Origin of the sequence: Pseudovibrio ascidiaceicola (assembly GCF_900114245.1) — a bacterium.
Classification (GTDB): Bacteria; Pseudomonadota; Alphaproteobacteria; order Rhizobiales; family Stappiaceae; genus Pseudovibrio; species Pseudovibrio ascidiaceicola.
Genome location: NZ_FOSK01000006.1, coordinates 1 through 57671, shown reverse-complemented (window position 1 = coordinate 57671; position 57671 = coordinate 1). Strand labels below are relative to the sequence as shown.

General features: G+C 51.4%; 59 protein-coding genes (1 of these 59 running past the window's edge). 20 read left to right on the top strand and 39 right to left on the bottom strand.

Annotated features, from left to right (window positions below; all coding sequences use genetic code 11):
* Window positions 1-588, bottom strand: partial view of a 2-phosphosulfolactate phosphatase gene (locus BM231_RS12515; RefSeq protein WP_093519855.1) — the 5' portion only. The gene continues 123 nt to the left of window position 1, outside the view; only the first 588 of its 711 coding nucleotides appear in the window; the start codon lies at window positions 586-588; the stop codon falls past the left edge of the window.
* A 118-nt stretch (window positions 589-706) separates the two neighbouring features.
* On the opposite strand from BM231_RS12515, the gene BM231_RS12510 reads away from it, so the two are divergent.
* A complete protein-coding gene (locus BM231_RS12510) occupies window positions 707-1204 on the top strand; it encodes a hypothetical protein (protein WP_208860315.1) in 498 nt (165 codons plus the stop codon).
* 70 nt (window positions 1205-1274) lie between these two features.
* Window positions 1275-1784 (top strand): GNAT family N-acetyltransferase, encoded by a 510-nt coding sequence (locus tag BM231_RS12505; RefSeq protein ID WP_093519851.1) that lies wholly within the window; start codon window positions 1275-1277, stop codon window positions 1782-1784.
* 18 nt (window positions 1785-1802) lie between these two features.
* On the opposite strand, the gene BM231_RS12500 is transcribed toward BM231_RS12505, so the two are convergent.
* Window positions 1803-2297: a hypothetical protein gene (locus BM231_RS12500; RefSeq protein ID WP_093519849.1), complete on the bottom strand. Its 495-nt coding sequence runs from the start codon at window positions 2295-2297 to the stop codon at window positions 1803-1805.
* A 73-nt stretch (window positions 2298-2370) separates the two neighbouring features.
* A complete protein-coding gene (locus tag BM231_RS12495) occupies window positions 2371-2787 on the bottom strand; it encodes a hypothetical protein (protein ID WP_093519847.1) in 417 nt (138 codons plus the stop codon).
* Between the two features lie 217 nt (window positions 2788-3004).
* Between BM231_RS12495 and BM231_RS12490 the strand changes: the two genes are divergently transcribed.
* Window positions 3005-4129, top strand: a complete 1125-nt coding sequence (locus BM231_RS12490; protein ID WP_093519845.1) for a linear amide C-N hydrolase — start codon at window positions 3005-3007, stop codon at window positions 4127-4129.
* A gap of 28 nt (window positions 4130-4157) precedes the next feature.
* On the opposite strand, the gene BM231_RS12485 is transcribed toward BM231_RS12490, so the two are convergent.
* Both BM231_RS12485 and leuB read right to left on the bottom strand, forming a co-directional pair.
* On the bottom strand, window positions 4158-4766 hold the full coding sequence (locus BM231_RS12485; RefSeq protein ID WP_093519843.1) for a hypothetical protein: 609 nt from the start codon (window positions 4764-4766) through the stop codon (window positions 4158-4160).
* 233 nt (window positions 4767-4999) lie between these two features.
* Complete coding sequence (gene leuB / locus BM231_RS12480) at window positions 5000-6121, bottom strand: 3-isopropylmalate dehydrogenase (protein WP_093519841.1); 1122 nt, start codon at window positions 6119-6121, stop codon at window positions 5000-5002.
* 189 nt (window positions 6122-6310) lie between these two features.
* On the opposite strand from leuB, the gene BM231_RS12475 reads away from it, so the two are divergent.
* Window positions 6311-7234 carry an NAD-dependent epimerase/dehydratase family protein gene (locus BM231_RS12475; protein ID WP_093519839.1) on the top strand — a complete coding sequence of 308 codons (924 nt, stop codon included), beginning with the start codon at window positions 6311-6313 and terminating at the stop codon, window positions 7232-7234.
* Window positions 7235-7246: 12 nt separating this feature from the next.
* Here BM231_RS12475 and BM231_RS12470 read toward each other — a convergent pair whose 3' ends face one another.
* The gene (locus BM231_RS12470; protein ID WP_093519837.1) at window positions 7247-7642 is read right to left on the bottom strand and encodes a VOC family protein; all 396 of its coding nucleotides are present in this window, start codon (window positions 7640-7642) and stop codon (window positions 7247-7249) included.
* A 305-nt stretch (window positions 7643-7947) separates the two neighbouring features.
* On the opposite strand from BM231_RS12470, the gene BM231_RS12465 reads away from it, so the two are divergent.
* The 3 genes from BM231_RS12465 (at window position 7948) to BM231_RS12455 (ending at window position 11821) form a co-directional block, all read left to right on the top strand.
* Window positions 7948-9327, top strand: a complete 1380-nt coding sequence (locus BM231_RS12465) for an MATE family efflux transporter (protein WP_093519835.1) — start codon at window positions 7948-7950, stop codon at window positions 9325-9327.
* Between the two features lie 200 nt (window positions 9328-9527).
* A complete protein-coding gene (locus BM231_RS12460; RefSeq protein ID WP_093519833.1) occupies window positions 9528-10007 on the top strand; it encodes a CesT family type III secretion system chaperone in 480 nt (159 codons plus the stop codon).
* Complete coding sequence (locus BM231_RS12455) at window positions 10004-11821, top strand: hypothetical protein (RefSeq protein WP_093519831.1); 1818 nt, start codon at window positions 10004-10006, stop codon at window positions 11819-11821. The genes BM231_RS12460 and BM231_RS12455 overlap by 4 nt, the downstream gene beginning before the upstream one ends.
* 47 nt (window positions 11822-11868) lie before the next feature.
* Here the strand turns inward: BM231_RS12455 and BM231_RS12450 are convergent, their stop codons facing one another.
* Entirely contained in the window at window positions 11869-12759 is an 891-nt protein-coding gene (locus BM231_RS12450; RefSeq protein WP_093519829.1) for a DMT family transporter, read from the bottom strand.
* An 82-nt stretch (window positions 12760-12841) separates the two neighbouring features.
* Here BM231_RS12450 and BM231_RS12445 point away from each other — a divergent pair, with 82 nt between their 5' ends.
* From BM231_RS12445 to BM231_RS12430, 4 genes are all read left to right on the top strand, one after another.
* On the top strand, window positions 12842-13183 hold the full coding sequence (locus tag BM231_RS12445) for a winged helix-turn-helix transcriptional regulator (protein ID WP_063300284.1): 342 nt from the start codon (window positions 12842-12844) through the stop codon (window positions 13181-13183).
* Window positions 13180-13515: a VOC family protein gene (locus tag BM231_RS12440; protein WP_093519827.1), complete on the top strand. Its 336-nt coding sequence runs from the start codon at window positions 13180-13182 to the stop codon at window positions 13513-13515. The genes BM231_RS12445 and BM231_RS12440 overlap by 4 nt, the downstream gene beginning before the upstream one ends.
* 119 nt (window positions 13516-13634) lie before the next feature.
* On the top strand, window positions 13635-15065 hold the full coding sequence (locus BM231_RS12435; protein WP_093519825.1) for an amino acid permease: 1431 nt from the start codon (window positions 13635-13637) through the stop codon (window positions 15063-15065).
* Window positions 15065-16504, top strand: coding sequence for an APC family permease (locus tag BM231_RS12430; protein WP_093519823.1), 1440 nt, complete (start codon window positions 15065-15067; stop codon window positions 16502-16504). The genes BM231_RS12435 and BM231_RS12430 overlap by 1 nt, the downstream gene beginning before the upstream one ends.
* A 63-nt stretch (window positions 16505-16567) precedes the next feature.
* Here the strand turns inward: BM231_RS12430 and BM231_RS12425 are convergent, their stop codons facing one another.
* The 3 genes from BM231_RS12425 to BM231_RS12415 all read right to left on the bottom strand — a co-directional run bounded on the left by BM231_RS12425 (window position 16568) and on the right by BM231_RS12415 (window position 18077).
* Entirely contained in the window at window positions 16568-17245 is a 678-nt protein-coding gene (locus BM231_RS12425; protein WP_063313017.1) for a carbonic anhydrase, read from the bottom strand.
* Window positions 17246-17393: 148 nt separating this feature from the next.
* Window positions 17394-17777, bottom strand: coding sequence for a RidA family protein (locus tag BM231_RS12420; RefSeq protein ID WP_093519821.1), 384 nt, complete (start codon window positions 17775-17777; stop codon window positions 17394-17396).
* A gap of 108 nt (window positions 17778-17885) precedes the next feature.
* On the bottom strand, window positions 17886-18077 hold the full coding sequence (locus BM231_RS12415; protein ID WP_093519819.1) for a hypothetical protein: 192 nt from the start codon (window positions 18075-18077) through the stop codon (window positions 17886-17888).
* A 531-nt stretch (window positions 18078-18608) separates the two neighbouring features.
* On the opposite strand from BM231_RS12415, the gene BM231_RS12410 reads away from it, so the two are divergent.
* On the top strand, window positions 18609-19691 hold the full coding sequence (locus BM231_RS12410; RefSeq protein ID WP_093519817.1) for a MaoC family dehydratase: 1083 nt from the start codon (window positions 18609-18611) through the stop codon (window positions 19689-19691).
* A gap of 139 nt (window positions 19692-19830) precedes the next feature.
* Here the strand turns inward: BM231_RS12410 and BM231_RS12405 are convergent, their stop codons facing one another.
* The 14 genes from BM231_RS12405 to BM231_RS12340 all read right to left on the bottom strand — a co-directional run bounded on the left by BM231_RS12405 (window position 19831) and on the right by BM231_RS12340 (window position 36997).
* Window positions 19831-21207 (bottom strand): methyl-accepting chemotaxis protein, encoded by a 1377-nt coding sequence (locus BM231_RS12405; RefSeq protein WP_093519815.1) that lies wholly within the window; start codon window positions 21205-21207, stop codon window positions 19831-19833.
* A 348-nt stretch (window positions 21208-21555) separates the two neighbouring features.
* On the bottom strand, window positions 21556-23202 hold the full coding sequence (locus BM231_RS12400) for a U32 family peptidase (RefSeq protein ID WP_093519813.1): 1647 nt from the start codon (window positions 23200-23202) through the stop codon (window positions 21556-21558).
* A gap of 331 nt (window positions 23203-23533) precedes the next feature.
* On the bottom strand, window positions 23534-24466 hold the full coding sequence (locus BM231_RS12395; protein ID WP_063291799.1) for a LysR substrate-binding domain-containing protein: 933 nt from the start codon (window positions 24464-24466) through the stop codon (window positions 23534-23536).
* Window positions 24467-24812: 346 nt separating this feature from the next.
* Window positions 24813-25997: a citrate/2-methylcitrate synthase gene (locus tag BM231_RS12390; RefSeq protein ID WP_093519811.1), complete on the bottom strand. Its 1185-nt coding sequence runs from the start codon at window positions 25995-25997 to the stop codon at window positions 24813-24815.
* Window positions 25998-26078: 81 nt separating this feature from the next.
* A complete protein-coding gene (locus BM231_RS12385; RefSeq protein ID WP_093519809.1) occupies window positions 26079-27092 on the bottom strand; it encodes a DctP family TRAP transporter solute-binding subunit in 1014 nt (337 codons plus the stop codon).
* Window positions 27093-27248: 156 nt separating this feature from the next.
* Window positions 27249-28649 (bottom strand): TRAP transporter large permease, encoded by a 1401-nt coding sequence (locus BM231_RS12380; protein ID WP_057460816.1) that lies wholly within the window; start codon window positions 28647-28649, stop codon window positions 27249-27251.
* A gap of 5 nt (window positions 28650-28654) precedes the next feature.
* Window positions 28655-29287: a TRAP transporter small permease gene (locus tag BM231_RS12375; RefSeq protein WP_063290431.1), complete on the bottom strand. Its 633-nt coding sequence runs from the start codon at window positions 29285-29287 to the stop codon at window positions 28655-28657.
* A 121-nt stretch (window positions 29288-29408) separates the two neighbouring features.
* Entirely contained in the window at window positions 29409-30410 is a 1002-nt protein-coding gene (locus tag BM231_RS12370) for a DctP family TRAP transporter solute-binding subunit (RefSeq protein ID WP_093519807.1), read from the bottom strand.
* 179 nt (window positions 30411-30589) lie between these two features.
* Entirely contained in the window at window positions 30590-31957 is a 1368-nt protein-coding gene (locus BM231_RS12365) for a sigma-54-dependent transcriptional regulator (protein WP_093519805.1), read from the bottom strand.
* 1 nt (window position 31958) lies between these two features.
* The gene (locus BM231_RS12360; protein WP_093519803.1) at window positions 31959-33788 is read right to left on the bottom strand and encodes a sensor histidine kinase; all 1830 of its coding nucleotides are present in this window, start codon (window positions 33786-33788) and stop codon (window positions 31959-31961) included.
* Between the two features lie 88 nt (window positions 33789-33876).
* Window positions 33877-34944, bottom strand: coding sequence for a molybdenum ABC transporter ATP-binding protein (modC, locus tag BM231_RS12355; RefSeq protein WP_093519801.1), 1068 nt, complete (start codon window positions 34942-34944; stop codon window positions 33877-33879).
* Entirely contained in the window at window positions 34937-35641 is a 705-nt protein-coding gene (gene modB / locus BM231_RS12350; protein ID WP_093519799.1) for a molybdate ABC transporter permease subunit, read from the bottom strand. Before modB ends, modC begins: the two co-directional genes overlap by 8 nt.
* Entirely contained in the window at window positions 35638-36423 is a 786-nt protein-coding gene (modA, locus tag BM231_RS12345) for a molybdate ABC transporter substrate-binding protein (protein WP_093519797.1), read from the bottom strand. Before modA ends, modB begins: the two co-directional genes overlap by 4 nt.
* A gap of 109 nt (window positions 36424-36532) precedes the next feature.
* A complete protein-coding gene (locus BM231_RS12340; protein WP_208860313.1) occupies window positions 36533-36997 on the bottom strand; it encodes an SRPBCC family protein in 465 nt (154 codons plus the stop codon).
* A 104-nt stretch (window positions 36998-37101) separates the two neighbouring features.
* Between BM231_RS12340 and BM231_RS12335 the strand changes: the two genes are divergently transcribed.
* A complete protein-coding gene (locus tag BM231_RS12335) occupies window positions 37102-37788 on the top strand; it encodes a helix-turn-helix transcriptional regulator (protein WP_093519795.1) in 687 nt (228 codons plus the stop codon).
* Between the two features lie 16 nt (window positions 37789-37804).
* Here BM231_RS12335 and BM231_RS12330 read toward each other — a convergent pair whose 3' ends face one another.
* Both BM231_RS12330 and BM231_RS12325 read right to left on the bottom strand, forming a co-directional pair.
* Window positions 37805-38692: an NAD(P)/FAD-dependent oxidoreductase gene (locus tag BM231_RS12330; RefSeq protein WP_093519793.1), complete on the bottom strand. Its 888-nt coding sequence runs from the start codon at window positions 38690-38692 to the stop codon at window positions 37805-37807.
* Between the two features lie 131 nt (window positions 38693-38823).
* The gene (locus BM231_RS12325; protein WP_093520228.1) at window positions 38824-39312 is read right to left on the bottom strand and encodes a RidA family protein; all 489 of its coding nucleotides are present in this window, start codon (window positions 39310-39312) and stop codon (window positions 38824-38826) included.
* Between the two features lie 144 nt (window positions 39313-39456).
* Between BM231_RS12325 and BM231_RS12320 the strand changes: the two genes are divergently transcribed.
* Window positions 39457-40143 (top strand): helix-turn-helix transcriptional regulator, encoded by a 687-nt coding sequence (locus BM231_RS12320; RefSeq protein WP_063300303.1) that lies wholly within the window; start codon window positions 39457-39459, stop codon window positions 40141-40143.
* Window positions 40144-40158: 15 nt separating this feature from the next.
* Here the strand turns inward: BM231_RS12320 and BM231_RS12315 are convergent, their stop codons facing one another.
* The 4 genes from BM231_RS12315 to BM231_RS12300 form a co-directional block, all read right to left on the bottom strand.
* Window positions 40159-41769 carry a GMC family oxidoreductase gene (locus BM231_RS12315; RefSeq protein ID WP_093519791.1) on the bottom strand — a complete coding sequence of 537 codons (1611 nt, stop codon included), beginning with the start codon at window positions 41767-41769 and terminating at the stop codon, window positions 40159-40161.
* A gap of 83 nt (window positions 41770-41852) precedes the next feature.
* Window positions 41853-42320 (bottom strand): DUF1203 domain-containing protein, encoded by a 468-nt coding sequence (locus BM231_RS12310; RefSeq protein ID WP_093519789.1) that lies wholly within the window; start codon window positions 42318-42320, stop codon window positions 41853-41855.
* Between the two features lie 85 nt (window positions 42321-42405).
* Window positions 42406-43176: a tellurite resistance TerB family protein gene (locus BM231_RS12305; protein ID WP_093519787.1), complete on the bottom strand. Its 771-nt coding sequence runs from the start codon at window positions 43174-43176 to the stop codon at window positions 42406-42408.
* Between the two features lie 183 nt (window positions 43177-43359).
* Complete coding sequence (locus tag BM231_RS12300) at window positions 43360-43827, bottom strand: Lrp/AsnC family transcriptional regulator (protein WP_008551672.1); 468 nt, start codon at window positions 43825-43827, stop codon at window positions 43360-43362.
* Between the two features lie 233 nt (window positions 43828-44060).
* Here BM231_RS12300 and hppD point away from each other — a divergent pair, with 233 nt between their 5' ends.
* The 3 genes from hppD to BM231_RS12285 all read left to right on the top strand — a co-directional run bounded on the left by hppD (window position 44061) and on the right by BM231_RS12285 (window position 47271).
* Window positions 44061-45173, top strand: a complete 1113-nt coding sequence (hppD, locus tag BM231_RS12295; protein ID WP_093519785.1) for a 4-hydroxyphenylpyruvate dioxygenase — start codon at window positions 44061-44063, stop codon at window positions 45171-45173.
* A 246-nt stretch (window positions 45174-45419) separates the two neighbouring features.
* A complete protein-coding gene (locus tag BM231_RS12290) occupies window positions 45420-46241 on the top strand; it encodes a hypothetical protein (protein ID WP_093519783.1) in 822 nt (273 codons plus the stop codon).
* A complete protein-coding gene (locus BM231_RS12285; protein ID WP_093519782.1) occupies window positions 46222-47271 on the top strand; it encodes a hypothetical protein in 1050 nt (349 codons plus the stop codon). The genes BM231_RS12290 and BM231_RS12285 overlap by 20 nt, the downstream gene beginning before the upstream one ends.
* A 93-nt stretch (window positions 47272-47364) precedes the next feature.
* On the opposite strand, the gene BM231_RS12280 is transcribed toward BM231_RS12285, so the two are convergent.
* Window positions 47365-48633, bottom strand: a complete 1269-nt coding sequence (locus BM231_RS12280; protein WP_093519780.1) for an ArsB/NhaD family transporter — start codon at window positions 48631-48633, stop codon at window positions 47365-47367.
* Window positions 48634-48763: 130 nt separating this feature from the next.
* Here BM231_RS12280 and BM231_RS12275 point away from each other — a divergent pair, with 130 nt between their 5' ends.
* Together BM231_RS12275 and BM231_RS12270 are read left to right on the top strand one after the other, a co-directional pair.
* Window positions 48764-50002, top strand: a complete 1239-nt coding sequence (locus tag BM231_RS12275) for an MFS transporter (protein WP_093519778.1) — start codon at window positions 48764-48766, stop codon at window positions 50000-50002.
* Window positions 50003-50202: 200 nt separating this feature from the next.
* On the top strand, window positions 50203-51411 hold the full coding sequence (locus BM231_RS12270) for an ROK family protein (RefSeq protein ID WP_093519776.1): 1209 nt from the start codon (window positions 50203-50205) through the stop codon (window positions 51409-51411).
* Window positions 51412-51431: 20 nt separating this feature from the next.
* Here the strand turns inward: BM231_RS12270 and BM231_RS12265 are convergent, their stop codons facing one another.
* From BM231_RS12265 to BM231_RS12240, 6 genes are all read right to left on the bottom strand, one after another.
* Entirely contained in the window at window positions 51432-52043 is a 612-nt protein-coding gene (locus BM231_RS12265) for a GrpB family protein (RefSeq protein WP_244527170.1), read from the bottom strand.
* 10 nt (window positions 52044-52053) lie between these two features.
* Window positions 52054-52620: a biotin transporter BioY gene (locus tag BM231_RS12260; RefSeq protein ID WP_093519774.1), complete on the bottom strand. Its 567-nt coding sequence runs from the start codon at window positions 52618-52620 to the stop codon at window positions 52054-52056.
* 5 nt (window positions 52621-52625) lie between these two features.
* Window positions 52626-53243, bottom strand: a complete 618-nt coding sequence (locus tag BM231_RS12255) for an energy-coupling factor transporter transmembrane component T family protein (RefSeq protein ID WP_093519772.1) — start codon at window positions 53241-53243, stop codon at window positions 52626-52628.
* Window positions 53240-53980: an energy-coupling factor ABC transporter ATP-binding protein gene (locus BM231_RS12250; RefSeq protein ID WP_244527172.1), complete on the bottom strand. Its 741-nt coding sequence runs from the start codon at window positions 53978-53980 to the stop codon at window positions 53240-53242. Before BM231_RS12250 ends, BM231_RS12255 begins: the two co-directional genes overlap by 4 nt.
* Before the next feature lie 246 nt (window positions 53981-54226).
* A complete protein-coding gene (locus tag BM231_RS12245; protein ID WP_093519770.1) occupies window positions 54227-55000 on the bottom strand; it encodes a class I SAM-dependent methyltransferase in 774 nt (257 codons plus the stop codon).
* A 120-nt stretch (window positions 55001-55120) separates the two neighbouring features.
* On the bottom strand, window positions 55121-55351 hold the full coding sequence (locus BM231_RS12240) for a hypothetical protein (RefSeq protein WP_093519769.1): 231 nt from the start codon (window positions 55349-55351) through the stop codon (window positions 55121-55123).
* A gap of 42 nt (window positions 55352-55393) precedes the next feature.
* Between BM231_RS12240 and BM231_RS26955 the strand changes: the two genes are divergently transcribed.
* The gene (locus tag BM231_RS26955) at window positions 55394-55561 is read left to right on the top strand and encodes a hypothetical protein (protein ID WP_159437963.1); all 168 of its coding nucleotides are present in this window, start codon (window positions 55394-55396) and stop codon (window positions 55559-55561) included.
* 8 nt (window positions 55562-55569) lie between these two features.
* On the opposite strand, the gene BM231_RS12235 is transcribed toward BM231_RS26955, so the two are convergent.
* Window positions 55570-56091 (bottom strand): hypothetical protein, encoded by a 522-nt coding sequence (locus BM231_RS12235; protein ID WP_093519767.1) that lies wholly within the window; start codon window positions 56089-56091, stop codon window positions 55570-55572.
* Between the two features lie 657 nt (window positions 56092-56748).
* Window positions 56749-57123 (bottom strand): MmcQ/YjbR family DNA-binding protein, encoded by a 375-nt coding sequence (locus BM231_RS12225; RefSeq protein ID WP_093519763.1) that lies wholly within the window; start codon window positions 57121-57123, stop codon window positions 56749-56751.
* Window positions 57124-57671: the final 548 nt, after the last annotated feature.

Genomic DNA, 57671 nt, shown 5'->3' with positions numbered 1-57671 from the left:
CGTCAGCTCTTGCCCGCTCACACAGCCCTTTAGTGCACCATGCAAATCATCTGTACACGAAAGATAACCAGCTCGCGCGAACGAGGCTTCTGACGACATTGGGCAATTCAGCAAATGTGCAAGTGCGCCACAAGCCAACTGGTCCTCCAAAGCAGGTCGTAAACTCCCATCCGGCCACTTCTCCCCTGCAGCAAGCAATAAGACCTTGCCGGAAACCTCCGCCAGATAAGCCACAACCGCAGAAGCATTGCGAAGCGCAGCCGCAAACACTCGCCCTTCTCTCGGCAGAGCAGAAAGCGTCGCACCGTTAGGGCTGGGCAGCACCAACACATCGTCAGCGGTCAGCCCCATGAGCGTTGGTGGAGACAATGAGTAGCCACCCTCACTGCGTTTCCCAGCACAAACCCCACCAATCTCAGCAGCCAGCGCTTTCCCATGGTCACGGTCAGCCACAGGCACGACCAGCGCACCTCGGCCACAAGCTACAGAAGTCGCTGTCGAGAAGCTCAGGCAATCAACAATCACAGTCGCAGCATAACCATCACTGCAGGCGTTTCGCCCCCATTCCAAATGCACAAAGTCAGCCATAAACAACCTCAGAATAATAAAACCGTGGGCACCGGAATAAGTGTGCCAATCAATCCTTGCATGGTATCGCGTCTGCACTCAGGTTGAACAGAGCGATCAAAATCACAACGGAATAATGATGGACCTCCTTACTCAATTGCAAGCACTTGCTGCCGATCTCGAACGCTCTCAGCTGCCGGAGGTTTTCAAGTATGCATGGTGGGTCTATCCGGCAATCAACACAGGCCACATCGTCGGGCTCGCAATGTTGTTTGGCTCCCTCGTCCCGCTTGACCTGCGCATGATGGGTATGTGGCGCTCCATTCCGCTATACGACCTTGCACGCCCTCTCACGCGCATTGCCCTTCTGGGAGGCCTGATTGCCATCGCAACCGGCATCTTCCTGCTCTCAGTCAAAGCGCAAGTATACGTCAATGCGCCTATATTCTGGGCCAAGTCAGGCTTTTTCACCCTCGCCCTACTCAATGCGTTGTTTCTGCGCTTCAACAAACCCTGGCGCTACTTGGCACAGGTAGACTCCCGCGGAACTATTCCGCGCTTCAAGTCCGCCGGTTTCATCTCGCTGTTCAGCTGGCTCGGGGTCCTGATATGCGGCAGAATGTTTGGGTATCTCTAGCCCAGCAGGTCAGGCATCTTTCCCATTCTTCGTGGTGCAAAAGCCAAGCTGAATATAACGGACAAAACCAATGATCATCCGCACAGAGCTACCATCTGAAGTTGAAGCAATCCGCGATCTTGTTTACGCAGTTTTTGAAAACCATCCACATCATGAACCCGGTGCAAAGCCAACCGAGCACCTGATCATTGACCAGCTGCGCACGAATGGTGAACTGACACTGTCACTCATTGGAGGGCAAGCTGGCGGCATGGTAGGGCATATCGCTTTCTCTCCAGTAACCATTGATGGTGAGGATAAGGGCTGGTATGGCCTTGGTCCGGTGGCTATTGCTCCGAAACATCAGGGCAAGGGCTTTGGCTCAGCCTTGATCGTGGAGGGAATGCAGCAAATCAAGCAGCTTGGTGCCAGAGGTGTCGTTTTGCTTGGGGAGCCGGAATATTACAGTCGCTTCGGCTTTCAGCAAGCAAAAGGCCTCGTCTTCCCCGACGTGCCAGCAGAGTACTTTATGCAGCACACCTTTGAGGGAGAGACACCAACCGGCACCGTCGCTTATTCCGCAGCCTTCACAGCAAGCTGATATGATGAATAATTACGGCTACTCGTCACATTTATCGGGTAGGGCCTGGCTCAAGGGTTTATCCGTTGGCTTCAACTCACCCTTGTTGATCGCAATTGGCGAGTAAGGCGGATCGGTAATCGTGCCCGGCACCACCATATGTAAAACATAACAGCCAGCATAAACCTGAGAAGTCCCGTCGGAAAGGTGCGTTTCAATCGCTACCGGAAGCGGCCAATAAAGCTGGCTCATACCTGCATCTGGCTGGGTAGACCCATAGCGCAGCTGCACGGACTCCGTTGTTCGAAACCCTTCTTTCCACTCCTCAAAGTTCTTAGGTGGGGTGCTGAAGTAGCTATACGCCTGCACATACTCCTTGCGGTTAATGGCATTATAATAGCTTTCAATCACCGCTTGGGGGGTGCTGCGGTCATCCATGTAAGGAATGCCATCAAACACTAGGGCATTGGCGCTTGATGCGCCACAAACCGCCAGTATTGCGCAGGCTCCGGCAAGCTTATTTTGATTGAACATGGTTGTGTCCTGTTACTTTTTTAAGTCACACAACCAAGTTCAACAAAGAGAGGCTAATACAGTTTTAAACCACTCACTGCGCTCTCATATAGACCGCTTCGTTGGTAAACGAACCAGCATCCAGCAAGTGTACAGTTTGATAAACCGTAAGCTGAGAGCCGTCTTCATTCAGCTCGCGCTTGGCAACCATAATGCTTAGGCCGCCGCGCTTTGCTTCAGAAACCAGATCACCATCTGTATTCAAAGAAAGGGAAAGCGTATCCGCAAACGGATTTTGCGGCATAGGGCGATCCTCCCCATCAGGAATGCCTGAGAAGTTGGCCTCAACGGTTTCGCCTTCGCCTTCAACGGTTTTCATGAAGAAGCCGATTTCGCCATTCTTCTCGACAATTTTCAAACTGCCACCCCAAGGCACAGAACCCTGCTCATAGCTTGATGCATCAGGATCCAGAATCCAGGTTCCGAGGAAGGGTCTTAAACGTTCATCCATGCTCTGTCTTTCAGCAATACTTCTCAAAATTTGTCTTGGCTCAGGCTTATGCCGCACAGGGGTTTTTCGCGCAACCAAATCACACAGCTAACTCCCGTGATTAACATCCAGTGGCCAAACTGCCAAAAAACCAATCTTAAAGCAGCAGGCACATCTAACGGAACCTTTGTGCTCTTCGCTGACAATCACAAGCAAAAGAACTCATTCAGGAGGCCCCATGCTCAAACGCTTTGCCAACAAACCGATTGCCTTGTTCAAGATCAGCTTAGCCCTGCTCGCTTTTGTTCTTCAGCCAATGGCGGCAAATGCCTGCACCAGCTTCGTCCTGTCCACCGTCGAAAACATTAAAATGTATGGTCGCACGATGGAGTTTGGCAAGCAGATCCCCACTAAAATTGGGCTCATCCCACGCGGTTACAAGTTCCAATCTCAAATCAATGATGAGCCCGGCTACAGCTGGACCGGAAAGATTGCAGTCATCGGCGCCAGTATCTTCGACAGTTCAGCCTTGGTGGATGGCATGAATGAGTACGGCCTGTCAGGTGGCGCCCTCTACTTCCCTGGTTTTGCAGGCTACAAGAACCCATCACCAGACACTACGCAACGCACCAAGGAAATCAATCAGGTAGACTTCCTAGTCTGGATGCTCTCAACGTTCAAAACAGTAGAAGAAATCAAAGTCAACTTGGACCAGGTATCTCTGGTCGGAACCTTCTACGAGAATATGGACGAGATCCCCCCCCTGCACTACACCCTGCATGACGCAGCAGGCTTTTCTATTGTCATCGAACCCGTAAATGGCGAGCTGAAAGTCTACGACAATCCTTATACCGTGCTCACCAACTCTCCAGACTTCGAATGGCATGTCCAGAACGTCCGCAACTACCTGTTCCTCTCCCCATTCAACATCGGCTCAACCGAAATTATGGGACAGGAACTCACCCCCTTCGGTCAGGGTTCTGGCTTGCTTGGAATCCCAGGTGATCCAACCCCGCCATCCCGATTTATCCGGGCACTAGGTTTTATCTCCACCATTGACGCCTCTGAGCTGAACAAGAACCGGCTGGTGACAATGGAGCACGTGCTGAACAACTTCGATATTCCCAAAGGGTTTGTAAGGCCGGCAATTTCTCCAACCGAGCAAGAACAGGAAGCCAACGATTACACCCAATGGTCCGCCATCGCGGACATCGAAAACAAGATCTACTACATCAAAACCTACGAGAACACGACGCTCCACGGCGTCAGCTTTGATGACTTCGATGTAACCAGCGGCCAACTACAGTTTGTGAACCTGCCGAGCCCAAAACCAACACAGCCCCTACTGCCACCTATGCAATAAAAGGTGCTAATGCATCACAATACCACGTCTATCTTGCTTCGATCTTCCTTACCTTTTCAAGGACTTCAGACAAGTATGACAGCGCAAACTCCGCAGCTTCTATAGGGGTAGGAATTTCTATTTCCTTACCCTTATGCTCTCGCGGTACCGGATATTTCTTCCCATAATTAGTAACCGATTTTAACTTAACCTGCGGCCCTATTTGCTTTATCAATACAGGCTTTCCATCTAATGGACTAATTTCCGGAGGGTTGCCGCCCACTCCTCCTAGCACTCCATTGTTTATTGAGAAACTTGCCCTGAACGCCTTGCTAAACTCTGGGCCACCCCCACCAATTGTTGTAGCGCCAGGCACCGTTTCTGTTACTTCTTGAATTGAATGTTCTTCTGCATTTCTTGCTTGATGCAAATATTGCATCAGTGGATCTTTTTTTCTCTCGGCTTTTAATCTCTTAAAGGCTTGCTCTGTCCTCTCAGAACCTTTCATTGCTTGTTCCAGCGTAGAATAGACTCCATTTGCTGAAGTCAAAAAAGAACGCCAGTTATCTTCGTATTCATTTACTGTTTTACTATTTTTAATATTTACTATTGCTTGTGTTGCCTGTTCAAATCTTCTTTCAGGCTTTTTTAAATTCATAGCGGGCCATTTCTTAATTTACGAATTGTAGTAATTTTACTTCTTGCTTCCTCTTTTAGCGAGAAGGTTTGTATGCTTCACTTGAACAGCAAGCCGATCAGAACTTACTTCTAGGATCAAGAGCTAGCTCCCTCGCAAACAGATCTTATTTCCCTTTTATAAGCAATCATAAAAAACAGGGCTTCCGAACCAACGGAAGCCCTGCTTCAAAATTCTAGAATTCTGGCAGTCGCTTATGCTGAAACACCTGCAAGAGCAGTCAGTTCAGCAACAATGGCATCGCCCATTTGTGCGGTGGTGATGGTTGCTTCACCATCCTTCGCAATGTCTTTTGTACGCAGACCTTTGTCCAGCGCATTGGAGATTGCTTTTTCAACCATGTCGGCCTCTGCAATCTTCTGGAAGGAGTAGCGCAGCGCCATAGCAAAACTTGCAATCATTGCAATTGGGTTAGCAGCACCTGTACCAGAAATGTCTGGAGCAGAACCATGTACTGGCTCATAAAGAGCTTTACGCTTTCCGGTAGAGTCATCAGGCGCGCCCAATGATGCGGAAGGCAGCATACCCAGAGAACCAGTCAGCATCGCCGCAACATCAGACAGCATGTCCCCAAACAGGTTGTCCGTTACAATAACGTCAAACTGCTTTGGCCAACGCACCAGCTGCATGCCGCCAGCATCTGCCAGCATGTGGTCCAGCTCAACATCAGCGTAGTTTGCTTTGTGTGTGGCAGTTACAACCTCATTCCAAAGCACACCGGACTTCATCACATTGCGCTTTTCCATGGAACAAACTTTGTTGTCACGGGTGCGTGCAAGGTCAAAGGCAACACCAGCAATACGCTCAATCTCGTAGCTGTCGTAAACCTGCGTGTCGATACCGCGCTTCTGGCCGTTGTCCAGATCGATGATTTCTTTCGGCTCACCGAAGTAAACACCACCGGTCAGTTCGCGAACGATCAGAATGTCCAATCCTTCAATGACATCCGGCTTCAAGGAAGACGCATCAGCCAGCGCTGGATAGCAAATCGCAGGGCGAAGGTTTGCAAACAGGCCAAGGTCTTTACGCAGGCGCAGCAAACCAGCTTCAGGGCGCACCTCATAAGGTACGTCGTCCCATTTAGGGCCGCCAACAGCACCAAAGATAACAGCATCAGCTGCCTGCGCTTTCGCCATATCTTCTTCAGAAATGGAGACGCCGTGTGCGTCGTAGGCACTACCACCAACAAGGCCTTCGTCATACTCGTAAGTATCTTCGCCCTGCTCGTTGAGCCAAGCGATAACCTTTTTTACCTCCTCCATGATTTCAGGACCAATTCCGTCACCAGGAAGAAGCAAGAGCTTGTTGGATGCCATGGGTCAATATCCCCGTATTCTATAAATTGAAGTTGACCATTTGTGCCGCCTCACACCAGTCATTGCAAGGTTCAATATTTCAACGAAAATGGATGGGTGCTCAACTATTGCCACGCAGACAGGTTTCTTTAATCCCACTATGCTAGGTTTCTGAGACTGAGAGTGGAAAGTTCTAAGGCACTGCAAAATATGCATAACTTGTTAGTCATAGGCGGATCGGGCTTCGTGGGTGCGTCTCTCATCCCGGCGCTACTTTCGAAGGGATATAATGTAACCCTGCTCAACAGAGGCACACGCCCTGTTCCGGGAACCAGGCAGTTGGTTGCAGACAGAAACGATCCCTTTGCCATGCAGCAGATCGCTGATAAATTTGAAGCGGTAATCGATACAAGCGCTTATACGCGAGAGCAGTCGAGGATTGCATTCAACACCTTCGGCATCCATGCCAAAAAGTGGATTCACCTCTCCAGCGCAGCGGTTTACAAAGAAACCAAAGGGCACTTACCGAGCGAAAAAGACCCGATCGGTGGAGCGTCTGTGTGGGGTGTTTATGGCAGAGACAAATCTGAAGCCGATCACTTCCTGCTGAATCAGGAACATACGCCTGCCGTCGCCATCCGCCCGCCTTACCTGTATGGCCCCAACAACGATATTGACCGAGAGCAATTTGTTTGGGCACGTGCTTTAACAGAACGCCCGATCATCTTGCCCGGTGATGGCCAGACCAAACTGCAGTTTCTGCATGAAGAAGATCTCGCCAGCTTCATTCTTTATTTGTTGGCTATGCATGCCATGCCGACCGAAGCCGTCAATCTGGCCGACCCGCATATCCTGACCATCGAAAAGTGGGTGAAGATGCTCTGCAGTATTGCGGAAATCGAGCCGGAAATTCTCTATGGGAGTGACATGGCCCCCGGCATCCCGGCTCGTGAGTATTTCCCCTTCCGCGATTACGATTGCGCGCTCGATGTAACCAGGTATTTGGAAAACTTCGACTGGCAGCCGCACTACAAACTGCGGGAAGGTTTTACGCACACCTTCAAAAGCCACAGCAAAGAGGAGCTCGCCAAAAGCTCCCCTCCGACACTGGCTGAAAAGGCGATCGAGTACTAAGTTGGGAAGCGGCTACTGGTATCGCCCATGCCGCTCCAACATCTCGATTCGATATCCATCGGGATCAGTCACAAAGAAGAACCGTGCCAGCAACTTGCCTTCCACGAAGAACTCTTTGATGTCCTCAGGAGCAAGCCCTTCCTCCTGAAAACGCTTATGCTCAGCAGCAAGTCCATCCACACAAAACGCGATGTGGCCGTAACCGTCACCTAAGGAGTACGGTTCGCTGCGGTCTTTGTTGACCGTAAGCTCAACCTCAAAATCATTTTCAGCATTACGCAGATAAACCAGAGTGAAGCTGTCAAAATCCAGTCGCTCAGCAACCTCCAGACCAAACCCCTTGCGGTAAAACGCAAGCGAACGCTCTTCATCCAAAACCCGGATCATCATGTGAATTGCTTTTGCCATGGAAGGACCTCTCAGCAGAATTGACTGCAAGAGGAGTAGGTCGCGCAAGCTACCCCCGTCAACCGCAACACGACGCAAATTCAAACTGCCATATACCAGTTCACAAATCTTGCTCAATTGAGCGCATCCACTTGCAGTAAAAATGCACTCCACCTATGATCGTGGTGTGGTTAGGACACCCGCCGCTCGCAAGCATACCGCTCTGGTGAAGCTCCATATTTTCTACATCAAACCGCATTATTTCAGCGGTTTACTGGCAACGCGAGCCCCAGCTTTTTCCCGCTTCTGAACTGAAAGCAGTTTTGATGTCAGACGTTTCTTCTTCCAAACCGGACAATATTTTTCTGTCCGGCTCCATACCTATACTCTTTGCAAAAACCGCAATCCCCCTCAGCCTTGTCATGATGGTCAACGGCTTACACACGGTCGTCGACGCTTATTTTCTGGGAACCTACGTGAGCACACAGGCGCTGACAGGCGTCACACTCATGTTCCCTCTCTTCATGATTTTGGTGTCCCTGTTCACGCTCGTCTCCAACGGCTTCGCCAGCATCTACGCAAGGGCTTTTGGCGCAAACAACCACCGCATCGCAAAAAAAATCATCGACAGCGCAATCGCCCTCGCCTTGATCGTCTGCGGCAGCCTTATAGTGAGCTTTCTGGTCGCAGGATTTCAGTTAGCTCTGTTCCTGACCAACGGCTCTGACGAACTAGCCCGTATTGGCTATCAATACATGGCGATCCTCATTCTGGGTTCACCGCTAGGGTTCGTCCTATCCATCAACATCGACAGGCTCCGTTGTGAGGGACTACTACCCCTAATGACAGTCATCACCCTGAGTTCTGCATTCCTGAACATCTTCTTTGATTGGCTCTATGTGGTTCAATTCGGCTGGGGCGTGGCAGGCTCTGCTTATGGAACATTGACTGCACAGTTGATTTCCCTAGTTGCGCTGGTCGTCTACTACACATCCAAACGCGGGAAACTTTCCTTCCTGAACTGGCGACCAGTGAGCTTCCAATGGAAGTCCCTCATCGCCCTTGGTGTCCCCCAAAGCCTTGGCTATACGGGTGTTTCTCTGGCTGCAGCCGTCACGCTGTTTGCAATTCAGCTTTGGGCCGGAAGCAACTATGAAGTCACCGCTGGAGCCTATGGCATCATCACCAGAATGATGACCTTCACGTTCCTGCCTCTGCTGGGTCTCAGCATGGCGCTGCAATCCATTTCAGGAAACAACTACGGCGCCCAAAAACACGATAGAACTGCGCAAACCCTGAAGATCGCAATCATAATCTCGCTCATCTATTGCGGTGGAGTTCAGGCAATCTACTTCCTGTTCAGCTCCCAACTGGGCGCAATCTTTGTCGATGATGCAGCCACAATTGCAGACGTCGAACGCATCATACCAATCGTGTCTATGATGTTCTTCCTCTCTGGTCCATTGATGATGGTAGGCACATTCTTTCAGGCGATCGGTGACGCTGCCCGTGCAGGCATTCTGATGCTGGCCAAAACCTACCTGTTCGCAGTCCCGCTTACTCTCATCCTGCCTTATGCAATGGGAGAAGCCGGTATTTGGTACGCCAGTGTGTTCTCCGAGGTTCTCCTACTGGCGCTCACCTTTGTCATCGTGCTCGCCCACAAACGAGCCGCCGCTCCGGCTACAGTTCTCGCGAATACATAACCAACCGCCCTCGCATACGCAGCAAAGTATGCGAGGGTCACAAGTTTGTCGGCAACCTGTACCAAACAAGACAGCAGCCTCTCCTCCCCCTCGCTAAACCTAGTCTTACAGATGCACAAACTTGCAGCAGACAAACCGTCTTCACTCCAAGGAACAGCATCAACGACATATAAGTCCTATGGTGAGGCGCGCGAGACTGCATGACTGATTTGGTAAACGCACTGCTGATCGAACTCGGCAACAGAATTGGCTTTGACAACTTCTCTTTGAACGAAGATGGTCAGATTTTCCTTGGTCTTGATCATGACCTCGCCATGAGCATCGTCTGGCGAGACGAAAGCCAGACCCTGCTTTTCAACGCAGTTATCAGCAAACGCGATACCAACAGTCCGCAAGTCCTTGAAGCCCTGATGCAGGCCAATTGCGTGTTTGCTGACAGCCATGCCATGGCGTTCAACATCAGCCCAAAAGCAAGTTGCGTAAACCTCTCCATGGTGGTGACGATCTCCGACAGGTCCTCCTTCGCTTTGCACAACAAGCTGGACATGTTCATTCGCACAGCCGCGTCCTGGCACGAGCGCCTCAAAAATCCTGAAAGTCTCAGCCCAAACTGGGATAACCCAAACCACATCACCCCCTGCCAGACCGATAATTTCGCAGATTTTGGAGCAAGAGTATGAGCACCGTTGAACTCTCCAGTTTTGTAACTGCAGCCCAACTCGACAACGGTCTGGACAAACTGCACACTACGCAAGAGGCCGTTACACAACGCACCTCTCATACATCGGTTGGCGGAAAAGTGCTTTCCTGGGCCAAACTCCATATCACTGGAGATAGCCAGAAGTCTGCAGACCAGACCCGATTTCAGGAAGCATTAAAAACAGAATTCGGCAAAGACGTCGGTGAAGCCGCTTACAAGGCTTTCGTACCAGGTGATGGGAAAGCCCACAGCCTGACCAAAGCACAAGTACTGAGCTCGGTTGAGTTGGCACTCACAACTCAGGAAAATAAAGCCGAAGAGCTCAATGTAACTACACAAGCGGCTATCCTCACAAGCATCACCAAAACGCATGGTGCAGAGGTAGCAGCCAATATCACCAAATTGCTGGAAGGCTCCAGTGAGTTTACAAAGGCTGGCGAAAATCCTGAGCAACTAAAAGCAATTGTCTCACAGATTGCAGAAGATGTTGCGAAGAATCTGGCAGCAATAGACGCAAGCATCACTCAACACATCGAGGCACTGGGCGATCCAGAACACTTGAAAGTAATCGCATCAAGTGCTGGTATCCAGATAGATTGGGACAATGTTTCTCCCGGGCAAATTTTCAACCTTCAGGAAAACACAAAAATCAAACTGGAAGAGCAGTCCAGACCAGACAAATCAAACACTTTTATTCGCGGCAGTTTGAAAGATGAACAGGTACAACAGGCAGTAGGCAATCAGCTACGGGCCATTGCAGCACTGCAGTCAGTTAGCGCAGGCGGTACTTTGCTTGAAAGCGTCTTTTCAGAGTTGGGCCTGCCCGCAGAGAAGATAAGCGCAGGGGCATTCGGTGAAATCGCAACCGTATTGAACGGCGTCTTCAACACGGTTTCCGGTCCTGAAGGCACGAACGACATTACTGATCAGATCGAAGATATTCTCCAAAAAAGCATCATCAACAGCGCTGTTCAGGACGTGTTGAAATCGACACTGAGAGAAGCAGCGCAAACAGATGAGTTCAGCTCGCAAATTGCCCCGTTTGTGCCTGAAGGAACCCCAAAAGAAATAAGGGCCGCGCAGAAATGGTTGCCTGATATAGCTGCCAAGGAAATCGTGCGTTCTATAAAAGACGGCAATGACTTTCAGGAACAAGGCGGCATCGTCAACGCAGCAAAGGCTGAGCTTGGCAAGCAGATAGAATCAGCTCAAACCGCCAATGAAATCATCAAAGGCTTTGTAGAACATCTGACCGCTGATGAAATCAATGCAGAGCTGCTGACCGAGTTTATAGCAAAGCACTCCAACAATGCGGATGGCTTGGGTGGTGACGACAACAAGTTCGCCGCAGAGCGTCACTTCACGAAGATTTTCAAAGAGCACCCGGAGATCCAGCAACAGCTAAACAACGCTTTCTGCTCCGAGAAGCTCAAGGAAAATTCGCAAGTTGTGAGTGAGGCTATCGAGCTCATTTCAACAAATGTCGAAGAACAGCTGGTCAATCGTCTTCAGCAGGCTGGGAAACATCCGACAGAAGCTTATGCGACCGCTTCAGTGATCTCATCCACACTGAAAGGCCCATTCGTTCAGTTGTTTGCACCCTTACTGGACTCGTTAGATTCCCCTGATGAAAACACAATCTCAGAGGGTGAATTCTTGGAACAAAAGCAGGCAGTAACAGATGCCTTTTTCTTCCCGAGTGATCCGTCGGAAAACGCAACTGGAATTGCAAACGGTCTCGTAAAGAGCTTCCATGATCTCTTTGCAAGACACGACTTGCAGCTCAGCTTCTAATAAAGCAAAGCGTGCCAGCAGCAATTCAACTGCTGACACCAATCCCCTTACAGCAAAATCACAGCAGTTCCGCCAAGCGAGAGCAGTGCACCACCCCAAGCCAGCGGGCGGGGCATGTTTCCCGTTCGCATCCAGAGCAACGGCAGAATAAAGACAGGCGACAACGAACCAAGAATGCTGGCAACGGCTGCATCATAATGAGCATAGGCATAAAGCAGCAGCGAGACAGATATGCCATATCCAATGAAACCGGGCAGCACGACGCGGAACAACAGCATCCAGCTCATCTCTGTTGAAGCCTGAACCGCCGAGACAGGCATCAATCCAACCAGGGCCACAATAAACGCAGCGCCGGTAACCCGCACCGCGGATGCCGCCAAAGGCTCGGTCCCTGCAACAAGCAACGGCTTAAGAACAAGCATTCCAATCCCTTGCGAAGCAGCTGCAACAAGCGCCAGCAACACAATCACAACCAACCCGCCACTGCGACGAGTAGCTTCAGTTTCCTGATCAGAACTTCCAAACAAAATCGCCAAGCAAATGCCGAAAAGAGCGATTGCGATGCCAACAATTTCTGTAAAGCTCAGCTCTTCACCAAGAAACGCAAAGGCAAGCACAGCAACGATTGGCGTTTTAAGCGATAGCAGCAGCTCCGTTTGCCGTGGCCCAGCCCGACGCAAACACGCCATCAAAGCCAGGTTTCCAATAATCACGCTGACAACAACACTCACCACAAAGGCAGGCCACTGGCTCCAATCAACAGTATGCCAATACCCCAACACAGAGCAAAGCAAACACAGGATCGCCCCGGATGTAAGCAACTGAATGCGCGTAAACTCAAAAACCCCAACACGTTGTAGCGGCCGGTGGGCCAACATTGATCCACACGCCCACCCTAAGGAAGCCGCCAGGGCAGACGACACCGCAAAAACAACCATAGCAAAACTCTCCAAACGTGCTACAATAAAAGTAGCAAGACACCGCTACAACAATCATAGCAAAAAGGAAAGCCCCATTTCTGTGAAAATACCTAAGGCAGGCAAACCGGTTCGTGGCTCAAAATCCGGCAAACCAATCATGGTTCTCTTTGATTTGCTGGGTAGACGATGGGCTCTTGGCATCATCTGGAACCTTTCAACTGGCCCGCAGACCTTCCGCACGCTCCAGTCCAATTGTGACTCTGTCTCACCCACTGTGCTCAATACGCGCTTGAAAGAACTACGAGAATGCGGGATCGTCATGAATGGAGAAAGCGGCTACGAACTGACAGCAGAAGGCGAAGACCTGTTCACCTACCTGCAACCCTTAGGCCACTGGTCTCAAACATGGTCCCATGCAGCCAAATTGAAAGATGACCAATGAAATTCAACCATATCGGCATTCCAACCAAGGGATATTTCGAGGAAGAGATTCCCCTGCCTCACCTGCACATGACCGTCAGCGACCACAAAAACAATCCCTTCGGCATCCAGTGGCAGCGTTATGATGAAGGTGCGCCCTACCCTGAAATCGTGAAGACAGTGGCGCATGTGGCGTTTGAAGTTGACGATTTGGCAGAGGCGTTGAAAGACCAGAAGGTTATCATCAAACCCAACTCCCCTATTGACGGACTCACTGTCGCCTTTATCGAGGTAAATGGAGCTCCGGTTGAGCTGATGGAAGTTGACCGTACTATCTGCAAAGAAGACATCTAGCCCAGCGCTCACACCTAACAGCAACTTAATGCCACCAAGGCGCTTCCCACCTGCACTCTCAGTCTTTTTTCAGGCCCTCAATTTAAAGTTTAGAGCATCAAAGACTATGCCGGTGGCCCATGCAGCAGGAAAAACCGCCCAGCGCTGAACACAAAATCGCATTCATCCCCTTGGTGCTGATCACCACAGCGCTGTTCATGACCCTGCGCAACATGCCAATGATGGCAGAGACCGGTATGCAAATGGTCCTGCTCAACGCCATCACAGTGTTTGCTTTTCTCATTCCAACAGCATTAATTTCAGCAGAACTTGCAACAGGCTGGCCCCAGAACGGCGTATTCCATTGGGTCGAAGCAGCTTTCGGCACGCCCATCGGCTTCGTGGCTGTATTTCTGCAATGGATCCAGTCCATCTTCGGCGTCACATCAATCGTCGCCTATGCCACCGCAACACTCACGTATGCCTTTGATCCGGAACTGGGCTCAAATCGCTACTACATCACCTTCTCGGTGCTCGCCGTCTCTTTGGCTGCAACACTGATCAATTTCAGAGGAACAGAAACCTCAGAGAAAATCTCGGGTTATGCGGTCTCCGTCGGCGTCTTTTTTCCCTCTGCCTTGCTGATCCTCTTTGGCATCTATTACTTGATCTCTGGCGAACCAATCGCCCTCAACACATCCACTACAGTCACAAACTGGGTTCCTTCACTATCAGATACCACCAGCCTCGTCTTCTTCATGAGCTTCGTCTTTGGCTTTGTCGGCATCGAAGTTTCCGCATGTCATGCAAACGAAGTTGAAAACCCGCAAAAGAATTATCCCCGTGCGATCTTCACAGCAGCAATCGCAGGCTTTGTCATTACCCTTGCGGGTGGGCTTGCGGTCTCACTCATCCTCGAAAAAGGCAATATCTCCAACATCAACGGAGCCCTTCAGGCTTTTTCCGCTTATCTGAACGCCTATGGCCTTTCCATTCTCACGCCCTTCATTGCCTTGCTGGTTGCCGTGGGCGCTGCCGGTCAGGTCAGCACCTGGATTGTCGGTCCCGTGAAAGGGATGTGGGCCGCTGGCAGAAAAGGCCTGCTGTCTGCACGCTTTGCGAAAGCCAACAAAAACAACGTCCCCACAGCACTCCTGATCCTGCAGGCATCGCTCATTTCATTAATTGCCCTGAGCTTCATTCTCTTCGAGGACGTCAACTTGGTATTCCTCGTTCTCACCTCAACAGCAGTACTACTCTATTCGCTGATGTACCTGCTGATGTTCATAGCAGCCATCCGCTTGCGCTATACTCATCCGCATATCCCTCGCCCTTACAGAGTCCCCGGAGGTAATTGGGGCATCTGGCTGCTCGGCATCATCGGCATGCTGACGGCCATAAGCTGCTTTGCGATTGGCTTCATTCCTCCGCCAGCCCTGCCATTCTCATTAGAGAGCTTTGAAGGTCTTATGGTGGTGGCTGTTGTTCTGGCTCTGCTGATTCCGCTTAGCATCTGGTTCCTACGCCGCAAGCAGATCTTGCATTCCCCCAAAAGTAAGGGGCAAGAGTGATGGGCAAAACACCACGCAACCAGCCAAAGCACCACATCACCCTTTGGCACCTGGTGTTTATGACCACAGCCCTCTTCATGACCATGCTGAACATGCCACTCATGGCACAAACCGGCATGAAGATCCTGTTCTTCAACACAGCAGTGATCCTCTGTTACATCCTGCCTGTAGCCCTCATTTCAGCTGAACTAGCAACAGGTTGGCCCAAACATGGTGTTTACACCTGGGTGCAGGAAGCCTTCGGCGCTCCCTTCGGGTTCATGGCAGTCTTCTTACAGTGGTTTCAGGCCATTTTCGCCATGGTCGCAACCGTAGCCTACACCACTGCAGCCCTCGCGTTTGTGTTTGACAGGCCTCTTGATGAAAACCCATGGCTCATGTTCACGGGAGTCATCATCATCTACTGGGGCGCAACCTTCGCAAATTTCAAAGGCACAAGAATTACAAAACGCATTGCCAGCGTCTGCCTACTGGCAGGAACGATCTTCCCATCTCTCACCATGATTACATTGGGCCTGCTCTACGTCTCAGGCCCTGCTCAACCCGCTATTGATGTCAGCCTCACCACCGCCAATATCATCCCCTGCCTCTCTCAAACCTCAACCTTGTTCCTCTTCCTAAGTTTCCTCTTCGGCTTCATCGGTATGGAAGTTTCAGCGGGCCACGCAACAGAAGTTCAGAACGTTCGACGCACTTATCCAATCGCAATCCTCATCGCAGCACTGATTGGCTTTTCAATTTCTCTTCTGGGTGGTTTGACAATTGCCATGATCATTCCGGTAACGGAGATCTCAAACACGCTTGGGGTCCTGCAAACCTTCACAATACTGCTGGATCACTATGGCGTTCCGAACATCTTACCCATTGCAGCCATGTTCATCGCTGTTGGTGCCGCCGGGCAAGTTAGCACTTGGATTGCAGGACCAGTGAAAAGCCTCGCAGTCGCAGGCCGCGATGGCATGCTACCCAAATTCCTGCATGGCTCAAACACTCACGATATGCCAGTGCCACTCATGTTGGTGCAGGCCACCATCGCGACACTCATAGCAACCGCTTTCCTGCTTCACGTAAAGACCAACGAGGTCTTCTTGTACCTCACCTCAACAGCGGTACTGCTTTACTCCGTCATGTACTTAATGCTCTACAGCACCGCAATCCGGCTGCGCTACAAACACCCAAATGTTCCGCGGACCTATAAGGTCCCGTTCGGCAACTGGGGCATCTGGGTGTTGGGCAGCATCGGCTTCAGTATCTCACTCATCGCGTTCATCATAGGTTTCCGACCTCCAGACGAACCCGACTTCCCGGCAACAACTTATCTGGCAATCATTATCCCAGGCGTGTTCCTCACACTCAGTATTCCGTTCATTCTCTGGAAGGTCCGCCACCCCAATTGGAAGTCCCGCAAACAAGTAAAAAAGCCGCGCCCTACACCATAGAACGCGACTCTCTAAAACTCTATCGAACCAACACTTTGATTGGCTCTATTCCTCTAAAGAAGTTTAGTCCTCAGCTTCCTGCTCTTTCAACCGCGCACGCAGATCCTGTGCATCTTCAAAGAGTTCGGTTTCTTTATTCATAACCCGCAAAGAACCGGAACCAATATCAAACCAAGCACCATGGATATCCAGATTCCCCTGAGTGACAAGCTTTTCAATAAACGGGAATGTCATAAGGTTCTTCAGGCTCTGGCGAATACCGGCATATTCCAACGCAAGCTGAGGATCCTCATTTTTGTCAACCGGAGTACAAGCCAGCGTGATTGCAGCCGGTTCCAACATCTTGATCCACGGCCCGACAAACTGACCAGTCTTGCTGAGCTTGCCATTACTTTCGCGGAAAGCTTGAACACCACCACATTTGCAATGCCCCAGCACGACAAGATGTTTCACCTTCAGGCCAGTCACAGCGTACTCAAGCGCTGCGCTGGTACCGTGCGTACCGCCGCCTTGAATAAACGGAGGCACAAGGTTCGCCACGTTGCGAACCACAAACAGCTCACCCGGTTGCGCATGGAAGATACCTTCAGGAGTAACCCGGCTGTCACAGCAGGAAATCACCATTACTTCAGGTTCTTGACCATAGATGGCGAGGTTTTGATATTCCTCTTCAAACTGGCGATAAATCCGCTCTTTATAAAGGCCGTATCCAGTCAGCAGTTCTTTCGGAAAATCAGTCATGCGTCGCCATCTCGTTAGTGTCGGTATTGTCTGCCTATATAGCTAAGACAAACGATCTTTCAACTGGCGAAAAGACCAGAAACTTAAAAGTCTTCCCGCGTACATCTCCACAATGTACCTTGCCTGTCTCTCGAAAGACAAAACCTAATTAGCTTCTTCGAGCCATGACTTCTATCTCAACCTTCATCTCTTCCTTGATGAGGGCACAGATAACCATGGTCGCTGCAGGACGGATTTCACCAAAATACTCACCAAGTACGGCAAAAACCGCCTCCACGTTACTCCGGTCAGTCACATAATAGCGCGCACGAACCACATCCTTGAGCGAGCATCCAGCTTCGCCAAGCGCACTTTTGATTGTTTCCAGCGCATTAACGACCTGTGCGCCCACATCCTCTGGCATCTGCATCGTCGAATAATCATATCCGGTCGTACCAGCAACATGGACAAAGTCACCATCTACAACTGCACGAGAATATCCAGCCGTCTTTTCAAAGGGTGATCCTGAAGAAATTAAGGTTCTCTCCGACATAACAACCTCCCTCAACTACAACCCAACATGCCACGGTAAACCACCAGCAGCATTCATTACTTGCAGGATACGACCGGGACAGCTCAGATCAATTGAGAAATTGGCGCCTTATTCCTGACTACTTGATGAGAAAAAGCAGCTCAACCCAAGCGCAGTCCATAACGCAATGCCAATCCAGTACATCAGCGGGTCTGCTGTTCTGTAGATGACATCATAAAGAAGCGTGTATCCCGCGTAGAGATCCCACGCGACCCACGCTAGCAAAACAACACCAACAATCCGCCAGAAAAAGCTCACCATGGGCGAAAACCTCCTGCCACTCATAGTAACGCTTTGATCTTGAAGAAAAACCTACGGTTTTAAGGGGCAAACAGTGAACAACACAGCTCAGTCACCCAAAGTGAATCAGACGACATTTGCTAACATTTTTACTGATTCGCTTGCACAATCCTACAATTTCAACGTCAGGATGTAGGTTTAGCTAAAAACACGACACAATTACCTAATCATATTCTATATTTAATTTGCTCATTCCTACTGATTCTGAGATATAAAGGGTCTCAAACGGACAGAAAGCTTGCTTGTTTCTCTCGAGTATTTTTGTCGATCATCTGAAGCACGGATTGCGGCAACCACCACATTATCCGTCAACCTATTGAATTTGTTCAATTAAACAAGTCAATTGGACAACCAAGGAAAATACAAGGGCACAAGAAAAAAGATCAAAAGCGACACATACTATGCGAAGTGTCAACCTTCTAAGGTGTTGCTTGATAACTAAAAATACTTCTTATTCAATGCCTGCCGTGTTGTTGTTGGGGGACTACATACATGACGTTAACTGCGGTTAAGACAAAAACGTCTTGCGGTAACTTTTTTGAAGATTTTCACGTGGGCCAGGTCATAAGACATGGAACACCAAAGACAATAAATGAAGGAGATACAGCTCTTTATACTGCATTATACGGATCTCGATTTGCGGTACAGTCGGGAACTGCTTTTGCAGAGGAAATTGGATACCCGTATTACCCACTGGATGACCTACTAGTCTTCCATGTGGTCTTCGGCAAAACAGTGGGAGATATTTCACTGAATGCCGTCGCTAATCTGGGCTATTCTGACTGCCGTTTCCTGATGCCTGTCTATGCCGGAGATACGCTCTCCGCTACGTCAGAAGTCATCGGGCTGAAAGAAAATTCAAACGGCAAAACCGGTGTTGTTTACGTGCGCTCTACTGGCTATCGCCACAAAGAGCCAGGGAATCCTGAAAAAGTTCTGGAATACACCCGCTGGGTCATGGTGAAGAAGCGTGATGAAAACGCATCTGCGCCAGAAACCACCCTGCCGGATCTGCTAGACGGAATTTCCGATGACTGCCTGGGGCAAGCCGTTCCAGAGCTTTCCATAGACAATTGGGACTTTGACCTATCTGGTTCACCATTCCGCTTCGATGACTACGAAGTGGGTGAAAAGATCGACCATGTCGACGGTATGACCGTAGAAGAAGCTGAACACCAGCTCGCAACGCGTCTTTACCAGAACACAGCGAAGGTCCACTTCAATCATCATAGCGAGAAAAACAGCCGCTTTGGCAAACGCCTGATCTACGGCGGCCATGTCATCTCGCTTGCACGTGCTTTGTCGTTCAACGGACTAGGCAATGCTTTCCATATCACAGGCATAAATGCAGGACGCCACGTTGCACCGCTCTTCGCGGGTGACACCGTTTACGCATGGTCTGAGGTTCTGGACAAAAAACGGATTGAAGGCAGAAACGATATCGCAGCACTGCGCCTGCGACTCGTGGCAACAAAAGATCTCATTTGCGGAAATTTCCCATACAAGAATAAAGAAGGGAAATACGAAGACGGCGTAATCCTTGATCTGGATTACTGGGTCGTCATCCCGGTTTGATCTTCAACGTATCCTTGAAGAGCTAAGGTCTCTAAAGGATGCGACAAAACGATAGAAATAAAACAACACAAAAAGAAAGCCCGGCGCACCATGTGCCCGGGCTTTTCTGATTTTCAATCAGCTCAAAGAATACACCTCATCACCTCATCAACAACTCGTCCAGATGGCGAAGCACCTCGACTGAAGCGGCTTCCATGCGCTTGTAGGCAGCATCTGCGCCTGCATGGTCTGCTATTCCTAGGAGGCGTGCGCATTCTTTGCCTTGCTCATGAACTTCGGCATGAACGGGCAACAGTTTCTTAAATGCCAGACTATCTCGCACACGAGCATCATCCACCTTGTCATACCACTTACCAAGACGGCACTGATGATGGTCCGATAGCTCACTCACCTGCAAATGACTGAGGCCAACTGACATTTCCGCAAGGTGCTTCTTCCAGATGATGTGGTCAGCCTTCGCGCGGTGCAGAATGAAGTTCGGCACGCCTCGTTTATCAAACTCGGTGAACTGCTCTTCAACGATGGACTCAGATTGAGCAACCGTCTGGATCACATGCTCAATCCGCTCATTTACATCGCGAGCATGCCCTGCAATTGCGTGGACACCGCGATTGATTTCGCTGGTAGCCTCTTCCTGCTGCGTCAGTTGGCGCGCAATCTCCCGCATCTGCGTACTCGCCACACCTACATCGCGCAGCACCTCGGAAATCAGGCTCTCCGCATTCTGTGAGTTATCTATACTTTTGCCGACCAGAGACTGTGCATCACTCACGGCTGAGTTCACATCATTCACGTGAGCCTGCAAGGTCTCAATGCGGCAGCGAATATCATCCGTTGCCTGCTGTGTTTGGCCTGAAAGATCCTTCACCTCAGAAGCCACAACAGCAAACCCCTTGCCCGCCTCGCCAGCACGCGCCGCTTCAATCGTCGCATTCAGCGCCAGCAGATTTGTTTGCTTGGCCAGCCCCTCAATCGTACCAACAAATGTGCCAATCTGAACAGCAGCTGCGGTTAACTCATTTGCAGCAGCAATCATGCTTTCAAAGAACCGACCAATATGCTGGCTGGCATCTGCGGATTCTCGGGTCGCGGTTTCGCCCTGCTGCATGGCTTCATTGGCAGATTCCACCGCATCAGCAGCTCCTTGAGCGCTGGAGGCAATCTCAGAGAAGGAAACGTTCAGCTCTTCAACACCGGTCGCAATTGTTTGAGCCCCTTCATCCGCTTTGCGGATATGCCAAGTGATTTGGGAAATTGCAGCCATAGATTCACTGGCTTGCAGAGAATACTCTACTGTCTGACCAAGGGTACGCTCATCCTGATCATCAAGTTTCTGCTTTAGCGCTTCAAAGCGCTCGTAGAGATCTCTAGAAACTCCTTCAACCTCAGGAAGTGGACGGTCTTCCATCAAAGCCGACAGAAGTGCATCAATCCCTTCGCGGTTGATGCCGCCCACATCTGCCTGATGTGATTCCTGAGCTTTAGGCGCGGTCTTCAACATTCCGGACCAGTTCATCTTGAATTACCTTCTAAACTGCACATCCAGTGCAGATAATTCCCTAGCCGCTAAGCTCTCACCACCACAACCTAGCTGTGCCGCCAGAGACCAAGCAAGTAAGATCAGCGTATTTACGTACCCCATAAAAAGTCATTCAAAACAACAAGATAAACTATCCCAACGTCACGCTCATACACTTGAATGACTCATGCTTAAAACATACATAAATTATTACTAATAATAGTTAAACATCTCAATAAACATGACTTTTTCTTTGAAGTTCAGTGAGTTGAGGCAAAATTCAGGCAAAACAAAAGCCCCGGTCTTTTGGACCAGGGCTTTGAATGCATCAATTCAGCTAAGCTATCAGCTGACTTCGTGCTTCAACGCATTACGCGCCAGCATCACACCCTGCTTTTTAGTCTTCAGAATCTCGCGAGCCTTCTCAAACTTCGGATCTTCCCAGAAAATCATGCAACCATTACAGCCACGACCACAACAACCTTCCAAGCCAAGACGAGGAGATTTTGGTTTACGATCCTGACTTCCCTCAGCAATCGCATCAATCAATCGATCGCGCTGGCTCTCATACTTGTTCTGCTGCGCATTCGTCGCTTCACCATGCGCTTCAATACGCTCTGCAGTCCGGTCCAGCTTCAGGCGGCTCCACTGCTCTGGTGTCAACGGACGCTCTTTACGCACCACAGTGTTCACCGGGAAGCGATCCTTAAAGTCCGCTGCATCGTCTTTGTCGAACAAGGAGAACGGGATTCGCACCAGCGGTTGCTTGCCAGCGTGTACTTCCTGCGTAATCTCACCAGACTTCGCATTTTCAAACTCATAGATACGCAGCAAGACACTGTCGTCAGACAGGGGTTGTAGGAATTCCAGCACTTCCCCGGCAACGATCTTGTTCTTCACTTTCATGTAGAACGCTTCGTCAGTCACCTTCTCAACAATGCCGGCAAACTCCCACTCACCAATAGAGTGTGTGTCTTCATAGTTATGAGCGTAGTTGTTCAAACGGCCTTCATGGAACGCAGTGGTGTAGCCACGGTTGGCAACACTATACATCTCATCCATGTACTTCTGCGGGTTCCAGTTCTCAGGGTCACGATAGTAGTCATCAATCGCCATGCGGTAGGCACGTGCAACAACCGCAACGTAGTACATGGACTTGCCGCGCCCTTCGATCTTCAGAGAATCCACGCCAATACGCAGGAAGTCATTCAGCTTCGGCATCAGACACAGGTCTTTGGAGTTCAGAATGTAAGAACCACGACCATCTTCCAGAATTGGCATTAACTCGCCAGGGCGGCACCCCTCTTCCAGCAAGAACTCAAACATGTCCATGTTGTCTTCGTTCAGCTCAAGCTCGTTGATCGTGCCATCTTTCATGCGCATGCGCACTTTGTAATTCCAACGACAGGAGTTTGCACAGTTCCCCTGGTTCGCGCCACGCTCTGCCATAAAGTTTGAAAGCAGGCAGCGACCAGAATAGGTCATGCACATCGCACCATGAACAAACGCTTCCAGACGGATGTCTGGGCACTTCTCACGAATTTCAGAAAGCTCAGGAAAGGACACTTCACGCGCCAACACAACCAGATCAGCGCCCTGCTCTTTCCAGAAATCAACCGAAAGCCACGAACAAACGTTCGCCTGCGTGGAAATATGCAGCGGCACATTTGGCAGCTCTTTACGCATAAACTGGAATACACCCGGATCAGCAATGATCAATCCATCCGGATTAATATCGCGAATGGTCTCAGCATATTCCTTCAGTTTAGGAACGTCTTTGTTATGAGAAAACAGGTTCAGCGTCAGATAAACACGCTTGCCATGCTTATGCGCAAATTCAATCCCCTCAACAACCTGCTCAAGCGTAAACTCTGCCTTCGTACGCAGGGACATATCTGGCGTACCAAGGTAGATAGCATCTGCTCCATAAAGCACAGCAATCTTTAGCTTCTGAAGGTTGCCCGCAGGCATCAGGAGTTCTGAAGTTCTCATAGTGGCGACCAAATTCTCTGGTGTTTTCTAATGCTCTGTTGTCGAGCTATTGACCAGCGCCTCGGCAGTGTCTTTGGGAAAAAGCAAAAGGGCGCGTATTTAGGGGTGCTTCTAAGGGATTTCATCAAGGATGAACAGAACAATTTTGTCTCACCCAGTTTGATGGGTTACAGCAATTCCATCGCTCAGCAACACACCACTCCAATAAATCCGTATAACTATGCTTACAAAGAAATGGGCAGATACCTAAGTACCCACCCAAATCATAAGAACACTCATGTAAGCTGACGGTTAATTGCCCCCGCCGTCAGCTACAAACAGCAACACTCGCTTAATCGACGAGCGCAGCCACTGGTTCATAAGCTTCTTCATCTACGAAATCGTAGCGCAACTGATTTTCAAACCAATCACGGAAGCTGCGAATTTTTGGCTCAGCTCCACGCTTCTCACGCCACATCAGCTTATGTTCACGACCATCCCGCTGATATTCAGGGAAGATCGGCACAAGGCGTCCGGCGGTTTCAGCTTCGGCACTCAGCAGATTGGACTCTAGAACAATGCCGAACCCCTTTTCGGCAGCGTCAAGAGAAAGAGCCGCATTCTCAAACACCATCATCTCGTTGACGATCGGGTTTGGAACACCAGCTTCAGATAGCCATGTCTCCCAGGAAACCGTGGCACCTTCACTGCGAATAATCGGCAGTTTAAGCAACTCATTCGGCTTTTTCGGGTAGCCAAGATTGTCCAGCAGTTCAGGTGAAATCAGCGGACGAAATTTCTCGCGTCCCAAAGAGATCTCCTGAAACTCTTCTGGAGTATTGGACTGGCGTGTGAAGACAAGGTCATAAAGCCCGCCTTCAATATTCTGATCAGAGCCACTGCTGGAAACAGTCACCGTGATCTCTGAATTATGCGCAGTAAAAGAGCGAAGGCGGCGCAGCAGCCAATTGCTGGCGAAGCTTGAGGAACAATGGATACTCAAGGTATCTCTGTTCCCGACGGCCTCAATAGTGCGCGTCGCAGTCGAGATTCTGTCAAATGCCTCGGCAATCTCCGAGGCATATCGATAGGCCGCTGCAGTCGGGAAAACCGCTCTGGAACGGCGCTCAAACAGCTCCAATCCCAGGTGATCTTCCAGCGCTTTGAGCCGGTGACTGACCGCACTAGCGGTAATTGCTAGCTTTTGGGCCGCCGAAACCAAACTCCCAGTTTCCATAACTGCACGAAACGCGACCAAAGCATTCAAAGGGGGCAAACGATTCATGAAATGCCTTATTCTTGATAGAGTGAGAGATACAACCAATATTCCGATTAATGATGTAGACGTAACATAGCGCCTCCCCAATTTGAACACCCTCAAATCAACTAGGTCACGTCAAAAATTATGTAAAAGAGCACATTTCCACAATAGATAACACCACACATGAACTACTCAATTATTGATAATCTACGGAATACTTTTAGGTATACAGACAAAATAATCGATATAAATTTCATTACAGAGAAAGAACATAACATTATCAATTTTACGCTAGGAGATCATAGAATAGCTCCTAGATACACGCCTAGGTTAAAGATCAAAAAAATTAACTATTCAACTGACGCCTGCTTTAGGTCGGACGAATACCAACATATGCAGCACGCGGACGTATTTGTTCTTGCATTTGATACTGTTCGAGCGCTTGAGCAATCCAGCCGCTAATTCTTGAAATACAAAACAAAATTCCTGCAGAATTTTTTGGTAAGCCCAAAATCTGCTCCAAAAGTGCTAGTGGAAAATCCACATTCATGTGCTTTCCGAAAAGCTCACGAGATCTTTCCAGCAACGGTGGGATCAGTTCAACAAGCGGGTGATCCAGCTCACTTTGCATGAGTTTGTCTAATAGAAATTCGCCCCTCGGATCAGGCCCGCCGTATACGGAATGCCCAAGTCCCGGCAGATATTCTCCGTTCATACATCGCTCTTGCAACACCTTCTCTATATCGTCAACTACATGAATATGCTTCAGCCAACTCAGCACACGCTCTGCGTTTGTTCCATGTCTGGGGCCCATAAACGCCCCAAGTCCGGAAACAAGAACAGCATGCAGCGGCGCCCGAGTCGAAGCAGCACATCTCACCGCATATGCGCTGGTATTGAGCTCATGGTCCGCACACAAAACAAGCGTTGCACGGATCAGATCGATGGCCTTTTCATTCTTCACACCCCATGCCTGCGCAATCTGTCTGTGCATCGGCTCAGTGCTCGGCGCTTGCATCAGCAACGCACTTGCTGCAAGGCGAATGAGGCTAGCCCCTTTCCGCTTGAGCAGCTCCTGAGACAATGTGTAGGCGGCGCTGTCTTGCTCCGGCCAGGAACAGAGAGTCACAATAGCTCGCTCAACTGGCCGCCGGTGCCCGTTCACCACCTCGACGGCATCTGGAGCAGGTTGAGCAAATGGATCATTCTCACAATCCCACAACAGCGTGGCCACACTCTCAAGCGTCCCAGCCTTCGCGAGTTCCAATGCAGATTGACCACGGTAATAATGCCCTTCATCTGTCAAAAGCGTCAGCTTGGTCTCAAGCACGCCCTTGGCAGCAGCACTACGCGATTGCCCTTCTCGCTCCTCAGGACCTTCTCCAGCCCGGCGACTTCTCAGGAAGCGAATGTCTGAAGCATCATAAAGCCGCGTCCGCCCCGGCCCCTGAACAGAGCGGATCAGCCCGCGGCTTACATAAGCGTAGAGCGTGGCCGGACGTACGCCCAACTCATTGGCAGCTTCTTTGGCAGAAAGATAAATAACTTCAGACATCGCACACCTATCACATGATCAACATTGATCATACGAAATAGACGTATTCACGCAATAGCTTTCAGATTGATTAGAAGTCCATCAGTTGTTCTTGGTCACATTAGCTGCTTCTGCGGCGTCAATCAGATCCTTGCCGATCTCATCTTCAAACTCGCCCCATACAGGCCGCATCACATCCGACCATTGTTGCCGCTGTTCCGGCGTCAGCTCACGGACGGTGTAACCCGCATCAACAATCCGCTGCCGGTTCTCTTCGCTCGTCTTTGCAGCTTGCCCGTTGGCCTTAACCAGCGTTTCCCGGAAGATAGTCAAAAACTGCTCCCGCAAATCAGGCTCCAGGCTTTCCAACCACTCCTTAGGTGCAAACACAACATAAGCCAGCAGCTGATGATTGGTTTCAGTAATCCCGTCCTGAACCTCAAAGAACCGTGACGTGAAAATATTGGACCAGCTATTCTCCTGCCCATCAACAACTCCCAACTGTAAAGCCCCGTAAACCTCTTTGAACGCAAGCTTCTGCGCACTCGCCCCCATCGCCTCAATCATCGCAACTGCCACATCAGAGTTTTGTACCCGAAACTTCAGCCCTGCCCCGTCAGAAGGCACGAGCAGCGGCTTATCAGCAGAAAAGTGCTTTAATCCATCAAAAAGGTACCCAAGCCCAACAACCCCAAAATCAGACATGACACCAAGCAATTCCTGTCCTTTTTCACTGGCAGTAAATCGCTGCACCGCGTCCATATCCTCAAACAGGAAAGGCAGGTCAAAAAGCCGGTACTTGTTGGTGTACACTTCCAGTTTTGAAAGAGAGGGCGCAGCCAATTGCACATCGCCCAGTATCAGGGCTTCCATCACCTTCTCATCATCATAAAGCTGGGAAAAGGGAAACACCTGCATACATGCCCGGCCATTCATCTCAGTATTCACCCGCTCTGCCAACATGCGCGCAAAATCCCCTTTGGGATGCCCTCTCGGTGGCACAACATGGCTGAACTTGATGACGACTTCACCAAGCTTACAATCAATCTGGGCAAATGCAGGTGCGGCAAAAACAATGCCCAGAGCGAGAATTACGGCAGTAAATGCTCTCCTCATCAGCTCCTCACGGCAACATTAGGGTACCCGCCCATTATCGCAGTTTACCCCCAAAATCCGCCTAAGCTATTGCGGCGCATTTGCCTCGAATAAGCAGCAACAAAAAAGCCGGAGCAGATGCCCCGGCTTTTCAAAACATATCTTGGTTCCAGCAAACTATCTGACGATAACCTCTGGCCCCATCATATAGGTCGGTAGCGCCGTGGAAAGCCATGGCAAGTACGTGACCAATACGAGGAATACCAGTAGAACCATCACGAACGGCGCAGCTGCGCGCACCACCTGCACCAGGCTCATGCCCGTTATGCCCGAGGTCACAAACAGGTTAAGCCCGATCGGCGGTGTGATCATGCCAATCTCCATGTTCACCACCATGATGATACCCAAGTGAATTGGATCAACGCCCAGCTCCACAGCAATCGGGAACACCACAGGTGCCACAATCAACAGCAGACCGGATGGTTCCATGAACTGACCACCAATCAGCAGGATTATGTTGACGGCAATCAGGAAGGTGAACCAGTTGAAACCCGCACCTAACATCCAGTCGGTAATGACCTGCGGGATACGCTCAGCAGTGAGTGTGTGAGCAAAGAGCAGCGCATTCACGATGATGAACATCAGCATGATCGTGGTCTTACTGCTCTCAACCAGCACTTTGCGTGTATCCCGGTGGAAAAAGGCAGGGAAGAAGTAAAGAACACTCAATCCAATGTTACGGACGATTGCCTCAAGCAGTCCTTCACCCGATTTACGCCATTTCTTGTCCTTCAACGGCCCCATGTCACGATAGATAAACAGAGCAATCAGACATGCATAAACAGCAGCAACAGCAGCAGCTTCTGTTGGCGTAAACACACCTGCGTAAATGCCGCCAAGGATGATCACGATCAGGAACATACCAAACGCAGCTTCAGCAAACGTAGACCACAGCACCCGAATGCTTGGGAAAGGCTGAGCTGGCAGATTTTTCTTACGCGCGATGATGTAGATCGTCACCATCAGCATCAAACCAGCCACAATGCCCGGAATAACACCGGCCAGGAACATGCGCCCAACAGAAACGTTGGTTGCAGCTGCATAAACAACCATCACGATGGAAGGCGGGATCAGAATACCCAGTGTACCAGCATTAGCGATGATACCTGCAGCAAACTCCTTAGAGTATCCAGCCTGACGCATCGCAGCAATCGCAATCGTTCCAATCGCAACCACAGTCGCAGGGGAAGAGCCGGAAAGCGCGGCAAAGATCATACAGGCCAGCACGCCGGCCATAGCCAGACCACCACGCACCCAGCCAACTGTCGCAACAGCAAAGTTCACGATACGGCGCGCGACGCCGCCAGTGGACATGAAGCTGGAAGCCAGAATGAAGAACGGGATAGCAAGCAGTGTAAAGTTCTGTGATGCATTGAACATCTGAATAGTTACAGAGCTCATGGAGTCATGAGAGAACAATGCGATGTAGAGAACGGAAGACAAACCAAGCGCAATCGCGATTGGTGCCCCGATAAGAAGCAGCCCAAAGAGCAGCAAAAAGAGAACAGCAGTTTCCATTGGGCTTAGTCCTTCAGCACGTCTTTGTTTTCTTCAACGAGCTCTTCAGCTTCGTGCGCGGCAATCATCGTGTCGCGTTGGCCAGTCAGAATGAACCAGCACATCTGCAGCGACCGGAAAGCCAGAAGGGCAAGACCGATTGGCAAGATGACATAGCCCCACCACCGTGGAACACGCTCTTTCACGCCAAACATCTCCTGATACCACTCAGGAAACTTCAGATCTTCCATGCCAATTGGAAGCTTGTAGTACTTGGCAACGTAGTCGAATGCACCGCCGGAAGAACCACGGTTATCAAGCCCGAGCAACCAGCCAAACCAGTCTGCATCAAACAGCAGCGCCGCATAAAGCAGCGTCACCAGCGCACCAATCAACCCGAAGGTGCGGAAAACCGGTTTAGGGAACAAGCGGATGAAAGCATCAACGCCAAGGTGCGAGCCAATTTTCAGGCCGTAGCTCATGCCGAAGAGAATAAGCCATGCAAACAGCACGCGGGTGAACTGTAGCGCGCCACCCCAACCCGAGTTAAAGCCGTACCGCATGACGACCTGCCAGAAGGTGACCAACGTCATCACCGCAAGGATGGTGGCGATAAACCCTTCTTCGAAAGCATCTATTATTTTATTTAGTCGAGACAAAGCGCCCTCCCCCAATAGCACTCTCATTTCTCAGTGTGTTGCGGCACGGAGAAAGAAACCATTGTGGTTTTTCAGGGTCCGCCCGGCCAATGGCCGGGCAGACTTATCAAAATGTATTGGATTAGTTGTTTGCTGCGACAGCAGCGTCGATCACATCCTGACCGATGTCATCAGCAAACTTGCCCCATACAGGCTTCATAACGTCAACCCACTGCTGACGCTGCTCAGGTGTCAAAGTACGAACTTCTACACCAGCTTCAATGATCTTCTGCTTGTTAGCTTCGTTGATAGCGGAAGAGCGAGCATTCGCATCGTTGGTCACTTCGGTGAAGATAGTGATGAACTGATCGCGAACTTCTGGATCAAGGCTATCAAGCCATTCCTGAGAGGTCACAGCAAGGTAAGACAGCAGCTGGTGGCTGGTTTCTGTAATACCGTCCTGAACTTCAAAGAACTTCTTGGTGTAGATGTTGGACCAGGTGTTTTCCTGACCATCAACAACGCCGGTCTGCAGTGCGCCGTATACTTCTTTAAACGCAAGCTTCTGTGCGTTTGCTTCCATCGCTTCAATCATCGCAACAGCAACGTCGGAGGTCTGAACGCGGAACTTCAGGCCAGCAGCATCAGCAGGTGACAACAGCGGCTTGTTAGCGGAGAAGTGCTTGATGCCGTTGTAAACGTAGCCGAGGCCAACAAAGCCGATGTCAGACATCGCGCCCAGCAGTTCCTGACCCTTTTCCCCTTGCGTAAAGTTGTTCACTGCATCCATGTCGGAGAACAGGAACGGAAGGTCGAACACACGATACTTGAGTGTGTAAGCTTCGAACTTAGCAAGAGAAGGCGCAGCGATCTGAACGTCGCCGAGCAGCAGAGCTTCCATCACTTTGTCATCATCAAACAGCTGGGAGCTTGGGAAAACCTGCATACAGGCTTTGCCATTCATCTCATTGTTGATGCGCTCTGCCAATGCAGTCGCGAAGTCACCCTTTGGGTGGCCGGTAGCAGACACAACGTGACTGAACTTGATAACAACTTCACCCGGATCACACGCTTCAGCAGCAACAGCCTGAGTAGCGGTGAACATGCCAGCTGCAACTGTGGCAGCAGTAATAATCTTCTTCATAGTATCCTCCCAGATGGAACGGAGCGAAGCCCCTCGCGATACTAAAAGCAATCTGCGTGCCAGTTTTAATACTAATAGTATTTTCAGCTACTTACGGATATCTACCTAATCATTCAAATTGCATTTGTTACGAATAAGTAACATTGACTACTCAAAAATGTGTCGAATTCGACACATCTTCATTCACCAATCTCGTCCTTACCAAGCCCGTACTTCTTCATCTTCTCATAAAGCGCCTTACGGGAAACGGAGAGGGCCTCGTATGTCGGCTTGATCTTGCCGTCGTTCTTCTCAAGCTCGACAGCAATAATATCGCGTTCATAGGTACTTACGCGCTCAGCCAGAGTACCGCTCTGCGGACCCGAAACGACAACCGCCGCGCCAGCTGCCTTTGGCTGACCTTCCAACCCCAGCACAAACCGGTCTGCCACATTGCGCAGTTCGCGTACATTTCCCGGCCACTCACGCTGCATCAGTTCACCGAGAAACTCCCGTGAAATCTCCGGCACTTCTTTCCGATAGCGCGCCCGCGCACCCCGCGTCAGATAGTGGAACAGCACCGGAATATCTTCCAAGCGTTCCCGCAGAGGCGGAATAGCCAGTGTAATCACGTTAAGGCGATAAAACAGATCCTTCCGGAACCGCCCTTCGTTAGAGGCTGCCTCTAAATCTTCCTTGGTTGCAGCCACAAAACGCAGATCCAGCGGAATGGACTTGTTTGACCCGAGCCGCTCAATCGTTCGCGTCTCGAACACCCGCAGCAGCTTTACCTGCAAGTCCAGTGGCATGGACTCAATCTCATCCAGAAACACCGTCCCGCCATGTGCATGTTCCAGCTTGCCAATACGCAGACCACTTGCACCAGTAAATGCGCCTTTCTCATGCCCAAACAGCTCGCTCTCGATGATATCTGCAGGCAGGGCGCCACAGTTCAGCGCTACAAATGGCCCGTCTTTGCGCAGGCCTTCTTCATGCAAAGCACGCGCGACGACCTCTTTACCAGAACCAGTCTCACCCAGAATAAGCACATCCGCATCCGTGCCAGACAGCGCGGTAATCGTACTCCGCAGCTCTTCCATGGACGGTGATTTGCCAACAATGCGCTCTTCCAGACCAGAGAGCTTGCCCAGTTCTTCACGCAGCACGCGGTTTTCCAGTGTCAAACGGCGTTTTTCCAGCCCGCGCTCAACAACGGCAACCAGCCCGCTAACCGGAAACGGCTTCTCTTTAAAATCATAGGCCCCGGCCCGCATGGCTTCCACTGCCAGCGGCACGTCACCATGGCCCGTAATCAGCACCACAGGCAAAGCACTATCGATCTCAAAAGCAGCTTTCATCAGATCAAAGCCACCCATCTTGGGCATACGGATATCGCTGACCAGAACACCATAGAACTCATGCGTGATGTGCTCGAGCGCTTCTTCAGCACGAGAAAACGACACCACGTGATAGTCAGCCAGTTCCAGCCCTTCCACCAGCGCCTCACGCATATCCTCATCATCATCGACAAGAAGAATGGTGGCTTTATCGATTGCCCATACGTCCATACTAAACTTCTTCTTCCTCAAGATCGCCGGAAGTCTCCGAGGCATCCTTCAGCACAATCACAAAACATGCACCACCAAGCTCAGATTGCTCATAGCGCAGCTGCCCTTCAAGATCCTCGATTATCTTATAGGCAATGGAAAGGCCAAGCCCCAATCCTTCACCCACATCCTTTGTAGTGAAGAACGGGTCGAAAATGCTCGCAACAACATCCTCTGGCACACCGGGGCCGTTGTCCTCAAAGCGGATAATCACTTGCTGCTCATGGTGAGCAACCGAAATCCGGATACACGGCTCAACTTGCACCTTCATGGCATCCAGCGCATTGCTCATCAGGTTCATCAGCACCTGCGCAAGACGCACTTGCCCAGCCAGAACCTCAATGGACTTATCGTCCTGCACCACCTCAGTGTGCACGCCCATCTGTTTGCAACGGGGGCCCGTCAGCATCAGCACTTCGCCAACAACGGCAGAAACCTTCACCGGAGTAAGATCACGCCCCGCTTTACGGGTGAAGCCTTTCAGGATTTGGCTGATCGCCGCCATGCGCTCCACCATGGCAACAATCTTGCCTAGGCTCTTCAACGCCCGGTCTGACTTACCGGTCTCAATCAACACCTGCGCATTTTCTGAGTGCGTACGGATCGCGCCCAGTGGCTGGTTAAACTCATGAGACAGCGCAGCAGACATTTCACCCAATGTCGCCAGCTTTGCAGACTGCACCAGACTGGCCTGTGCCTGTTGCAGTCCGGTTTCTGCTGCCTCACGTTCTTTCACTTCCTGCGCCAGCAAAGCATTCATAGTGGAAAGCTCACGGGTACGTTCATGCACGCGCTCTTCCAGCCGCGCCGCATAAACCTTGTCCTGCCGAATACGCTCGAGCAACCGCCGTCGCCGCTCACCCGCCATCCAGAACAATCCACCACTGACAACACACAGCAGCAAAGCCACCAGAGCAGCCCAGATAGACTGCTGACGAACCTGAGAAGTGTCGGCAAACAACACCACTTTCCAGTTCAGCACAGGCAGCTCCTGCTCAATCATCTGGAAGTTGGGCTTATTGAAAGGCGGGCTCAACCGCACAAGCTGGAAATTCAAATCATACCAACGCTGCTCAATCACCCCATTGAGAGTAGCGGACACACGTCCACGTCGCGTCGTACGTTGTGCAAACAACCGTTCACCACGCCAAGTAGATTGGTTAGTGGCAACCACAATGCCATTCTGATCAACAGCAACAAGACGATCCTTGGAAAGTGCCCAGGATTGCTCAACCCCCTCAAGGCTCACACGAACCGCAATAAAGCCGTAGTCCTGCTCCCCTTGCCGAACCGGAGCAATAAACACATAGCTGGCAGGTCCACCACTGCGCGATAGCACCAATTGCCGCCCAAGCCGCCCTTGCCGCGCCGCTTGCAACGCATCCGCATAAGAGGACATGCCCTGCTCTGCCATACTGGCGTTATCAACCAGGTTGGAAGCAACAATCTGGCCATCCGGCTTTTGGAACCAAACTTCCTGCGCACCAGACATACCAGCAATCACCTTGGCAACATTCTGCCCGCGCTCATGTTCATTATTGGCAAGGATCTGCACAATATCAGAGCGCCGCGCCAGCAACGGCGGCAACAAGCGGTACTTATCGAGATACTTCTCAAGCCCAGCGGCCTGCACAGATAAGGTCGCCTGCCCACGCGTTTGCAAGTCAGCCATATAAAACTGGCTGCTCAACTGCATCGCGACCCAGGCAACCACGAGCGCAAATATAGCAAACGTCACCAGTGCAACACTGGAGACCCGCTGCCATCGCTCAGATCTGCTTGTCCTGTTCACGTCGCTTGTCCGATTTAGAATATGGTGGCGATACCTCCCGAGACATCACCAAATGCACTCAATCACGTACGGTGTAACGCGTGTTCGTTCACTGGTCTAGCGCAACACTTTTGATCAAAGCAAATACCTGTTGTCCGGCAACCAGTTGCAACTCATGCACGGAGTGACGCGTCAAACGAGCCCGCAAATGCTGTTCCCCAACCCGGCAATCCACTTCAGCATAAGGGCCAGAGGTCTCCGTAATCCCTTCAATCACAACGGACAGCACATTACGAACGGATGCTTCCTCCGGCGCTTTACGAGCCAGAGCCACATCCTTTGCCTTGATGCGAATGCGGGCATCCTGCCCTACAGTACCCAACTGCCCCGGTAACTGCAGCACCTGCCCTTCCAGGCCAAACTCAGTGATCTGCCACTGCTCATCATAGGTGTTCAGCGTGGCAAACAGCAGGGAACCAGCATCCGGTCCACTCGCCAGTTGCGGCAGCTCCAGATTGCTCAGCATCTGCGCAATTGGCCCATGTGCCACCACAGACCCGGCATCCAGTAGCACCAGCGTATCCGCCAACTGCTCAATCTCACCAAGACTGTGACTCACATACAGCATCGGAATACCGAACTCATTCTTCAACTTCAGAAGATACGGTAGGATCTCCGCTTTACGCGAGGCATCCAGTGACGCCAGCGGCTCATCCAGCACAAGCAGCTGCGGATTGGAAAGCAATGCCCGCCCAATCGCCACACGCTGCTTCTCCCCACCGGAAAGACCATGAGGCCGCCGCTTCAGCAAGTGGGAGATACCCAGCAGCTCTGCAATCTCAGCAAGCCCAACGGCAGATTTCCGCCCCGCCGCCCACTGGCTGTAAAGCAGATTCCGCTCCACATTCATATGCGGAAACAGGCGGGAATCCTGAAACACCATGCCCACCCCGCGCTGCTGAATAGGCACGTTGATGGAAGCAGCCCGGTCAAAAACAACCCGCTCGCCCAGCGCAATACGGCCATTATCCGGAGCGGACAGCCCAGCAATCATGCGGATCAACGAGGATTTGCCAGCCCCTGACTTACCAAAGATCGCCGTGATCCCACTGTTCACCTCAAACTTGGCAGAAAGCGAGAAGTCACCCAACCGGCTGGAGATATCGACGTCAATCATGCTGCCCTCCCAACTTGCGGGAGAGGCGTCGTGAAATCACCTCAGAGAACACCAGCGCACAGATGGAAACCACAATCGCAATCACCGTCAGGCGGATCGCTCCTGCATCACCAGAAAGGCTCTGCATCTCCGTGTAAAGCGCCAGCGACAGCGTGCGCGTCTCACCGGGAATGTTGGAAACAAACGTAATCGTCGCCCCAAACTCACCCATTGCCTTAGCAAACCCAAGGATCGCACCGCTCAGGATACCCGGCAGCGCCAGTGGCAGCGTGATCAGCAGAAAGGTTTTGAGGCGAGACGTTCCCAGCGAATGCGCCGCTTCTTCCAACTGCCCATCAGACAACTCAAAGGAAAGCTTCACCGGACGAATAATCATCGGAAACGCCATGATCCCGGCAGCTAGCGCAGCTCCTGTCCAGCGGAAGGCAAACACAATGCCAAACACATCAGCAAAAAAGCTGCCCAACATACCCTGCCGCCCAAACAGCACCAGCAGCACATAACCCGTCACTACAGGCGGCAGCACAATCGGCAAATGCACCAAGGCATTCACCAGTGTGTATCCGGGAAACTTCCAGCGGGCGAGAGCATAGCCGAGCAGAACCGCAGGCGGCAGCGCAATCGCAATTGCAAGGCTCGCAACCTGCAGCGACAGCTGGATCGCTGCCCATTCTGCATCCGTCAGATAAAAGCTCAATCGCCACTCACTTTGAAACCATGAGCCTGAAAGATCTTGCGCCCCTCAGCACTCTTCAAAAACTCCATAAATCCTTCGCTAGCCTCGGAATGGCCAGAGGTCAAGGCTCCCGGAATAACAATAGCACGATGACTGTCCTGCGGAATTTCCGCAAGCACCCGCACACCATGTTCCACCTTCGCGTCAGAAGAATAGACCAGCGCCAATGGCACTTCACCCCGCGCAGCAGCGGCTAGAGCAACACGCACATTCTCCATGGGAGCCACCTGACGAGCAACATTCTCCCACAAACCGAGGTTGGTCAGCGCTTCTTTGCCATAACGCCCCGCAGGCACCGTCTCCGGCTCTCCCATCGCCAAACGCCCATCCGCTAATGCAGACTGCAAGGCTTCTGCATTCAGCTCAACAGCTTCTGCGCTCTGCACCTCAGAGCCAACCAGCACAAGCCCGTTGGAGGCAAGCTCCACCACGCTGTCATCCACCAGCACACCATTCTTCACGGCATACGCCATCCACGCATCATCCGCTGTCACCAGCACATCAGCCGGCGCACCGGCCACAACGTGGCGGGTGATGGTCTGCGAACCACCGAAGGAGAACTCTGTCTTGGTGTTATGGGATTGATCAAACTGCGCGCCAGCATCTTCCAGCACATCCTTCAGGCTGGAGGCGGCGAACACCAGTATCCGCTCCGGCTCCTGCGCAAACGCACCAGCCCCGCCGCCAACAAACAGCGCAAGGCTTACAACAGCTGCAGAACAAAAACGCCAGAAACCAGTCACAATCAGGATACTCCATTTCGCGAGTCCGACTGGAACTATAAGGACCTAACCCACCCGAACCACTGACTCATATCAAAGCCTGCATGGGTTTCGTCAAGCGTATTCCGCTCTAAGCCGCAATTGCTCTTAGCGCTTTCACCTTTTCAGAAAGGCCTTTCAGGTTCGCATCAAGCACCTTGCCCATCATCATTTTAAGCAGGGTCTGGCCCATCAACCATCCAAGCGGCCCATACTTCATGCGGTAATCCATGCTCCACACCACCAGAGACCGACCTTGGGTGTGTGGCTTTATGCAGATCTCCGCATAAGCCTCATGCAGCGGCATGGAGGGCGCCTCTGACAGCCGAACGCGATATCGGTGATTTGTCTCCCATTCGATCACTTCTTCAACCACGGAGTTACCATCCTCAAAGTGACAGCGCCGCTTGGAGCCAACCCCATCCGGCCCCTCCGTCAGTGCATCAACGGACTTCAACAGCGGAGCAAACTCATCGATCTGCATGAACTTGCCAAGCACATTCCAAATTGCATCCGCGCGGGCATCAATCATCAAAGAACGCTCAAAGTGTATCATCTGGATTTCCTCAGTCTTCGCAAACATCTTGCTTGGTGCTGAACCCTTGATACAGTGGCGCTGCTGACACCGTTGTGGCAGCAGCATGACAGCAGGAGCCCGCAATGCGTCGCACGGAACGCCTTTTCCACATCATCCAGATTTTGCGGTCCAGCCGGTCTCCTGTCACAGGACGCGCTCTCGCAGACGAGCTCGAAATCTCCCTGCGCACATTGTATCGCGACATGGCAGAACTCATGGCCCAGCGCGTGCCCATCACCGGAGAAGCCGGAACAGGCTACGTGCTGGATGATGCTTATGACATGCCGCCATTGATGCTGACTGCTAACGAATTGGAAGCCGCTGCACTGGGCGCCGCATGGGTGGCAACACAGGCAGATCCATCCCTCGCCCGCTCCGCCAGAGATCTGGTCGCCAAACTCTCTGCTGCCATCCCACAAGAGCTGCGCCCAATCATACTGGATGCTGGCGTCAAACCCATCGCAACCAAACCACCTGCCAGCGATCAGTTCGACGGCGTCATCCTGAGACGCGCCATCCGAAGCAGAACCAAACTGCAGCTCATCTACAAAGACCAGAGCGAGCAACTCACCACCCGCATCATCTGGCCTCTGTTCATCGCCTATCTGGATAAGGTCCGCTACATCGTCGCGTGGTGCGAAACCAGAGAGGACTACCGGCATTTCCGCACCGACCGGGTTCACTCTGTGGAAGTTCAAAAAGATAGATACCCCGGACGCCGCGCAGCACTCATCAAAGGCTGGGAACAAACAGTGGTTTCAAAACGATAAGCTTAACTCAGTCGCTCTACATATCCGGATCAATCAAAGACCGATGCACATGCATTCCGGCCCAGACACCGTCCCCCACGGCAAAGGAAACTGAATGCGGAACGCGGGCAACGTCACCACAGGCAAAGACACCACGAACGGTCGTCTCCTTGAACTCGGAAGTCACAAGCTGTTGCCCCATAGGGTGATCCTCCAACGCACACCCAGCCGTCTGAGCAAGCATGCTGGATGGATAGGTGTTGGAAACAACAAAGATCGCAGAAAACGGCAATGTACGGCCATCTTCAAGCACAATATCGGCAGTACCCTCAATACGACTGATCCCGACATCTTCGAGTGTAGCGCCCCTGCGAAGCAGATGTGCTCGTTGCTCCTCCTCCAGTGAAGACGCACCATTCGTGAAAAAGGTCGTTGGTCCCCACTCCGGCATAATCTCAGCCTGATGCAGAGAGACAGGGTTGAAGGCAATAACAGCGATTGGCCCGTCACTCAGCTCATAACCGTGGCAGTATGGGCAATGCAAAACCGATTTGCCCCAGCGCTCTAACAAACCCGGAATATCGGGCAGCTCATCACGAACACCCGTAGCCAACAAAATCCGGTGAGCAGTAGAATCCGCGCCCATATCGGTGCAAACACGAAACATTCCAATCTCACCAGAAATTTCCTGAACCGTCCCCGTATACCAAGTGAGCCCCGGATAGGCATCAAGTTGGTCTCTCGCCTGTTTCCATATGTCATCAGGCCTCATCCCATCCTGCCCCAAAAAACCGTAGGCATGCTCGGCAAAGCGGTTCCGTCGCTCACCTGCATCAATCACCAGAACAGATCTATGAGCACGCAACAATTGTAAGGCAGCGGCCATTCCGGCGTAACTCCCCCCAACCACAATCACATCATGCATCCTCAGGCCTCCTGCTGCTGGCGTTCAGATATTCGTCTCGCTCATCGCGCGCTAAAACACTCCGGCAATGATGCCTCAACTTCTGCAAAGGCATCATTAAACGCAGTAGGCAGGGATTACCCTGCAATGAGCTAAGGAAGAATAACGACTGCTTCCACTTCAAACAGCATAGGATCAATTGCCAGTTTGGGAACAGGAACCAGCGTCTGCGCCGGCAGCGTTTCTCCAAACATCTCCATCACATTCTGGGTCAACACCCCAAGCTTCGACGGATCATGGTCAACCACATAGACGGTAAGCTTGGCAACTTGAGCTGGTGTGGCATCAAGCGCATCAAGCACCTTTTTCAGATTTGCATATGACTGCTTAACCTGTACCGAAAAATCAGGCGAATAAGCGCCTTTGTCATCAGCACCACCTTGCCCGGAAACATAGGCAACCCGTGCGCCAGCTGGCGCTACCACGGACACGCTGTAGCCATGGGCAGACGGATCATAGAGGCTCTGGGGATTGACGATAGTGAGTTTATGCGCAGTTTCAGCAGCTGAAGCAGTGGTTGAAAAAGTTGTAGACATTGCGAGGAGACCTCCGATTACAAAAATAGTCTTTAAGTGCGACATGCCGGTTTCCTTGACCAGTTTCATGGAACTTGATGTGTTAGCTCTGTGCTGCACCTAAATACGAAGGGGCTCCTGACAATTCTTGTCAGCATGGTTATACTCAAACTCAATCATGCATAGACATGTTGAAACTGGAGACTGTTCGTGAGCCGCTCTGACCGCTTAATTCGTCTGATGCAAGTCCTGCGGCGATTGCCTTCCCCGGTGACAGCATCAAGGCTGGCCTTGGAAATGGAAGTTTCAGAGCGCAGCATCTACCGCGACATTCAAAGCCTTCGGTCCTCTGGCGCAATCATCGATGGGGAAGCAGGGTTCGGCTACACGCTGACAGAAGACCCCTCATTGCCGCCAATGCATTTTGAAGCTGATGAGGTGGAAGCGCTGGCTCTTGGCCTGCATACCGTCGCTAAACTTGGCAACATAGAGTTCACGTATGCAGCCCAAAATGCTTTGGTGAAGTTGGAAGCAAGCCTTCCGCAAAGTATGCGCCAACGATTGCGGCATGCGACAGTCGGCAGCCACATCTTGCGCAACACGCCTACATCAGAGGCAGACTTCCCCGGTCTTCGCGAAGCAATTTGGAATGAACAGGCGGTGTCTCTGAATTATCTGGACCTGAAGGACCGCCTGTCAAAACGCAAAGTCTGGCCGCTCACCATCTACTTCTTCAGCGAGGTTCAGGCCCTGATCTCTTGGTGCTGCCTACGAGAAGATTTCCGCATGTTCCGGCTCGACCGGATCCAGTCAGTTGAGTTCCTGGAGGAATCCTTCCGCCCCAAACGAGTAGGCTTGCTGCGTGATTACTTCGAACGCGAAAAAGAATGCGAATAACCGCAGGACACTCCCCTAAGCAGCAACCACCGCATTCTTCCGGTCCTCACGGATCATATCAGAGGCTTTCTCCGCAATCATTATTGTCGGGGAGTTGGTATTACCAGAGACGATGCGTGGCATAATGGAAGCATCAACGACGCGCAGGCCCTCAATGCCCTTCACCTTCAGCCGCTCATCAACCACAGCTCCCATGGAACACGTCCCCACAGGGTGGAAGATCGTGGTGCCAATGTCGCCCGCTGCAATTGCAAGATCATCATCACTAACAATATGAGCACCCGGCAGATACTCCTCCGGAGAGAACTCAGCCATCGCGCTGGTCTCCATAATCGTGCGGGTCAAACGCAGACTGTCCGCTGCTACACGGCGATCACTTTCGGCGGAAAGGTAGTTTGGCTGGATCTTTGGATGCGCAATCGCATTGCCAGACCCGATATGAACGCTGCCGCGAGACTCTGGCCGCAAGTTGCAAACACTGGCCGTAATCGCTGGAAACTCGTGTAGCGGATCACCAAACTTATCCAGCGACAACGGCTGAATGTGATACTCGATGTTTGGTGTCTCATAAGAACTGTCGGAGCGCGTAAACACCCCAAGCTGACTTGGCGCCATGGACATGGGACCAGACCGGCTCAGCGCATATTCAGCCGCAATTTTCGCCTTACCAATCAACGAGTTCGCCCGCTGGTTCAAGGTCACTGTGTTTTGAACCTTATAGATACTGCGGATCTGCAAATGGTCCTGCAGGTTCTCCCCCACCTGAGGCTGGTCCAGCACCATGTCGATCCCATGCTGGGTCAAACGCTCACCAGACCCAATGCCGGACAGTTCCAAAATTTGCGGCGACCCAATAGCCCCCGCACTCAGGATGATCTCTCCTGTACAGGCAGCCGAGGCCATCTCACCATTCACCATCATGCAAACGCCAGTCGCACGACGCCCGCCAAACACAAGCGCGGTTGCCTGCGCATTGGTCAGAACCTTCAGGTTCCCCCGGTTCTCAGCTGGCTTCAAAAACCCCTTGGACGTACTCCAACGCACGCCCTTGCGCTGGTTCACCTGAAAATACGAGGAGCCGAAGTTATCACCGCCGTTGAAGTCATCAATTTTCGGAATGCCAACCTCTTCGCAAGCATCACGGAAGCGGTCGAGGATAGGCCACGACAAGCGCTGCTCTTCAACGCGCCATTCTCCCCCTTCCCCATGCACCTCGGAAGATCCGGCATAGTGATCCTCTGACTTCAGGAAGTACGGCAGCACATCATCCCAGCCCCAACCAGTCAGTCCCAGCTGGCGCCAGTTATCATAATCCTGCGCCTGACCGCGCAAATACAGCATTCCGTTGATGGAAGAACACCCGCCCAGCAGCTTGCCACGCGGGTAGTTCAGCTTACGCCCGTTCAGCCCCGGCTCCGCCTCGGTCTGGAACCCCCAGTCCATGCGCGGATTGCCCATGCAGTACAAGTAGCCAACAGGGATATGAACCCACGGATGTTTATCGTTCCCGCCAGCTTCCAGCAGCAACACCTTCACATCAGGATCCTGAGAAAGTCGGTTCGCAACAACGCAGCCCGCTGAGCCAGCCCCAACCACGATGTAATCCCAGGTTCCCAATGCGCGCATGCCGGCCCTCCCAAGCCCTAAGTCTCTTTGTGGCCTAGGATAGAAACTGAGCCGGAGGTTTGCACTAGTAAGATATGTTTAGATCACCCGCGATGAGCCACCGCCGCAAAGCAACCGCGCCGTGCATAATGCATTTGAATGTAAGAGACATCCGGGTTCTCAAAGAAGCCTTCCAGCATCGGTTTGATATCGGCCCCTTGCGCGATATCAGCTTCAATCATCATGTGGTTTGCATCAAACCCGCGCAGCGATAACAAGCGAGAGGAAAGCGACACCGGAACCTCATTCTCATACGGCGTTGCATCCGCTGCATTCTCGCGCACAAAAATCGCATGAGAGGCTTTGTAAGGCGTGTCATTTGGCTGGTAAGCATAGTTCAGCAAAAACACCCGCTCCCCAACTTCAGCGTCATCCAGTGTGACACGGCAGGGGAAACCCGGTTTCTCATCAGCCACGTAAACAACCACATTACGCTTTGCCAGCTGCTCTTCGCTCAGGCCATTCAATGCTTCAAACTCGTTGGATTTCAATCCAGAAATAAAAAAAGCCATAGGTCACTCCTCAAGTTGGGAGCAACCTATGGCCTTCCGCAAACCGTAACCACCCGATTTGCGAGCAATTCAAATATCAGCGCATTCAGGCTTGCGCTTGAGCCGCCGCAATCGCCTTGTCCAGCTCCGTAACCAAACCACTATCCAGCTCCAACCGTGCAGCAAGCATCATCAGATAAGCCTGCTCTGCCGGAAGGTTCGGGTCAATCGCAAGACGGGATGCAGTGTAAATCTCAGCAGCTGTTTCCGGGCAAGTCGCAAACGCCACCACACGGTCAATGTCCAGCGGCGCACGCATCTCATCCAGCACAAACGCTTTTTCTTCAGCACCCAGACCAAGCTCATCCAGCTTCTCAAAAATGCGCTGCATTTCATCGCCGTCCACAGTGCCATCTGCCTTGGCCGCCTGGATCATCGCAACGATCAGCGCCATAGCAAACTCTTTGGCATCGCCAGCACCTGCATCCGGGTCAAACGCAGTACCAGTCGGGTCCGGCAAGGCAAGCGGTTCTGGTACAGGTACAACGGTTGCGGGCGTTGCCTGTGCCTGCGCAGAACCATGAGGCGCAGCTGCACCGCCGCCGCCATTGTTCTTACCGTCTTGCCATGTCTGGAATGCTTTGTAGGCAAGGCCACCAACCAGCGCCATGCCGCCGTATTTCACGGCCTTTTTGCCAAGTTTCTTACCCTTCTTGCTACCAAGAAGGTATCCGGCCAAACCACCAGCAACGGCACCACCAGCAAGGCCACCAGCATTGTTTTTGATGTACGACTGCCCTTTGTCCAAAGCACCACGGGCCTGATTGCCTCCGTTGGAACCTAAGAACTGATCAAGAAGTGCCTTGCTGTCGAACATCTGTAAACCTATCCCTTTGCTTTTGGACGTTACCCGTCAAATCTCTATGGAGATGGGAACCCAAAGTTTTCACTTCAAGATGCCCCATCCCGCAAAAACACAACCTGACAAAATTGTAATGTTTGACAGCGTATTCCCGAAAGGAGGACACCGGTTTTCGGATTAGAATACGCATCAGTTAATCTACTGCCCAAGCGGCAAATGATTGTCGTCCCGCAGAGTATCCATCGCGATGGAGCTGCGCACATTCTGCACCGCTTCATGGGGCAGCAGATCATTGTTGATCACCTCGCTCAAGGCCTTCAGATCTTTCACCCGGATCTTGAGCATGTAATCCATGTCCCCCGTCATGGCGTAGGCTTCTTGCACGCTTGGGATGGTGCGCACCAAATCTCGAAACAAGCGGGCGTTTTCCTTGTTGTGCGTGGCCAGCGCCACCCCAACAAACGCCATCACATCCAGCCCCAGATATTCCGGCGAAAGATCAGCCTTATATCGGCGGATCACCCGCTCCTGCTCCAACCGTGTCCGCCGGCGCGAAACTTGAGAGGCAGAAAGGTGAATCACCTCCCCCAATTCCTGATTGGTCTGGCTGGCGTCTTCCTGCAGCGCTGCAAGTAACTTAAGGTCAAACTGGTCAAGCTCAATCATCATTCGCACCAAATCAACATATGACGCACAATTTGTGCATATACTGCGTGATTTTACGTAAGAATGCAAACCTGTCGCGCCACAGATATTTCAGAATGACTCTAAATTGCAGTGTATCGCCGAAAAGTGGGAACCGGTTTTCGGACAAAGATACGCAGAACGAATAGGAAGGCAGTTTTCATCGTATCAAACGATGACAAACAGCCTTCATCGCCTTGTTTGAGGAGGAACAAATGGGCCCATTTCCGCATGATGCAGGACCAGCTGAGATTACAGCAGAAAACCCTGCTGGCACCGACGGCTTCGAGTTCGTTGAATTTGCCCACCCAGAGCCGGAAAAGCTGGACGTTCTCTTCCGCCGCATGGGTTTTGCGCCTGTCGCAAAGCACAAAAGCAAAAACATCACGCTCTACCGTCAGGGTGATGTGAACTACATCCTCAACGCCGAGCCAAACAGCTTCGCCTCCCGCTTCATTGACGAGCACGGCCCATGCGCGCCGTCCATGGCATGGCGTGTTGTGGATGCACAAAAGACCTTTGAGCATGCGGTCAGTCGCGGGGCGGAAGCCTACACCGGCTCCGACAAAACTCTCGACGCCCCTGCAATCAAAGGCATCGGCGGCTCCCTGCTCTACTTCATCGACAAATACGGCGACAAAGGCTCCGCCTACTCACAAGAGTTCGACTGGCTGGGCGAAGCGGATGCAAAACCGACCGGCAAGAGCTTCTATTACCTCGACCACCTGACCCATAACGTCTATCGCGGCAACATGGACAAGTGGTGGGCATTCTACCGCGAGCTCTTCAACTTCAAACAGATCCATTTCTTCGACATCGATGGCCGCATCACCGGCCTCGTCAGCCGCGCGATCACATCCCCATGTGGCAAAATCCGCATTCCGCTGAACGAGTCCAAGGACGACACCAGCCAGATCGAAGAGTACTTGCGCAAGTACAAGGGCGAAGGCATCCAGCACATCGCGGTTGGCACCGATGACATCTATGAGGCCACCGACAAGCTGGCAGAAGATGGCCTCAAGTTCATGCCCGGCCCACCACAGACTTATTATGACCGCAGCGCCGAGCGCGTAAACGGCCACACCGAGCCACTCGACCGCATGGCCAAACACGGCATCCTCATTGATGGCGAAGGCGTCATTGGCGGCGGCATGACAAAGATCCTGCTACAGATCTTCTCCAAAACCGTCATCGGCCCAATCTTCTTCGAGTTCATCCAGCGCAAAGGCGACGAAGGCTTCGGCGAAGGCAACTTCCGCGCCCTTTTTGAGAGCATAGAAGAAGACCAGATCCAACGCGGCGTCATCAAACAAGACGCAGCAGAGTAACTAGCAGTTGACCTGCTAGAAAAAAGACCGAAAGCGACGGGGGCGCTTTCGGTCTTTTTTGGTTTCAAGAGCACTTATCCTCCTTTAAGTCAGATTTGAGACAACAACTCGTCACCAAAATAATCCTCAGGTATAACTATAATATAACTAGCTTTATTTTTTCATTCTCCGCAGTATAATGTAAATATTGAAAACAATATAATTACAATAGTTTTACATTACCCACTTGAACACACGGTAACACACATGAGCTCAGATGCAGTCGATCACCCAAACCCTTCGGCAGCTTCACCTAAACCTGCTGATGACCCCGTTGTTGAGAAAATCGGAATATTTCAAACCATCCTGGAATTCTTTGCGGCAGGTGGCATTGAAATTAGACGAAGTGCGATGCCGTTTGTTATGACGCTAATAGCTCTGGGTGCTGGATATGCTTTCTTCTTCACGCAAATGAATACAGTGAAAGAAGAACTATCTGAGACGATTTCAACTCAACAAACGAGTTTTGAGGATGAGCTGATATCTGTAAAAGAGACGTTTTCAATTGTACAAGCAAATTTCAAAAATGAACTGAAAGCTGTAAAGAATGAAACACTATACAATTCCAATAACATTGATCACATTATCCGGTCCTTATCCGATCAGCCTGATGGATTTTGGATACAAAATATAAGTTTTTCCAAATTTGAAGAAAGCAAAGAAGTCATACTTCCTCTGACGAAAGGAGACAAAATTTCTCTGATGATCAATATTGGAGATGCTTACAGAAACAGCCTTAAGAATCTTCTTTTGTTTCAACTTAATGGCCAAGTTGTAGATCGATATAGAGATACTCACGCGCAGAACTGGATGAAAGCCAAACCGTTCATGCGAGGGACTCCAATCGAAGTATTTGAGTTTGAAGAGTTGATAACTGAAAGACCAGAATACCAAAAATTTGATTTCCAACTCAAGCCACCTGAAAATATCGGAGCACATTCAAATCTACTCGATAAACCGATTTCAATCCTATTTTCAGTTAGACGAGCATTGAGTCGTCAGGCGAAGAATGAAACCGGTCAAAGATAGAAAAGTGCTGCCAATGTATTTCATCAACCCTTCATTTATGAATCCTTTTTCATCATTGGTTCTATATAGTTGGATGCTATTTCCATTGCTTTCCGGCACTGCATCAGCAGAAAACAGTGTTCAGGCCGACAAAATGAACTGTCATCCGAGTTCGTGGACAGAGGTTGCACCCGCACTTGAGAAAAAACATGCTTGTATAAAAAAAGAAGGAACCCCCATAAACTTAACTATCCTTAGGTTTGCCTTGTCAGAGTTCAAGTTGGAGTTAACTGGATCTAGCGAGGCAGGTGAGGTGCCGAGCATCATTGATGTTGACCGTAAAGACGAAGACCCTACACTTGAGTTCAACATAAAATCTGTGGTTCAAAATTCGCCTGAGGCACTTGTGATTGCCGCAGCTGGGTACCCTCAAAACAACGAGTTGTTTATTCCTTCAGGATACCTTCGTATCAGTGGAAAAAACCTTGCATCTCAAGATACTAGAAGCAGCTTTAAGAGTGCTATTCTTTGCTTAAATGAAGGTGATGGCAAAGGCTCACGGTTGGTCGTGTTTAATGCATTTGAAAACTATACGCCAATCACACTGAACCAACGAGTTACTAACCCTGACAACTGTAAAGATGTTATTCAAGCAGGGCCACGGATCATTGAATATCGCGCACGTAAAGGAATTAAAGGCCCTACCGAAATAAAGCAAAATTTTACAGTACTCGGACAAGGCAACGGCCCAGCATTCTATGGCTATATTCTTTACAATCACACGCTTTTAAATCTATTCGAGTTACAATCAATCCTGCTTAACTTACAGGACTTTAGCGATGCAAATGCAAAAATGGATACTGATAAAAAGATGCGAGTTGCAACTGTAATTGCAACCTCAGAATTTTCTTCTTTAGCCATTAAGAAAACGTTGAATCAGAGCACAAGCCAATCTGCAGCTAATGAGGCACCGGATCAGTTAGATCAGTTTGAGTTAATTGGTAAGACTGATATTGACCAACCAACATTCCTCAGAATTCGCAAAAACTAATCCCGTTAGCAAGAGCAACTGAAAAAGCATTAATTATTGAGAGATAATAAGCCAACTGCTTGAGAAGACGCCACCCAACCAAAGCCCCAAAACTCACCCCAATACCAACGCCACCAACCCCACAATCCAGCCATAGCTCACCGCCACGCAGAACACCGTAATCGGCAGCATCCACCAGCAGAATTGCCAGAAGGTGAAGGGGGTGGCACCGAATTTCTCAGCTTGTTGGACGACGATGACGTTGCTGGCGGCGGAGATGATGAAGAGGTTTCCGGCCACGGTGGAGATGGTGGAGAGCATCATGAAGGTGGCGGTTTCGCCGCCATCCAGCAGCTTCAGGTAAAGCTCCACCACAGGCACGTTGGAAAACAACTGGCTGGCCCAGAAGCTCACCAATGCAGTCACGGTCAGATCCCCCAGTTCCCCCTGCAAGGAACCAAGCAGATACTGCAAAGAGCCGGACTGGTAGAGCGCCCCAGTCACAATAAACATGGCCACGAAGAAGATCAGCGTTGCCCAGTCCACTTCCTTGAAGACCCGCAGTCGCTCATCCCCCGCCAGATAGATCGGCAAACAAGACACCAGCCCCACCCAGCCAAATGGCAGCGGGCCAAGGTGAAAGTACGTCCGGCCCAAACTATCACCCGTGATGATACCCACCAGCAACAGGGCGGAGACCATCGCAGGCCATTGCCGACGGCTCACCTCAACCGCCTCTGCCTGCGTTTCCACCTCTTCAGATACCAGTGTACTCTCGTCCGACCCATTCTTCTTCACCAGCTGATGGAAGCGGAAGAAAACAGCCACAAGGCAGATGGCCCCTGGCACCAGAGCCCACACAATGAACGTTGCCAGCATATTCTGAAAATTGGCGGCATTCACCACCAGAATATTCTGAGGGTTTCCAACAGGGGAGACCATGGAACCAACCGTCACCGCCGCACACAGCGCCACTAGCACCACCGACAGCTTCCATTTAAACGCACGGCTCAGGATAATAGCGATCGGCACGCCAATCACCGCCGCTGCATCATTGGTCAGCACCGCCGCACAAATCGCAGAGGCCACAATGAACCACAGCAGCGCCACACCAGCGTTGGCCCGCTTCAACAACATATCCGCGATGTCCTGCGAAAGCCCGGTATCATACAGCGATGAGGCAATGCTGAACACGGCAAACAGATAGAAGATCAACTGCCAGTCCACCGCATGAAACGCAGCCACAGGCTTAATCTCTCCCAGCATCAACAACACAACCGCCCCCGCCAGCATGATGTGCCAGATCCGCACCATGGGAGGAAGCCACTGGCGCACCGCAATTCCAAGGAAGATGAGGGCGGAAACAGCAAGAGAAACCGACATGCCTCACCGTAGCCATCGTGGTTTGACAGCAGCTTAACCACCACTCCCACAATCGAGCGAAATCCTTGGCAGCTCTTTAGAGACCTCTCACTTATTCTCAAGCCAGATCACACAACATCCTAAGGTCTCCATGAAACTCAACAAGGCAATGCTTTCGACGAACTTCTTCGCCGGCGATGTCGTGGGTGGAATTGGGCCTTACCTTGCAATCTACCTGCTCACAGGCCTGCACTGGTCCCCCGGCAACATCGGCATGGTCCTCGCCATCGGCTCGCTGACAACCGTTGCCTTGCAAACACCCGCTGGCGCCTTCATCGACAGCACCCGCAAAAAACGCCTGCTCCTCGCCTCCTGCGCCCTGCTCATCGGCTTCGCGACCATCTCAATCCTGCTGTTCTCGCAGTACCCGGTGGTCATCTACATTGCGCAGATCTTCATGGGAATTGCCGTCGCCTTCGTCGGCCCCTGCATCGCCGCCATAACTCTGGGCATATCAGGGCCAGACCATTTCACCGTGCAAATGGGCGCTAACCAGGCTGCTAACCACTCCGGCAATGTGTTTGCCGCCATACTGGGCGCAGGCCTCGCACTGTGGATCTCGGCAGAAGGCGTATTCTGGCTTGTTGCGCTCATGGCCGTCGGCATGGCCATCAGCATTGGCATGGTCAGTGGCTCAGCCATCAACCACAACGCAGCCCGTGGCGGCTTGCACCACAATCCCGGCGATGGTGATGAACCATCCACCGTCAGCACCATTCTGGCAGACAAACGCCTGCTCACACTGGTGCTTTGCGTGTTCATGTTCCACTTCGCCAACGCCGCCATGCTGCCATTGGTCGGGCAAAAGCTCTCGGTCAACTCCAACGTCAACATAGGCGTCGCCTTCGCAGCAACCTGCATCGTCGTGGCACAGTTCTGGATGACCATCATGTCCATCATCTGCGCCGCCAGAGCCGACATATGGGGCCGCAAACCACTCTTCCTACTCGCCTTCTTCATTCTGCCCATTCGTGGCATGCTATTCATGTGGCTGGAAGACCCTGTCGCACTCATCTCCGTTCAATCTTTGGATGGAATCGCCAATGGCATCTTTGGCGTGATTATCCTGCTCATCGCGGCGGACCTGACCCGCGGCACAGGCCGCTTCAATCTGGTGCAAGGCGCCCTCGCCGCTGTGGTAGGCATTGGCTCCGCCGCCTCTAACTTGCTGGCAGAAGAAATCGTCCAGTTCTTCGGCTATTCCCCTGCCTTCATCACCCTCGCGATTCTGGCCTTCATCGGTGGCGCCATGTACCTGTTCCTGATGCCGGAAACTTTGCCAGCTCAAACAGATAAAGATGACGGAACAGCACCTCAACAAACGAGCTAGGACTTACGAATAGGTCACCTCAACTTTCGGGTGAAAACGCTGATTTATACGATTACTCCCTTTATTTACTGGTCCTCAAATACTTATGCTTATCTCGTCAAACAAAAAGAACGCGCTAGAAAACAAATGTTCAGAGCCTGAAGCGTGAATGCAAATGAACGCGGACATGCTTTGAACACACAGTGCAGGCCAGTACTCGAATGATCGAAAAAGCCAGTAGAGAGCAGGTTCGTCGCCAAAACCGGTTCGTGGTGTTGTCCACGTTGCGGCGTCACACCACTCTGGCCCGTGTCGACCTTGGCCGGCTAACAGGCCTCTCTCTTGCCGCCGTCACCTCCATCACCGCTGATCTGAAGGACCGCGGCCTGATCACAGAGGTCGAGGAACAGCCCAATCCAGATGCCAACACCCGTGGCCGTCCGCGCACCTATCTGCGTCTGCGCGATGATGTGGCCCATGTGGTTACGGTTAAACTCTCAGTAGACCGCGTTTCTCTTGCGCTGGTGGACTACACAGGTCACCAGCATGCAGAAGCCAAGTTCATGGTGGAGTCCTCAGATATGGGTGGAGAGGCATTCATCACCCTGCTCGCCCGCGAAATCAAAGCGCTCATGAAAACAGAGCCGCTGCTTGCCCGCACTGTCATGGAAATCACCGTGGCAACCCAAGGCATCGTCGGCAAGCGCAATGGCTCAATCATCTGGTCACCCACCATTGCAGAACGACAGGTGGAACTCACCGCCAAGCTCTCCAAGACCCTCGGCATCACCTGCACGCTTTACAACGACACCAACATGATTGCCGAGGCCCTGCACCGGCAGGACACTGAGAAGTACAGCGGCAACTTTGTGGTGGTGTATATCGACCGCGGCGTCGGCATGGGCATCTTCATCAAAAACGCACTCTACCGTGGTGAAACCGGAGCTGCCGCAGAATACGGCCACTCACCATTTACGCCAGATGGAGCTGCCTGCAGATGTGGCAAGAAGGGCTGTCTGGAAGCCTACATCGCCGACTATGCGCTCTACCGTGAAGCCCAGAAGCTGCCCAAGGAAACCTCTCCCTCCGCCATGTTCTACGGGCCGGAGTACATTCAGAACCTGCGCGCCAGAGCCCGCATAGGTGATGCACAGGCACAAAAGGTCTTCACAGATGCAGGCTTCGCTCTGGGCGTCAGCCTCGCCCGCACCATTTCCCTGCTGGACCCAAGCCGCATCGTCCTCACCGGCAAAGCCATGCAAGCCTACGACCTCTTCAAACACGGCATGAACAAGGGGCTGGAAAGCGGACTGCTTGCACCTTTGCTGGACTCAGTCAACTTGGAAGTGCTGCCATGGGATGAAGATTTCATCCTCCAAGGCCTGCTCATCAAAGCCCTGAAGCACCTGGACGAGGCACTTGTTCACTAAACGCCAAGGCACAGCTGCAATCAGTTGCTGCTATCGGGTTTTGCCTCCAGTATGGCGTCAATGAACGGTGCTTTACCAGCTAGATACTCTTTGATGCCATCAGTGTTTTCTGCCTCTAGCTTAAGCTTGAGGCACTGATATTGATCTTTCAATTCAGCATCCTGACGAAGCAAATCGCGGAAGCGCAGCATTCTAGAAATCTGCGAATGTCCTGTAGGACAGACATGCACTTTATGAGTCCGAACTCCATCAACATCCCGCCGATAGAAGTAATGTTCCGGCGAAAGATCTTTTCCTCGAGAATAGCCCAATGAACGCATAACGTTGTCTACTTCAGATGTGCGCTGCTGGCTGGAAACTTCGACCAGCATATCGATTTCAGGCTTTGCTGCTAATCCTGTGATCGCTGTACTGCCAACATGATAGATCGTAACAAGAGTATCTCCGAAAGCACCCGAGATACGTCCTCTTTCCTTCTCGAACATATTGGACCAAGCCGGATCAAACGCAGTAATTTTGCTGGTTAGCGCCAATGTCTGCCTCTCAGAAAAAGCATTGCTAGTTATATTACAATCGCGCAACTGATCAAAGAAAAAGCCGGCCCCAAAGGAACCGGCTTTCTCAAAATTCATTGTAGCTGACTTAGTTGCGTGACAGCATTGCAGAAGGCAATCCGCGCGCAATTGTGTGCGCAACAACAGCAGCAAGAGCAACCTTGATCAGGTCACCCGGAATAAACGGCAAGCTGCCAACCATGATGGCTTTCTCCATGGACATACCAGCTTTGTAGGCCAACACCGGCACACCGAACGCATGCACCACAACAATGCCGCCAACGACGCCAGATACAACCGCACCAAACACAACGTTCATGTTGCGCATGGCTTTCATGATCGCACCAGTGACAATCGCACCAACAAAGTAACCAGCCAGATAGCCTGCGGTTGCGCCATAAAACACCCCGATGCCACCGCGACCACCAGCCAGGAACGGCAGACCAAGCGCAACGAGGAACAGCAGCAAAGCAACGGCAAGCCCACCACGAACCGGGCCAAGCATCATGCCAGCCAGCATCACACCAAGCGACTGCGCTGTAATTGGAATTCCACCAGCAAGACCCAGCTCAATCTTGGGTACCAAACCCAGAGCCGCAATCAGCGCCGCATAAAATGCAATCTGAACAAGAGAACGATCGCTAGACATAGTCATCCTATCTATTTCTTATCACGGTCAAAGCCGTCAGCCCCACCTCGGGCTGTCAAAGCTTCGGCAACATGATCTGTCATTTTAATCGCGTGTAATGCAAATGGGGCAAGCAAGCGCCAGCTGTTGGCGTGGGCTGTTCTGGCTTTATACGCTTCTTGCAGCGACGCATAAACCGCCAGCAGCACCGGAACAAACCGGATAACCAAGGCTACTGCCAGCGAGACGCGTCTTGGGGAGATGCCAAACACACGCAGAGGCCGGAACAACGGTTCCACCGCATCCATCAAGGCCTCCATATGCGTTGTTATACTAATAAAATTGGCAAGGAGCACCATCGCCAATAGACGCAACACAGCAATAATGCCCTGCTCAATATCACCCAGGAACACGTGCACCAAAAAGATGATCCCCATCATCCAGAGCAGCGGGCGCACCACCTTCACCTTCTCCAGACCCTGCCTGCCAAGCGTCGCATAAAGCGCCACCACAAACAGCAGCAAAGCAGCAGAGAACCAAAGCGTGTTGAACGGGATGATCAGCAAACTCAGCACAAACAGAAAGATCAGCTTCACTCTGGCAGGAAGCCGATGCGCCCAACTGTTACCTGCCATGTAAAGGGAGATCATGCGCGCGCTATCCCTTCAAAATGAAGGTCCGCGCCAGAAAGCTCATGCTCCTGATAGGCTGCCAGCACATCTGCAGGCACACCAAATTGCTTGAGCTTGCCATCCTCAATCCAGAGCACCTTGTCATAGTCACTCAGCGCATCCAGCTCATGGCTGACAAAAAGGATCTGCTGGTCCAGCCTCTCCAGTTTCCGCCGCAAGGCTGCCCGCGTCCGCATATCCAGACTGGAAAACGGCTCATCCAGCACAACCAGCTTCGGCTCCATAATAAGCACGGCCAGAATGCAAATCAGCTGCTTTTGCCCTTCAGAAAGCTCGTGAACCGGACGCTCTGCCAACGGCTCAATGCCATGGTCGCTCATCAACGCGAGGCTCTGCACCTTTGCATCCACCTTGCTGACACCAATCTGGCGCAAACCAAAACTCAGCTCTTCAAGCGCAGTGGGAAAAATCAGCTGATGGTCCGGGTTCTGGAACACAAACCCCGTCACCCGTGCAAGTTTCTTCGCACCTTCCTCAGCAGAAACACCATGAACACGCAAAGACCCGGCACTCACCGGCAGCAAACCGTTCAGGCTGCGCACTAGAGTGGACTTGCCAGACCCGTTCCGGCCAATAATCCCAACCCGTTGATCCGGCAGTACAACACTCAGATCAGAAATGATCGTCGAACCACTCCGCTCAATGGAAACATAGTCAAAAATGATTGTTTTTGAAGTGTCGTTCACGCTGCTCATCGCCTGCCAAAGGAGTTGCATTCCTATACACAATGCAGAAAACCCACGCTATGGAAATCTGTAAGCTCTAGGCTGTCTATCTCTGCTCGACAAACCTTTTCCTATGTGCCACGTTCGCACCCTTTTCAGCAAATTATCAACTTAGAGGTATTGCCATGTCAGCCGAGCAGTTTACCGATGCACTTGTCGCCAACCATTGAGACCAGAACGCAGATCAATGGAAAAAAGACGTAGACGGTACGAAGCTCATTTCATTGTAGCGATCGTCAAATGAGTTTTGACTTGAAATGTCAGTTGCCCCTCTTGATTAGCATGAGGCTGCAAAAGGGCTTTAAGTTCATTGTAAAATTCGTGGCGACGCGAACCCAGCTTTACCAGCGCAAAAGTATCACGCGAATGTTGGCTCCAGATAAAGTCCTCAACAGTTTGCCGGAAAGGCTGCGAAACATACTCATTGGTTTCACGGATATTGATGTAGTCCAAATGTTTGGTTTGGGTCGCCCGCCATCTATTAGAATTAAACTCTTCACCTGAGATTTGAGGCACCCATTTTTTCAAAAATTGTTGCCACTCATCTTGCCACGGCGGCTGAAACGCTGCATCGCCCTTGATGATTGCAAGAAGATGATTTTCACTTAAGTGCTTTGCAAGTTTAGGGAACAGTCTGCTTGGCTCCATCCAGTGAATGCTTGATGCAAAGGTGACTGTGTCAAACTTACCCGTTAATGGTGCTTCTTCTGCTACAGCCTCCACCCACTCAAGGTTGTCTGCACTACCATCTTCCAAGGACCGGCCTAACTTGATCATGTTAGCGGATGGGTCTACGGCGCAAACATGATCAAAAACTTTGGTCATTGGTCTGGCAATTTTGCCCTCACCGCAGCCCAAATCCAATAAGCGGTGTGTTGCAGAAGATCGATCGATGATGCACTCGTAAATTTGGTGAGCATAAGGAGGGCGGTGCGGATAAAAACCAACAACTTCAGATGCTTTGAATGTTGCGCCGGCAATGTCTTGCAAGGGAAACTCTCCGGGTAAGACACACCATCCCTAGCCTCGTTATCAAGAGAGAGCAGGTATGCTTTAAGTGAATGAAGCTACTCAACTGCCCCGCGCCGCTTGAGTGATCCGAATTGAAAGTTAGTGCATAGTTGGCTTTTGGTCCACAAGCATGCTGCTCCTGCGAATGCCTACACGCCGTTGAATGGCGGCAATGGGCTCAAAGAACCTAATCGCCCATGCAACCAGCTCCAACGCAGGCTTTCCTGGCAAAAAGACAAGGAAGGAAACACAACAGGCCTGATTGTCTCCAGGTACTTCGACCAAAGCCAATTCGCAGAACAATAGAAGTTCGCCCGGCGCGGAGACCATTCAGAGATCCAGCGCTTCAGCGTAGCCAGATTCCCTTTTACCTTGAGCGACTATCTGAACCCCATCATCAAGGCAGGCCTTCAAATCATAAAGTTTCAGGAGCCCAAACCAACAGAAAAAGCGATCCGGCAGATACCGCGCTTCCACCTCAGGAAAGCTCTCTCCGCTTTCCTCCTGATGGTCAAAGCCATCAAGTCCGCCATGGCATAATCTAAAAGCTAGGCTAGTACATCCCGCAGGGAGGCAAGCCAGCCCTTAACTTTTGCAGACACTTTCGCCTGATCCAGATTTTCAAAAGAATCCCAGCTCCAGCCGTTCTCAGGGCAAAGCTCATCTAAAAATGCATGCAACTCTTTTTGCTTAGCCTCTGGCAAAGGTAACTTAGCTGCATGCCTCAGCAACAACACCTGTTCCTGAAGCCGCAAAAACACCCAGAAGGCTTCCATCATAGGCCGTAGTAAATGCGGCTGTGTCTGCCACGTATTGCCAGAAAACAGATCCTGCGTGACAACCGGCCCAGCCCCATGACAGTGAAACTGAACACAGCCCATGTACCCGGTCGTCGCCAGATCAGAATGGATCTTGCAGGTCCCACAATTCTCAAGATTTCGGCAAGGCTCACCTGCAGCTTTATCAAATGGGAAAACACTCGACTTATCAAAGGCAAGCGCCACACAGCACAGCGCTGCGCATTTCTCACAGTCAGCTTTCAGCCGGTCATCAAGTTGGTTCAGATCCATAGCGTCTTATTGGCACAAAACAGAAGACAGCGAAAGCAATCTCAAGTTTCGGAGGGATAGAGGGTCTCTCACCCATAACCCACTCTATTTAATGGGCTCCAATCAAATGCCAAGAAATCAGCAAACACAACGCCCAAGAGCATGGCGTGTGAAGCTTCGTATATGCGGCACCGAGCACCGAGCACCGAGCACCGAGCACCGAGCACCGAGCACCGAGCACCGAGCACCGAGCACCGAGCACCGAGCACCGAGCACCGAGCACCGAGCACCGAGCACCGAGCACCGAGCACCGAGCACCGAGCACCGAGCACCGAGCACGAATGAACGCGGCACTCTGCAAAGACAAGCTTATGAGTAAAGAAAGAACCTCAGAGGGGGATAACTTTTATTTGCAGATGCCAGCGTAACATCCGGAAAGCGGGCATAAAAAATAAGGAGAATTCCACGGGTGAAATATATGCCCGCAGGATGGTTCGATGATAGAGCCTTACCCCATTCGAACTCAAATGCGCGCAGTGCAAAAGCAAGACACAAAACCACTCAATAAGAACCGCGAGCAACGCACATTTCACGCAAATAACGCAAATCAGCACAAAAGAACGCAAACCTTAAAATCAGCACGAACAGCCATTCATAACTCTACGCGATCAGGCACCTTCAAGCTGCGACAAACCCAATCTCCTTCTGCAGTTTCTTGGTCAGTTTCTTCGCAATAATGCTATGCGCCTCAAGAACATAATCCTTGATATCTTCATCAGCCATCGCCTGTGCAGTCTCAATCTGAACCCACTTCGCCCGAGCCAGATAAGGCGCTGGAATAATGCCCTCTTGTTCAGTCAGGATCTGATAGGAAAGCTCCGAACATTTAAAACTGATCTTGATCCCTTTCATCTCCGGCCGGTCCTCTCCCCAGTTAGAACAGATCGCAAAGATCTTCCCCCCAACCTTCCAAACCGAAGCATTCCCCCACTGAATGACATTGCTCGTCCCAACCAAAGACTTGCAATAACTATCAAACTCATCCCGCGTCAACGTAGTCTCTCCCTCGCAATCAATAAAAGGCATCAAACACAGCCAATAATTGCAACGAAGATAACACAATCAATATGAAACTCAGCAACTCCTAAACCAACTGCCAGATTTGCCTAGTGATAAGGAGTACCCATCATACACACTCACTCCTATTCGCCTGAAGTAAGCATAGATCAGCTCTGTCCCGATTGCAGGCAGCCCATAGCATCGTGCTGTTACGGGCTCAGTCCCACCGACTTACATCCTGACACAGATCTGCCCTCTACATTACCTTCGCAAGCCAAGCAGACATAGCGGAGCAATCCAAGTACACACACCGCCAGCAAACGCAGATAGCAACTCAAAGTCGTCCCGGCTTCCGTTTAGCTCAATCACGCAACGCAAGGCATCAACTCATAAATGCTGCGACTTGATCGCCTGTTGCAGTCGCATTTAAGGTCAAAGCCGCGCCTCTTCTACAGGCTCGTTGCACGGCACCAGCTCATAAATACCGCGGCATGCTCGCCTGTTGCAGAAGTGAATGAGGTTTAAGGCATACCCTTCCCACA

Bases quoted from the DNA above. Each gene is read 5' to 3' on its own strand.
- BM231_RS12300 (WP_008551672.1), bottom strand. From the start codon at position 43,827: ATGATTGAGCTTGACCAGTTTGACCTTAAGTTACTTGCAGCGCTGCAG.
- BM231_RS12310 (WP_093519789.1), bottom strand. From the start codon at position 42,320: ATGGCTTTTTTTATTTCTGGATTGAAATCCAACGAGTTTGAAGCATTG.
- BM231_RS12365 (WP_093519805.1), bottom strand. From the start codon at position 31,957: ATGGACGTATGGGCAATCGATAAAGCCACCATTCTTCTTGTCGATGAT.
- BM231_RS12325 (WP_093520228.1), bottom strand. From the start codon at position 39,312: ATGTCGCACTTAAAGACTATTTTTGTAATCGGAGGTCTCCTCGCAATG.
- BM231_RS12275 (WP_093519778.1), top strand. From the start codon at position 48,764: ATGAAACTCAACAAGGCAATGCTTTCGACGAACTTCTTCGCCGGCGAT.
- BM231_RS12285 (WP_093519782.1), top strand. From the start codon at position 46,222: ATGAAACCGGTCAAAGATAGAAAAGTGCTGCCAATGTATTTCATCAAC.
- BM231_RS12235 (WP_093519767.1), bottom strand. From the start codon at position 56,091: ATGGATCTGAACCAACTTGATGACCGGCTGAAAGCTGACTGTGAGAAA.
- BM231_RS12425 (WP_063313017.1), bottom strand. From the start codon at position 17,245: ATGACTGATTTTCCGAAAGAACTGCTGACTGGATACGGCCTTTATAAA.
- BM231_RS12260 (WP_093519774.1), bottom strand. From the start codon at position 52,620: ATGACTATGTCTAGCGATCGTTCTCTTGTTCAGATTGCATTTTATGCG.
- BM231_RS12335 (WP_093519795.1), top strand. From the start codon at position 37,102: ATGCGTCGCACGGAACGCCTTTTCCACATCATCCAGATTTTGCGGTCC.
- BM231_RS12455 (WP_093519831.1), top strand. From the start codon at position 10,004: ATGAGCACCGTTGAACTCTCCAGTTTTGTAACTGCAGCCCAACTCGAC.
- BM231_RS12460 (WP_093519833.1), top strand. From the start codon at position 9,528: ATGACTGATTTGGTAAACGCACTGCTGATCGAACTCGGCAACAGAATT.
- BM231_RS12255 (WP_093519772.1), bottom strand. From the start codon at position 53,243: ATGATCTCCCTTTACATGGCAGGTAACAGTTGGGCGCATCGGCTTCCT.
- BM231_RS12265 (WP_244527170.1), bottom strand. From the start codon at position 52,043: ATGAATTTTGAGAAAGCCGGTTCCTTTGGGGCCGGCTTTTTCTTTGAT.
- BM231_RS12450 (WP_093519829.1), bottom strand. From the start codon at position 12,759: ATGGTTGTTTTTGCGGTGTCGTCTGCCCTGGCGGCTTCCTTAGGGTGG.
- modC (WP_093519801.1), bottom strand. From the start codon at position 34,944: ATGATTGACGTCGATATCTCCAGCCGGTTGGGTGACTTCTCGCTTTCT.
- BM231_RS12430 (WP_093519823.1), top strand. From the start codon at position 15,065: ATGGGCAAAACACCACGCAACCAGCCAAAGCACCACATCACCCTTTGG.
- BM231_RS12435 (WP_093519825.1), top strand. From the start codon at position 13,635: ATGCAGCAGGAAAAACCGCCCAGCGCTGAACACAAAATCGCATTCATC.
- BM231_RS12510 (WP_208860315.1), top strand. From the start codon at position 707: ATGGACCTCCTTACTCAATTGCAAGCACTTGCTGCCGATCTCGAACGC.
- BM231_RS12385 (WP_093519809.1), bottom strand. From the start codon at position 27,092: ATGAGGAGAGCATTTACTGCCGTAATTCTCGCTCTGGGCATTGTTTTT.
- BM231_RS12330 (WP_093519793.1), bottom strand. From the start codon at position 38,692: ATGCATGATGTGATTGTGGTTGGGGGGAGTTACGCCGGAATGGCCGCT.
- BM231_RS12495 (WP_093519847.1), bottom strand. From the start codon at position 2,787: ATGGATGAACGTTTAAGACCCTTCCTCGGAACCTGGATTCTGGATCCT.
- BM231_RS12315 (WP_093519791.1), bottom strand. From the start codon at position 41,769: ATGCGCGCATTGGGAACCTGGGATTACATCGTGGTTGGGGCTGGCTCA.
- BM231_RS12340 (WP_208860313.1), bottom strand. From the start codon at position 36,997: ATGATACACTTTGAGCGTTCTTTGATGATTGATGCCCGCGCGGATGCA.
- BM231_RS12440 (WP_093519827.1), top strand. From the start codon at position 13,180: ATGAAATTCAACCATATCGGCATTCCAACCAAGGGATATTTCGAGGAA.
- BM231_RS12405 (WP_093519815.1), bottom strand. From the start codon at position 21,207: ATGAACTGGTCCGGAATGTTGAAGACCGCGCCTAAAGCTCAGGAATCA.
- BM231_RS12270 (WP_093519776.1), top strand. From the start codon at position 50,203: ATGATCGAAAAAGCCAGTAGAGAGCAGGTTCGTCGCCAAAACCGGTTC.
- BM231_RS12400 (WP_093519813.1), bottom strand. From the start codon at position 23,202: ATGAGAACTTCAGAACTCCTGATGCCTGCGGGCAACCTTCAGAAGCTA.
- BM231_RS12240 (WP_093519769.1), bottom strand. From the start codon at position 55,351: ATGGTCTCCGCGCCGGGCGAACTTCTATTGTTCTGCGAATTGGCTTTG.
- BM231_RS12380 (WP_057460816.1), bottom strand. From the start codon at position 28,649: ATGGAAACTGCTGTTCTCTTTTTGCTGCTCTTTGGGCTGCTTCTTATC.
- BM231_RS12410 (WP_093519817.1), top strand. From the start codon at position 18,609: ATGACGTTAACTGCGGTTAAGACAAAAACGTCTTGCGGTAACTTTTTT.
- BM231_RS12370 (WP_093519807.1), bottom strand. From the start codon at position 30,410: ATGAAGAAGATTATTACTGCTGCCACAGTTGCAGCTGGCATGTTCACC.
- BM231_RS12250 (WP_244527172.1), bottom strand. From the start codon at position 53,980: ATGAGCAGCGTGAACGACACTTCAAAAACAATCATTTTTGACTATGTT.
- BM231_RS12415 (WP_093519819.1), bottom strand. From the start codon at position 18,077: ATGGTGAGCTTTTTCTGGCGGATTGTTGGTGTTGTTTTGCTAGCGTGG.
- BM231_RS12505 (WP_093519851.1), top strand. From the start codon at position 1,275: ATGATCATCCGCACAGAGCTACCATCTGAAGTTGAAGCAATCCGCGAT.
- BM231_RS12470 (WP_093519837.1), bottom strand. From the start codon at position 7,642: ATGGCAAAAGCAATTCACATGATGATCCGGGTTTTGGATGAAGAGCGT.
- BM231_RS12280 (WP_093519780.1), bottom strand. From the start codon at position 48,633: ATGTCGGTTTCTCTTGCTGTTTCCGCCCTCATCTTCCTTGGAATTGCG.
- BM231_RS12420 (WP_093519821.1), bottom strand. From the start codon at position 17,777: ATGTCGGAGAGAACCTTAATTTCTTCAGGATCACCCTTTGAAAAGACG.
- BM231_RS12305 (WP_093519787.1), bottom strand. From the start codon at position 43,176: ATGTTCGACAGCAAGGCACTTCTTGATCAGTTCTTAGGTTCCAACGGA.
- hppD (WP_093519785.1), top strand. From the start codon at position 44,061: ATGGGCCCATTTCCGCATGATGCAGGACCAGCTGAGATTACAGCAGAA.
- BM231_RS12465 (WP_093519835.1), top strand. From the start codon at position 7,948: ATGTCAGACGTTTCTTCTTCCAAACCGGACAATATTTTTCTGTCCGGC.
- BM231_RS12290 (WP_093519783.1), top strand. From the start codon at position 45,420: ATGAGCTCAGATGCAGTCGATCACCCAAACCCTTCGGCAGCTTCACCT.
- BM231_RS12500 (WP_093519849.1), bottom strand. From the start codon at position 2,297: ATGTTCAATCAAAATAAGCTTGCCGGAGCCTGCGCAATACTGGCGGTT.
- BM231_RS12395 (WP_063291799.1), bottom strand. From the start codon at position 24,466: ATGAATCGTTTGCCCCCTTTGAATGCTTTGGTCGCGTTTCGTGCAGTT.
- BM231_RS12485 (WP_093519843.1), bottom strand. From the start codon at position 4,766: ATGAATTTAAAAAAGCCTGAAAGAAGATTTGAACAGGCAACACAAGCA.
- BM231_RS12390 (WP_093519811.1), bottom strand. From the start codon at position 25,997: ATGTCTGAAGTTATTTATCTTTCTGCCAAAGAAGCTGCCAATGAGTTG.
- leuB (WP_093519841.1), bottom strand. From the start codon at position 6,121: ATGGCATCCAACAAGCTCTTGCTTCTTCCTGGTGACGGAATTGGTCCT.
- BM231_RS12490 (WP_093519845.1), top strand. From the start codon at position 3,005: ATGCTCAAACGCTTTGCCAACAAACCGATTGCCTTGTTCAAGATCAGC.
- BM231_RS12475 (WP_093519839.1), top strand. From the start codon at position 6,311: ATGCATAACTTGTTAGTCATAGGCGGATCGGGCTTCGTGGGTGCGTCT.